This window comes from Rufibacter roseus (genome assembly GCF_001647285.1).
Taxonomy (GTDB): Bacteria; Bacteroidota; Bacteroidia; order Cytophagales; family Hymenobacteraceae; genus Nibribacter; species Nibribacter roseus.
Window position 1 is genome coordinate 461,372 of sequence record NZ_LRML01000002.1, and the last position, 57,671, is coordinate 519,042.

Here is a 57,671-nt window from a genome sequence, read left to right on the forward strand (position 1 = left end):
AGGCCTGCCTTCAGAAAAGAAGGCAGGCCTTTACGTTTTAGGTGTGTTTTAAGAAAAACAGCTCCAAAACAGCTTGTAGAAGCTTTTTGTCTGGAATGTTAAAAGTTAAGCATGGCTGCGTAAACACCTTTCACCACTTCCGTCATCCGGTTGAAATCAAGGGTATCAATGGTGTCAGTTCTTTGGTGGTAGTGTGGGTTGCGCAGAAAAGAAGTGTCGTTGATCATGACGGCTTGGTAGCCTTGCGCCCAATAGTTGCGGTGGTCTGAGAGCGAGACACCGGGCAAGGCCGGCGGAGCGGCAATGGACTGCACATCTATGTCAGAATTTTGCTGCATGAACTTCTGCACCCGCTGCACCGTCTGCTCCTGCCCCATCTGCCCCACCACCACTATAAAATTACCGGTATTGGGGTACAACTTCTTCAAAGACTCATGCTGAAACTCCTGTGAATTGGGGGCATCGGTGAAGTAGCCAATCATCTCCAGGCAAATCATCAGCCGCACATCTACCTTCTCCCGTTTCATTGAAGCGGCATGTACCGCGCTGCCCATTTTTTCGGTGGCAAAGAACGGGGGCTCCTCAAAGTTGAAAGCTACAAAATCGATGCGGTATTTCAGGTTAGGCTTTTCTTCGTGCACCACTCGGGCAAGCTCCAACAAGCCTGCAACCGCACTGCCATTGTCATCGGCTCCTGGTGTGTCGTCGCACACATCATAGTGAGCCCCTACAATAATTCGTTCTCCGTCTTCAGGCCCAACTGTTAAAATTATATTTTCAAACCCCTGGTGTAGCGCCTGCTTACTTACTCTGTCACTCAACTTCCGGAATTCCTGCTCTATGTAATCTGCAGCTTTCTGAAGCGACGCCGGATACCTAATGCTGCGGGGCGGGTCAAGTGAGGTGAGGTATTGAACATCTGCGTAAAGACGGTCTCGTTGTACAGGCATGGCAAACAGATCTGGTGGAACGGTTATATGTACTGATTCAGGTTGGGCAAGTTGCTTTTCTCAGCCCGAACTTATACGGATTCTCTTCTGGAAACTACTACTTGAATCAATACCCAGAGGCAGAGCATCAACTTCTACTAGTACCGCCCGTACTTTCTGAGAATCAAAATTCCCCCCTATGAAAAACATATACTTATTTTTTTTAAGCAGCTTGTTGCCTCTTGCGGCTATGGCCCAAGAATCGAGTCCGCCTGAATTTGAAACGGACCGCCCTGACCGCACCGAGGCTTCTAGTGTAGTACCCAAAGGATATTATCAGTTAGAAACCGGCTTCCGCTATCAGAAAGATAGAAAGAACGGAATAGAGCAAAAGGAATGGATGTACCCCCAGGCCCTGCTCCGAATAGGTGTATTTGAAAAAGCGGAACTGCGCTTGGAAGGTACCTACCGCCGCCAGGATTATAGACATGCAGATCTGCTGTTCCAGCAACACAAAGGATTAAGCAACCTGCGGGTGGGCACCAAGATTAAGCTGGCGGAGGAGAATGGCGTTCTTCCGGAGACCTCTGTTTTAGGAATGCTTGAAATGCCTTTGGGCCATGACCAATTCGAGCCAGAGAAAGTGGCTCCCCAAATAAGGCTGTTGTTCACAAACAAACTCACCCAAAACCTGAAGCTCCAGTACAATGTGGGCTACCGGAGGCAGAAAGAACAAGGCGACATGGAAAACAAGCTACAGTACACCGCAGCCTTCAGCGGAAAGCTCAGTGAGAAGCTGACTCTCTTTGCTGAATTCTTTGGGGAGAAAACCAAAGAAAGTCGCCCTAAGAACCAGGTAGATGGAGGTTTACAGTTCATGGTACTGCCCAACCTGCAGATAGATGCCATTGCCGGAGCAGGTATTTCCTCGGCTGCCCCTGAGTTCTTCTTGGGTGGAGGCATTAGTCTGCGGTTACCACAATAAAAAGCAAAGAGGCTGTTTTAGGCTTATTTTTAGAAAACCAAACCTAAAACAGACGTTCAAGACAGAGATGCAATTCAGCTTAAATCACTGGTTTATTCCTATTGATATAAAAGACTTTTAAATTTATTAGATAATCGTAGAAAACGGCAGGACCCCAAAACAACCCACCATTTCTCATTCATAATTTCTAATTTTTAATTTGCCGCAGGCCTCGTATCTTAGGTGAGGGCAAGCAGGTTGTTTGCCAGAAACTTAGGTAAAACCAGATGCACGAAAAAGGCCTGCACCACCCTAAAAAGATTCTACTGCTCATTGGCCTAACTATAGCCGGTGTAGTTGCAGTACTCCTGCAAGACCGAATTCCGCAGGATGTTTCTTACCACATTTTTGCCGACGAAAGAGAATTACTGGGGTTGCCAAATTTTTGGAATGTGGTATCCAACCTCCCTTTTGTAGTAATTGGCGCCTGGGCCTTTTTGCAGCTTCTCTCGCAAAAGCCAGCTGGGTTGCTGAAGGGTACCTTGCCCGGCTATCTGATTTTCTTTGTGGGCATAGTCTGTACCGGATTAGGCTCGGCGTATTATCACCTGAGTCCGTCTAACCAAACCCTCCTCTGGGACCGATTACCTATGACCATTGCCTTCATGGGCTTTTTCTCCGTTATTCTAAGTGAATACGTTCACTTTAAGGCTGGTAAAATACTACTTGCTCCCCTGTTGTTGTTAGGCGCTTGGTCAGTGGGGTACTGGTATTTAACTGAACTGCATGGTCAAGGTGATCTAAGGTTTTATGTGCTGGTTCAATTTCTGCCTATTCTGCTCACTCCTGTTATCTTGCTGCTGTTTTCTTCGCCATTTAACACCAACGCCTACACTTGGTTAGTAGTGTTGGCCTACGCCCTTGCTAAAGTATTTGAAACCTTTGATGCCCAAATTCTGCAGGTAACCGGTAGCCTGAGTGGCCATTCTATTAAACACGTGCTGGCTGGCAATGGCGCCGCTCATATTCCTGCTGGGGCTCTACAAAAGAAGAGTGGTGCACAGAACAAAAAAGAAGAAGATACAGCCTGTCACAGCAGTCCCTTAAAAGCAAAACGCCACCCGTTTGGGTGCGTTTTATGATTGTATCTCTTTATTAGTTCTTTGCCTTCACCGGCAAACCTTCTAATTGAGCGTAGGTGATTTTCCAGGCGCCCTTATCGTTCTTCTTCCAAATCAGGACGTAATTTCCTTCTCCTTCACCGCGGGGCAACTCATTGCTTTCGGGTAACACATCTACGCGGTAGGTCCCCCCGTCATAGGCAATGCCATCGCTTACCCCAGAGTTCACGCTGTAGGTTCTCAAGTCTTCTATGGTGCCCATGGTTTCTCTTACCCATTTCTGAGACACCTCAGAGCGGCCACTGTAATGCACTTCGCCCTGTAAAAAGTGCGCGTCTTCGGCAAACATAGTGTCTAATTTGGTGGTGTTGCGGCTATTCCACGCGGAAATAAATTCCTGGCTTAGCTGCTGCACGTTGACACCTTCAGTTCCAGCAGTTTCGGTCTTAGAGCAGGAAGTGAACGCCAGCGACGCCATTACGCATATAAAAGCAAAATATCTCATTGTAGTAGCATGTTTAAGTGAATGAATACCCCTCATACTGTATTCAAATATTAGGGGTTTCAAATATTAACAAACAGGTACAAAAAAGCCCAAGCCACTGGTGCTTGGGCTTTCTGATATCTATCTCTGGGTTACCAGCTTTTTCTTCTTACTTCAGAGTCTGCGTAAGGCTTAGAGCGGTCTCCGTAATACTCGTTCGGCAGATAAGCTATGTTCATGATCTGCGGCTGGTTTTGCTCGGCAAATGAATTCATAATAGCCGGAGTACTGGCGGCAGCGGCTTTTTTAGGCGCTGAGGCTTTTCTGGCCACTGATCCTGCTGAGTTGTTAGAAGAGCTATAAGCATATGCTCTGTTAGCTGCTACAGTTCTTTCAAATTCAGCCTGACGCTCGGCTTCGGCTTTTTTATTCTTGTTGTCAATGATCTTACCAACTCCGTAACCGGCTGCGGCACCAACGGCACCACCAACTACACCACCAACTACCCGGTTCTTTTTATGTATGATTGCACCAGCTGCTGCACCAGTACCACCACCAATTACCGCGCCTTTGGCTTGCGGGCTCCACTTCTTGTTATCTTGTGCTTGGACTTCGGTGCTCATAGCAACCGATCCTAAAAACATCATGCTAAAGATTAAACTGAGCTTTTTCATAACTGTACTTTTTATAGTTTCTAAAAACTTTCACTCGTTTGATGATGGTGATTTCAACTACCGTGCCAAACTTTTAAAATCAATTTTCATACTTGTGAGACGGCTTCCATTTTGCCATCTGTAAAGGCATATAGAAAATTCCGTGCCAAACCTTACACCTAGAGCTAAAACGGATTTTGTAATATTTAGATACACCTGTTTTACAACTACTCCTCTTGTGAGTTAAAGCAGTTTCCTTTCTAAAGCATTTTAACCGCTGAAAAAAATAAACCTGAACTCTATTTGGAACATGGAATTTTGTACCTTAGGCTAACTGTAAACTCTCTGCTTCCGCTTTAAAAGCTTAGAGATAAAACAGACGCAACAGCAAAGAAACCCGTTACCTAATGTACCTATGGAAAAATATGCCCTCTTCGGAAAACTGATGACCCAGCCTGGCAAACGTGATGAGTTGCTAGCTATTCTAACGCAAGCCGCCCAATTGGTAGCTACCGCTAAAGGTTGCCACCACTACATTGTCTACAAAGATGCCCAACACCAAGACTGGATTTGGGTGAGCGAGATCTGGGATTCAGAGGCAGATCATGACAACTCCCTGCAGATAGAAGGAGTGATGGATCTCATTTCGCAAGCCATGCCCTTATTGGCCGGCAGACCAGAGAAAATAGAAATGACCGTGGTGGGTGGGAAAGGCATCTCTTAACCGCTGCTGTGCTCCAACCTGATTTTGGGCTGATTTAACGAAAACAGGCTGAAAACAGGAAGCTTAATTGCCAAAAAGCAGCTACAAGTTTGCTCTCTTTAACCAAAAAAGATATCTTAAGATTTAATAAACACTTACCTCATGCAAAAATTTCCAGCTTTCCTTTACCACCACTTCGGAACCCGCGTTGGCAAGTTCATTCTTGTGGCGCTTGTTTTTGTATCTATTGGCGCTATTTTCCAAGCTGGAGTAAGCGTGGGTGAGATTTTATTCTACGTGACGCGGTAAAATTAAGTCTCTTTGCAAAATAAAAGTACCCTAAAAAGAAAATTCTATGATTCTCTAAAAAGAGGAACCGGAGAGGCTTACTTGATTGCTAAGGCAAACCCGAATGTAGATTTTTCAAATTATATCATCAAAGGAGCTTTGACCAATTATGCATATGATGGTCAGGCAGAAAACAGCAGAGCCCAGTACATCTTTAATTTGATTTCGCTTTCTGGCAAGAAGGAGAAAATCAGGAAGGCTGTTCTTCGAGGATTAGCTACTGAACGAGAAGATACATGGAGCTTAACCCATCTTTTCGATCTGGTTAAAATTTATGCCCAACACGGAGACGAAGAGGCAAGAAAAATCCTTTATGATAATTTTCTACAGAATCCCATTGAAGGCTCTGATTGGGTAGGCTCTTTTGAAATATTAGAATTAGATGGTTTAAAAGGGTTATTCTTTATTGCTGAGAAATACGGGAAATGGCTAGAACAGAACCCTGAGGACTGGCAAGACGACCATCTTATCAACCTTTTTCAGGAGAACAACCCTCAACTAAAGGTGAAGGAGGAGCTCCAAAAGGCTGCCAAATCTAACCGTTTCATCAAAGTCTATCTTGACAACATAAAAAAGACCAAGGCAAACTATGCCAAGCAAAAACATGTTTCCGGAACCTATTCTGACATTGTAGATGAAGTCCTGAACAGCAAACCCTTCCTCTCTTTCTGGCGGAAGAGAAATTTAACCGAGGCTGATATTGTAGAAATTGCGGAACGATTAATAGTTGAAAAAGATAAAGAAAAACAGGAAAAACTACTAGAGGTGTTTGACAGCCACCGTTTCCCTTTAGATAGTGAATTTGTTCTACAATTAGCCAAACAAAAGCCTACTTCAAAAAATAGAATCAGAGAATATGCCATTGATGCATTAACATACCTCAAGAGTGAGAGCATCAGGCAGTTTGCACTTGATAAAATCCCTAAGTCAAATCGCCCGCAGCAGTACATCAATATCCTTTACTCAAATTATAAAGAAGGAGACGCTAAATTATTAATGGAGGTAGCCACTAAATTTAAAAGTGAGCAGATGATGGAGAATTTGGCGGTCTCCTACATAGACATTTTCGAGGCCAACCCTACTCAAGAATGCAGAGAACCGCTAGAAGTATTATATTCAAAAATGACTTGCGGCCTTCACAGAAATTCACTGGTCAAAATTTTGATAGGAAATAATGTTCTGTCCGAAAGAATCAAAAATGAAATTCCCTATGACAGTGACCTTGAAACACGGGAGCTCTTAGGAGAGTAAGAAGCAAAATCTTACAAAACTTTTTTAAGATGACATGGCGCTAGCGTCCGCTTGTGTCCACACGCTTTGCAGAACAAAAAGTATTAGAACACAAGCGGACGCATGCTCAATGAAAAATAGTTTTTAAATCCAAACCACACCCGTTTCCAGCTTATTTCTCCCAAAACAAGCCAAAAACAGAAATATTTCATCTCCTCCCCTTTCCCAAAACCTGTTATCTTTACTTTCTCGCAACGCTTACCTCCCGTGAAGATAATCTCCGTCCGCTTCTCTAACCTTAACTCGCTGCAGGGCGAGCATTTTATACCTTTCAACCAGCCGCCTTTGAGCGAGAGTGGGTTGTTTGCCATTACGGGGCCTACGGGCGCGGGCAAAACCACCATTCTGGATGCCATTACGGTGGCGCTGTACGGACAGGTGCCACGCCACGGCCGCGATGTGGCCGAGATTATGACCCGCCACACCGGTGAGTGCTGGTCTGAGGTGGAGTTTGAGGCCGAGGGTAAAAGCTACCGCGCCCGCTGGAGCCTTCGGCGGAGCCGCAGCAAAGCTGATGGCAAGCTGCAAAGCCCAGTGATGGAGCTCATTGACGCCGCCACGCAGGAAGTGCTGGAGAGTCGCCTATCAGAGACCCGCCAGCGCATCATTGACCTCTGTGGACTCGATTTCCAGCAGTTCTTGCGGTCGGTCATGCTCAGCCAGGGCGATTTTACCCGTTTCCTAAAGGCCAGCGAAAGCGAGCGCAGCGAACTCCTGGAGAAACTCACCGACACCCGCATCTACTCCCAAATATCCATGGCCGCCTATGAAAAGGCCAAGACCGAAAAACAGAAACTGCAGGACATAGAGCAGCTATTGCAACTAGACCAACTGCTGTCTGAAGAAGACCGCGCCGCCCTGGAGGCGGAAAGCCAGCGGCTGAAGGCCGAGGCCCGTCTGGCCCAACAGCAGGTTCAGCAGCATTTGCAACAGCAGGCGTGGCTGGAGAACCTGCAAAAGCTCTCACAGAAAGAAGAACAGCTTACTACCCAACTAACGCAGGCGCAAACCCAGCAGCAGGCGTGGCAGCCTAATCGGGAGAAACTGCTTCGGCATGAACAGGCTCAACCGTTCCAAAGCGAAATGGCGCGCCTGCAGGAGGTGCAACGCCAAGGCGAAACAGTAGCCCAAGTAGTGGCTTCTTTGCAACAGCAGGTGCCCGTACAAGAGCAGAAAGTTACCGCGCAGACACAGGCTGCCCAAACCGCCCGCACCGCCCACGGTCAGGCACAGCAAACTATTACAGAGGCCGAACCTCGTTTAGATCAGGTGCTGCAGCAGGATTCTCAACTTGCGGCGCAGCAAACGCAGTATACCAAAGACGAACAAGCCGCTGCGCAACTGCAGCAGCAGATACAGCAGCTCATTCAGCAACAGAAGCAGCAACAGGCCGCCTTGCAGCAGCTGGTGCAAGAAGGGAAACAACTGAATGATTGGCTCAAAGAGCATGGTCTGGATGAAGAACTGACGCAAACGCTACACGAGGGAAAATCGGAGCTGCGCAATTTAGAGGAAGTACAGAAGCAGCAGGCTAAGTTTCAGAAAGAGCAGGCTGTTTTAAGACAGATTTCAGAAAAAGAGGCTGAAAACGCTGCTGCGTGGCAACAGCAGTTAACGGCTGTTGAACAGCAGTTGCAAATACAACAAGAGCAGCTGTCGGCTTTACAGGAACAAGCCACAGCCGCCCTGCAAGGCCAGGAGCCAGAGGCGCTGGAGCAACTCTGTCAGCGCCTGCCCAGCATGTGCAGCCAGTTGGAGAAGCAGTTGGAACTGAGCAAAACCTATCTACAGCAGGAAGCTCGCAGGCAGGAACTGCAGGCAATTTTAGCTTCTACCACGCAAGAACTGCACCAGCAGCGCACCCTCCTTACTCAGACTCAATCTGAGAGGGAACAGGCGCTGGACAAGCTCAAAGACTTACAACAGATTGTAGACCTGCAACGGCAGATTCAGAAGTACGAAGAAGCCCGTACCCAGCTGCAGCCTGAGCAGCCGTGCCCGCTCTGCGGCTCCACACACCACCCCTTGGTGGAAGAGCATCAGCCACAGGCTTTATCTGAAGCCGAGCAAAACCTGCAGCAGCAGCAAACCAAAGTGTTGGGGCTAGACGTGCAAGAGCGTGAACAAGCCTCCGCCGTGCACCGACTGGAACTAGCCGAACTGCACACGCAGGAGCAAATAACTCAAATAGCCACCTATACCCAGCAGCTACAGACGCAGTTTACCAAGCTGAACAATACGCTGGAACTGGCGCACGAAATTGCCGTTTCTGATACTATTGACCAGTATTGGAACGCCCGCAAAGCCGAGCTTCAGAAAGCCTCCACAACGCTGGAAAGCCTGCGGGGTCTCCGCACGCAAGTAGAACAAGCCCGTGCCGCTGAACAGAAACTGCTTTCTGAACAGCAGCGTTTTCGGCATGAAATAGAAAAAACAGCCCAAAAACGCACACAGGCAGACTCACAGTTGGCTCAATTGCAAAGCGAGCTGGATGATATAGCCGAGCAGGCCAAGGTAATTTCCGATACACTGCAAGGCTTCTTCAGCACCTACGGCCTCTCTTATTCTGGCACCAACGGTTCTGAATTGTTGTCGCAGCTAGAGGCACGCAGGCAGACCTATGAGCAGAAGAAGGCGCTGCTTCCTGAGCTACGAATAAAATATTCTGAGGCCAAAGCCGCCGCTGAAGGTGGGAAAGCCACGCTTGATGAAAAACAAACAGAGCTAACCCAGCGTCAAGCCCAATTGCATATCATGCAGGAACAATTGCAAGAACTGCGCCGGCAACGCTTTGCCCTGTTACCAGAAGGCCTGCAGCCGCAAGCGGAAAAACAGAGACTGCAACAAGCTTTGCAGCAGGCGGCTCAAGCCTTGCAGGCTTCAGAGACCGCATTGCAGCGCGAACAGGAAAGGCTAAACTTGCTTACCCACCAACACGATCAAAAGCGAAGCGAGCAGCAGGCAAACCAAGAGACGCAAAAAGAGTTGGAGGCTGGCCTGTTACAGAAAATTCAGCCTTTAGGGTATGCGTCCTTGGCGGAACTGCAGGCGCTGCTGTTACCTGAGGCAGAAGCAAGGCAATTACGAGCAGAACAGGAACGCCTGCAAAAATCTATGACTGAGCTTTCGCATAGCCTTCAGCAGTGCCGTGCGGAGTACCAAACGGAGAAAGAGCGTCACCTCACCGAACTTACGTTAGAAGAGTTGCAGCCGCTCATCCAGACGCTGGAAGAAGAGAAAAACCAGCATCTCGCACAGATTGCGCGCCTGGAAATGCAACTCCAGCAGGACACCGAACTCCGCGAGAAGCACCGTCAACTTACCCAGCAGCTGGATGTGCAGAAAGGCGAGGCCGAGCGCTGGGCACGTCTGGCCCACCTCATCGGCTCTGCCGACGGTAAGAAGTTCAGCAAGTACGCCCAAAGCCTCACGCTGGCACGATTGGTAGAGCTGGGTAACCGCCACCTGCACCGCCTCAACGACCGCTACCGCATTCTCAAGAGCAATGAGAATGAGCTTGACCTTCAGATATTAGACACCTACCAAGGTGATGCTGTGCGCTCCGTCAATTCCCTTTCGGGCGGTGAGAGTTTCTTGGTGAGTCTGGCGCTGGCGCTAGGCCTCTCTGACCTCGCCAGCCACAAAGCGCAGATTCACTCCCTGTTTATTGACGAAGGCTTCGGCACGTTGGACGCAGACACACTGGATATCGCTATGGATGCCCTTGAAAGTTTGCAGGCCAGCGGTAAAATGATAGGCATTATTTCACACGTGGAGGCGCTGAAAGAACGCATCAGCACCCAAATTGTGGTGGAAAAACTGGCGGGCGGCCGAAGTAGCATTTGGGTAGAGAGTGGAAATGTGGAGTTGGTTTGAGTTTGGGAGTTTAACAATCTGCTTCCTACATTACGTTTACCTGTTGTGACAACATCTGAAACTATGAAGCCTAAAATAAAATTTTCCTCTTTTAAAGAGCAAGACGATAAGCGGGAATATTGGCAGAGCAAAAGCTATGAGGAGCGGCTGGCTGAAGCGTTTAGGCTGAACAAAAAGGCTTATTGGGAATATTATTCTCAGCCCAACCCCCAGATGTCAAAAAGAACAAGGCTTTTTATAAAACGGGAAGACGAAAGCTTAGAAGAATTCTTCGCCCGAAAAAATGCAGCAAAATAGGTATGCCTCGGGCAGGCACAAAGACTTTAATGATCTTGAACATTTACCGGAAAACAAATAGGAAATTAGCCGTACTAGGGTAAAATACTCAAGAATTATTCACATGACTTCGCCTTTCAACACAACGTTATCTTTTTACCTAGCACTTTGTCTCTTAATTTTTTCAGGTTGCCAGCAAAGCCAGCAGGCAAATGAAAAGCAGGAAATAACACAGGAGCAAGAGGGGCGCTATAAAGTAATTGCCGTAAAAGACGGAGATACCATTGAGCTACTAAAAGACGGAATACCGCTAAGGGTAAGGCTGCAAGGGGTAGACACTCCCGAAAAGCGGCAGGACTTTGGCACCCGAGCGCAGCAGTTCACTGCAGAATTGGTGTTCGGAAAATTTGTAGAGTTGGTAGTACATGACACGGACCGGTACGGCAGAACGGTGGGTGAAATCATATTAGAAGATGGCCGGAACCTGGGCTATGAATTGATTAAAAACGGTTTCGCCTGGCACTACACCGCTTACTCAAAAGATCCGGAACTAGCCCGTCTGGAAGCCGAGGCCCGCGCTGATAAAAGAGGACTCTGGGACCACCCTAACCCCGTAGCTCCTTGGGATTTCCGTAGACCTAAAAAAGGCGAGACAGCTGGTTCTGCTGCTGCGCCTTCAGTACCCAAAACAGCCGCCTCCTCCGGGGCCAGTATCTCAAATAAGAACGGGAAAGCTTTTTTCTGCGAAAGTAAAGGAGCTAAGACTTACCACCTCAGCCAAAACTGCCAACGCTTACAGCAGTGCAAGAGCAGCATAGGTTCAACTAGCCTGGCTCAAGTGAAAAAGACGGAACGTACTCCCTGTAAAGTATGCGCAGATTGATAGGTATAGCTTAACCGCCTCTGGGTTTTATTTATACTTCTATTCCTTGACACAAGCATATATTTGTCTCTCAAAGATTTCTGATCTTAATTACGTGCGGACAAAAGCTTCGGCTAGTAGTCATTCAGAATATAGAGCTTCTGTTTCTGGCTTGTTTTCAGGAAAGTAAGCCAGAAACAGATTATTCTGTTCTGCCTATTTGCTAAATAGGTAGAACCCCAAATGAAATATAAATCGCGGCAAAGGCCGCGACTTTAAGCCAACCAGACGCTTGCCCGGCTGCAGAATTAGAACCAGATGACATTAATTTGTTTCTACTAGGCCGCATGCAGCACCAGCAACGGAAGTTTGGTTTGATAGGTCATTTTTTCGGCCAAAGACATCCGGAAAAGGTCCTTGAAGAAATTTCGCCGCTTTTTAAGAATAGCCAGCATGTTGCTGTTGGTTTGGCTCAGGTAGTCTTGCAGGCCGGTTTCCTCTTCCTCGTGCACTACCTCCTGAAACCTGATAGGCAATTCATTTCCTAAATCATTTTTCAGGCGCTCCAAAAAGGCTTTGGCGCGGTGCGTAGACTCTGCATCGGCTTCTTTGCTCACGTGCACCACCTCCACCTCAGCTTTGAAAATAGCCGCCAGAGCTATTACCTGCCCCAGCGCCTGTGAGTCTTCTGGCTGATAGTCAGAAGCATAAACAATTCGGTGAATATCTGGGAAAGAAGCATTACCGGGAATAGCCAAAACTGGGCACTTCACTTGTGAAATCACACTTTCAGTGTTGCTACCAATCAGAATCTCTTCCAGCGTATTTCCACCGCCGGTTGTACCCAACACTACAAAATCATACCCTTCACCTAAGACTAAGCGCTCTACGGCATCTGCCAGAAAGGCTTCCTGCACTTTTGAGTCTACTACAAATTTAGCCCCTCCTGTTACCTCGAAAAGGTCTTCTAAATGCAATGACAGCGAGTGGAGTTTGTCTGAGGCCGCACGACGCTGGTCATCTAGTACCTGACTGGCCATCATGGCGGATTCAGAGGTATCTAGTACGGGAAGGTGCAACACATGCAGTAAGGTGAGCGAGGCACTTGTGTGCTGCGCAATATGAGCCGCATACTCAGCGGCCTTATTAGATGTCTTGGAGAAATCTACCGGACAAAGAATCTTTTTCATAGTACAACTGGCAATAGCACCACTCTGTAATGCGGCAATGGCGCCAGAGTAAAAACGGGAACGGAACAGCTAAGTTTTATAGAAGAGCATCCGTGAGAACAGAAAGGCATTTCTAAAGCTCATCTAGCCACGCCTCAGCCTCTTCTAGCGTTTGAAAGATGTTCAGGTTGATTTTGCTTTCCTGCGCCACGGCAATGGCCACTTCGCTGGAGGGATCATTTAGATTATGGACTTCGGCGAGGTGGAGCAAACCGGCAGCCACAATCAGCTTTTGAGCTGCTATGTGAAGTTCCTGCACTTCAAAGGAATAATCCTCCATTTCCCTAATGTCAGTGACAATTGAAAACCCAGGAGATACCTTTGTCAGGGCTTCTTTTACATGCGTTAGGTAATCTGGCACCTGGTCTAAGAATTCCCAGACCCCAAACATTTTCATGTAGATTCTATTCTTCGTTTCATCAACTGTGATTTGATAAAACGGAGTATCCGCAATGGTAACCATACAGCAAAGCTTTCACTTCTCTTCTACCGTCTGGTTGGGGGGCACCTAAATCGGCTATAATAAATACAACATAAAATTATTTATTTAAATAATACACAACAAGAAAGGATTCCATTAAAAACTTTAATTTTTCTTATATAATCCTTTAATTTCTGCCCAAGACCAATATTGTTTTGGTGCTACTCCGCTGAAGTAAGTAGTTAAATATTTAGTTATTTCACCTGTTAATTTAGCTGGTGAAATGGATGAAGAATAGATGGGGCGCTCATACGGATGTGCGTATCTCTGGGCTTTGGAAAGTTTTTGCCGGTGAATACGCAGTAGTGGACCTGTATCAGTAGGCCCCTCTGTTTTCCATTGATTTTCCGCTACTTCCAGAGTGGTTAGGTGTTGAGCCAATGGTCTCATGTCTGGCCGTGGCAAGGTGGGGCGGCTGGCAATGTCTACCCATGTAGTATATTTACACTCCAGTTCATACCGCTGATTAGAATAGCAGCTCAGTACTACATCAAACCCAGCAGTTACACTGAACAAAGCATAATAATGCACTGGCTCCGGTGTTTGAATTACCACTAATCCTAATTCAGGCAATTTTTCTACCCGCGTTTCTGGTCCGTGAACTTGTAAATAACCGGCCCTAACTTGTGAAAACTCAGGCTCCCAAATAGCACTAAATTTATCCGGTTGTTGCAGAACTTGGGTAAAGGAGTGGAGAAAATAATGAAACTTGGGCACAGAGGCCGTTATTTCGTTTTCCTCTAGATCCCCTGCCCCAAAAGGTGGGTAAAAATGGGTTTTCTCCTCTGCATTTAACCAACATACCAGTTTCAGCGCCTCCTCAGCAAAAGGTGCCTCTAAATTCAGTTCCCTGAAATCACCTATAATGGCCATCTGGCGAAGTAACTCTTCGTGCTGGAGTGCCAACTCAGGATTCAAGAGTGCCCACACCCCCACAAACCCGTCTACATCAAAATGGTTAGCGGTCACAAAGCTAAACTCCTCTAGAGACGGCCAGTTTTGTTTTAGCGCCTGCAACACAATACCTGCGCTGGTATCTTCCCGAAGCGGTTCAGGAGTGGGCGATCCCCTCCAGTGCGACAGCACCAGTCCGTTGGGGTGATAGCTGTCTACCACTACGGCTTTATATTCTTGTATGTCAGTGAAAGGCAAATAGGCGAAAGCCATGGGAAATTATCTGAATTAGAAATCAAAGGTAGTCAGGGCAAAAGTAGGAATTTATGGTTCCTTTTCTCTTGTGCACGAATCTTTTGCAGCAACTGCTGTTTTGACCGTGTTTTCCAGAAATCAGCTAAAAAACACCTTATCACCGCTTCCTTCTTCTGTTTGAAATCTTGTCCAGCCTCTTGTTCTTCACCCAAGAAAGGTATTTCTGCAGCCCCTCTGCCTGCCGTAGCGCAGGTATGCTGTTGTACAAGACCGCCAGTTCTTTGTTTGAATAGGTAAGATGTATGGTGCTGTGACAGGGCTGGCACAGCGGAGTGGTGGGGCCATGGCGGCCTCCTTCCTCACGGGGTATCAGGTGATGCAGGGTTGTAAACCCCACCTCCCGCTCACACAATGCACAGACAGGGTCGGCACTGACTTCCTTTTTCTTTTTCTTCTTACTCATGCGTAGCTAAAGCATACTTTACGAAAGTATACCTCCTTTGATTTCAAATTTGAACTACTTTCGCCCCCGCTCCTGTGGGCAGACAACATCTGGCACTGGGCCCCGTACAGTTTTCGGTTGCCCCAGTGGCAGCCATTATTTTTTCTACCATGTCAAACGCTACCCCAACCTCCACCCCAGGCATAAAGGAAAGCTGGCTTATATTTATGCTGGCGGCCATACAGTTTACGCACATCATGGACTTTGTGATCATGATGCCCCTGGGCCCACAGCTAATGCGTGTGTTTGACATTTCACCACGTGAGTTTGGCTTTTTAGTGTCTGCTTATACTTTTAGCGCTGCTATTTCGGGTTTTCTGAGCGCATTCTTCATTGACCGGTTTGACCGCAAAGATGCCCTACTCATTCTGTACCTGGGTTTCACCATTGGAACCTTGGCCTGCGCCTTAGCGCCTAATTTTTCGCTTCTGTTATTAGCGCGTGTATTGGCCGGTGCCTTTGGTGGGGTATTAGGCGCGTTAGTATTAGCCATTATTGGAGATGCCGTACCCGAACAACGGCGCGGATCAGCCACGGGTAAAGTAATGGCTGCGTTTTCTGTTGCTTCTATTGGCGGAATACCTATTGGACTTTACCTAGCGAGCCACGCCAGCTGGCATGCGCCGTTCTATCTACTTACGGCACTTTGCCTTGTTGTACTGGCCATGTCTTGGCGCCTGCTGCCTCCCATGCGGGAACACTTGCTCAACCACGTACCCCAGCACCCAGGCAAACTCATTGTTTCCATTTTTACAAATACTAACTGCCTTTGGGCTTTCTCCCTGATGGTTGCCTTGTCATTGGCTGGTTTTACGGTAGTGCCGTTTCTGAGTCCGTACATGGTGGCCAACGTGGGTTTTGAGGAAGTTGAGTTGAGTTACATTTACCTCTTTGGCGGATTAGCCACCGTGGTTACCTCACAGTGGGCCGGACGCCTGGCAGATAAGTTCGGGAAACTGCGTGTGTTTACCATAGCGGCTATTTTCTCTACCATTCCTATTCTGCTGGTAACGCACCTGCCCCAAGTACCGCACTGGCAGGCATTTATTGTCACCACCGCTTTCTTTATTGTTTTCGGTGCGAGGTTTGTGCCGGCCATGTCTATGATTACTTCCAGCGTGGAACCACGCATGCGCGGCAGCTTTATGAGCATTAATTCTTCGGTACAGCAAATGGCCTCTGGCTTGGCGGCCTTTCTGGCGGGCTTGCTCATAACCAATGCGCCAGGCCATGAAGAATTAGAAGGTTTTGGCACCGTAGGCTACATTGCCTGTGGCTTTACCATTCTGTCCATGTTTTTGGCCTCCAGATTGAAAAAGGTGAGCTAGAGCTAAGCTAGGTATAAACTTTCAGCAGAAAGTTCCTCTTTGATTCCTTTTAATGCAGTGGAAAGCCTGGCAAATTTAAAGCCTGTTTTAGTGCTATATTTTAAAAAAAGGAGCTAAAACAGACATAAAAAAGCCTGCTGCTGTAACTACAGTAGCAGGCTTTTTTATAAAATTACTAATACTATTTAGCAGTGGCGTTTTTTAAGCTTTCCATCCACGGGATGAGATCTTTGATCATTGGTTCTAAACTGCTGGAGTGGGTACCGTCCTTGATCGGGGTTAGGGTAACATTGAAAGAGGCTCCATTTGCCATCATAGCCGCATGTGTTTCCTGCGAATTCACAAATGGTACAGTGGTGTCAGAAGTGCCGTGGTAAAGACGGGTGGGGCTTTTAGGAACCCAGTTCTTCAGACTGTTCTGTTTTAACGCTGCTTTCAATACCTTTTCTCCGTCGCCCCTCAAATTAGCCAAGAAGGTAGGGTTAAACAGTTTGCTTGGGTCATTGCTCAGCGCATTGTTGATAGCGCTACCCGTCTGTGTGCCGTTAAACATGGTGCTGACGCGGCTAGCGTACGGCTCCTGAAAAAAGTCTGTTAAAGGACGGTTCCAGCTGTTAGTGTTGTTATACGCCGACAAGATATAGGCCAAATAGCCGGGGTAATTATAGTTCTGCCCCGACACCACCTGGCGTAACATACCTTCTAGGTCATAGCCACCCGCTCCTGCACCAGTGGCCGTGACAGTAAGGCCATGAGCCGGATTTTCCTCTATTTCCTTTTGCGCAGCCAAAGTCACATAACCGCCTTCAGAATAGCCCGCCAGGAAAAGCTGCTCAGAAACGGAAATGTTATTTTTCTTAAAGAAAGACTTACCCGCTTTGATCATGTCTACCACTGCCATGGCTGAGTGCTTCTGGTCATAGTAGGGATGCAACATTTGCTTCGCCTCGCCAAAACCTAAATAGTCAGGCACTAGGGTTAGATAACCGGCAGAACCAAAGGATTCAAAACCTGTTAAAGAGTTCAGCTGAAAATTACTGGGAGCATCTTTATGAGCAAATATGGTACCGTGTTGTGCGCTGAGCAATGGCGCCGGAGTAGTTACATTCAAGGGAACTACCATCAAGCCCGAAGCCCGCACTTCCTGCCCCTTGTATTGGGTCAGGTACACCATTTTGTAAATATCAACGTCATACTTCACCATGGTGGCCAACTCGGCCTGACCGCTGGAAATGGCCAGTTGTTTCAAACCAGCCGCTTGTATGGTGGTCAGCTTTTCCGCCGACACCAGATGATCTTTCTGAGTTTGCTCAGCAGCCGGCCCTTCCATTACCTCAGATTCTTTACAAGAAGTAAACCCGATGAAGGAAGCCAGCAATAAGTTTAAAAGTATTGTTTTCAAAGTTTTATAGGCTAAAGTAAATGATACTTCTCAAGGAATTAGACCTCTTAAAAGTTCCTTGATCAATGTTTCCCTTTTTAGCTCATTATTCAAAAAACAGGCCAAAAACATAATTTGTATACCCTAGAATAGATTTACTAAAAATTGACCTTTTCCGCATACATGCTGAGAAACATATAAGAGAACACTATGGCTAAGAAATCATTTCAGGAATTGATCAACAGCCCGGGCATGCCGGTTTTAGTAGACTTTTATGCCGACTGGTGCGGCCCTTGCAAAACCATGGCTCCCATTCTGCAGCAGGTGGCCAAGCAGTTTGAGGGAAAGCTGAAAGTGATAAAAATAGACGTAGACAAAAACCAAGCGGTGGCTCAGCAGTACCGGGTTCAAACCATTCCTACGCTCATACTGTTTCATCAGGGCAAGAACCTGTGGCGGCAGGCTGGGGTAGTACCTGCCCAGCAATTAACTCAGGTAGTGCAGCAGCATTTGCCTTGATAGTTGATTGTTGATTGTCATTTGTTAATTGTTGTAAGACATCTAGACAATCGTATCTAATTCAGCTGCTTAATTCATTTCTTCTGTAAGGTTCAGAATGGATGGAAAGTGCCTTAAGAAGTGCAGCTTTTTAGTCATCTTTATTAATAAGGAATAAGTCACAGTATTAACTTCCGCGCCATAGAAGTATTTGTCTATATCTGCTCAGACACTGATAGATTTAGGAGACGTTTACAGTGCTTCTTGAGCAGTAGGCTAAGGTGCCCTGCGCAACCCAGTTAAAACCCTAATACAGCGAATACCCGTTTTGGAGGCTGTTTTTAGAAAAACGGCCCCAAAACAGAAATTCTGTCATACAACTTACACAGCTCCTTTTTAATTAACGTTTCAGATAATCTCTGCATATTGTCTGTAAGTTTGCCCTGCTATCTTCGACCAATGGAGCAGTGGCACCATTTTTGGTAAAATGGTGGAACCTAAAACCAGAAAGCGGAAAACTGACGTACTAGATAGGTTGGTTGCGTTTTCATCTCACTCCTACTCATAACTTTATGACGTTTAAGAAACTCTTGGCGGCAGTAAGTATGGCGGCCTTGCTGCAAGGCCCGGTACTGGCGCAAAACAAAGACAAAGAGATCTATAAATTCTCTGTAGACCTGACCCAGGTAAAAAACGACCGCCTGCAGGTAATGCTTACCCCCCCAGACTTCAACCAAGACGAAGTGGTGTACCACATGCCAAAAATGGTACCGGGCACCTATGCCGTGTATGACTTCGGAAAATTCGTATCTGATTTCAATGCCTTTGATAAAAGGGGCAGAAAGTTAAAAGTAGAACGGCTGGACACCAACAGCTGGAAAATTCAGAAAGCCAAGAAGCTGGCCCGAATAACCTATATGGTAGATGACACCTGGGATACTCCAAAGCGCGAGGACATTGTGTTTGAACCAGCCGCTACTACCATTGAAGAAGGCAAGGTTTTCTTGCTGAACAACCATGGCTTTTTCGGTTATTTTGCCGGGCTCACCAAACGACCGTACGAGGTAACTATTACAAAGCCAAATGATTTTTACGGCGCCACTCCACTGGTTGCCACTAAAACTACCCCAACTTCTGACACTTTCCGGGTAGAGGATTATAATGAATTAGTTGATTCGCCTATCCAGTACAGCCGGCCAGACACCGCTATGCTAAAAGTAGGGAATGCTGATGTTCTGATTTCTACGTATGCCGCCGGCGGTGGAGACCGTTCTAAAAACCTGGCTCAGAACATCCGCACTATTCTGGAGGCGCAAAAAGACTATTTGGGCGGTACCTTACCTGTAGACAAATATGCTTTCCTGATCTATATTGACAATAAGCAGAACCGCACTGGAGCTTATGGCGCTTTGGAGCATTCTAACTCTTCGGTGTATTACTTCCCTGAAATGCCGCCTGCCATGTTAGCTGAACAGGTAAGAAGCATTGCTGCCCACGAATTCTTCCATATTGTAACGCCTCTCACCATCCACTCAGAAGAGATAGGAAACTTTGACTTCAGCAACCCAAAAATGTCAAAGCACCTGTGGCTGTATGAAGGGGTGACTGAGTATTTCGCCCAACATGTGCAAATCAATCAAAAGCTAGTAGAACTACAGAGTTTCCTGGGTGAACTGCGGGGCAAGATCATTGCCTCAAAACAACAATACAAAGATGATCTGGCTTTCACCGATCTTAGCCTTGGTGCCTTAGACAAGCATGAGAAGGAATACGGCAACGTATATCAGAAAGGCGCTCTGATTGGCATGGCGTTAGACATAAGATTACGTGAGCTCTCTGGCGGCAAGTATGGTTTGCTTAACCTCATGAAAGACCTGAGCCAGACCTATGGCAAAGACAAGTCTTTTAAAGACGAAGAACTGTTTGATAAAATAACGGAGCTTACCTACCCTCAAATCAGGGACTTCTTCCGGAAATATGTAGAGGGGAACGAGGCGTTGCCGTACACTGAGCTTTTCCAGAAAGTGGGTATCACCTATGAGCCAACCGGAAAGCAGAAACGAATCTCGTTGGGTAAACCAACCCTCAGCTATGACGCTACGTCTGGCCATATTATCATAGCCAATACCGAGAACCTTACCGCCTTCGGACGTGCCATGGGCTACCAGGCTGGTGACCAACTGTGGCAAATCAACGGAGAGGACATTACTCTGCAGAACGCCACAGATTTAATTACCAAACACGTGATCAATGGCAAAGAAGGCAGCATGCTCACCCTGACCGTGGGCAGAAAAGATGCCAGCGGCGAGGTGAAACCTGTTAAACTTCAAGCCAAGCTGGTACCGGCTGAGGAAACAGTATCGCACCTGCTGGTAGTTGATCCCAATGCCACCGAGGCTCAAAAAGCACTCCGCGATGCTTGGCTTTACTCTACTTTAAAGTAGCCCCAGCTTGTTTGAAATTATGATCCGTTTTAGGCCTGTTTTTAGGAAAATAGGCCTAAAACGGATTTATTTTTTAAAAGCCACCGGTCTTTCGTTTCTGCTTTCATAACTTATTTGAGTTAGTTCTGTTTCTGTCTTACCCAGCATGTAAGGTCAATAGTTTGAGGTAGAACTTCCTAATGCTCCTCCCCCTCTATCTAAACTTAAGATGGGCTTAAGCGTTATGAAAATAATTCGTATATATCTGCGTTATATAATATTATCTGTACCTACACAATTTACTATGCCGAATAGCCGGCTTATACAGCTTTTCCTCTGTACTGTCCTCTTGTTTACCTGTGCACCTGTCATAGCGCAGGAACGTGTTACCCTTAGTGGCACCTTGACCTCTGCAAAAACCGGGGAGCCTCTTATTGGGGCCAGTATTGCCGTAGTAGGTACTTCAAGCGGAGTCAATACCGATATTGAAGGCAAGTATAGTCTGCTCATTCCGAAGGGAAACAGGCAGGTACAATTTACTTATCTGGGATATGAAACTATTACCCGTGAACTAAACCTCACCAGAAACACCACCCTTAACCTGGCCTTGCAAGAGGCAGACAATAAACTGGAGGAGGTAGTGGTAGAGTCGCAACGGAATTCATTTGAAGAGCGTCTGACTTCTCCACAAATGAGTTTAGAGACCCTCACTACCCGTGAAGCCAAATTATTGCCTGCTCTTTTTGGGGAGGTAGATATAATCAAGACGTTGCAATTAAAGCCTGGCATTCAATCTGGCGGCGAAGGTTCCAGCGGTATGTTTGTGCGCGGGGGAAGCAACGACCAAAATCTTGTGCTCATTGACAATGCTTTGGTGTACAACCCCAGTCACTTGTTTGGTTTCTTCAGTGTGTTCAACCCTGATGCCATGCAGGGCGTGGAACTGTATAAAGGCGGATTTCCGGCTCAGTTTGGGGGCCGACTGTCCAGCGTGCTGGATGTAAAAATGCGCGAGGGCAACAAAGAAGAGTATGACGTATCAGGTGGGGTAGGTCTCATTGCCTCTCGCCTAACGGTGGAAGGCCCCATCCAGAAAGGCAAGTCGTCTTTTTTGGTTTCTGGCCGCCGAACGTATGTAGATGTATTCACCCGCATGATCAATGAAGCAAAGGAAGGCGATCCTGACTGGAGCCCAATTCCGGACTATTACTTCTATGATTTCAACGCCAAAGCCACTTTTGACTTGGGCCCCAAAGACAGATTATTTATAAGTGGTTACTATGGCCGTGACTTCTTCAAGTTCTACGATGCAAACTTCAACTTCAATTTTAACTGGGGTAATACCGTGGGCTCCGTACGCTGGAGCCATTTGTTCTCACCCAAGTTTTTCGTGAACACCATGGTCACCTCTTCTAGCTATGCCTATGAAATCAAAAACCAGCTAGACGTATTTGACTTCAGCCTTACCTCCAATATATCGGATCTGAATGCCAAAGTTGATTTTGAGTACCTACCAAACGAGCAGCACCACATCAAGTTCGGAAGCTCTGTTACTGACCACACCTTTGTGGTTGGCCGATTAGAGGCGGGCTCTAATGATGGGGAACTTTCAGTGGAAGCAGGCAACGAGTACAAGGGTCAGGAATATGGCGCTTACGTGTCTGATGACTGGACCATTCACCCCACCTTTACCTTAAGCTACGGCCTGCGGCTGTCTGGCTTTTTGAACAACGGCAACAACTACAATGGTATTGAACCACGGTTGGCAGCCAGTTACCGCCTTAACGAAACCCTTACGCTTAAAGGAAACTACACCCGCATGTTCCAATATGTGCACCTGGTTTCCAACTCCGGCGCATCGTTGCCCACTGACATCTGGTACCCTTCCAGCCCTGGCGTTAAGCCCCAGATTTCTGACCAATTCGCTTTGGGTCTGACCAAGGTTCATAAGAAAGATTACCTCTTCAGCACCGAGGTTTATTACAAGACCATGAGCCGACAGCTAGACTTAAGAGACGGGGCGCAGATTTTTGGAGTAGAAGAGCTAGAGCCTGAATTTGTGTTTGGTACCGGCAAGAGCTACGGACAAGAATTTTACTTCGAGAAAAAAGGCGGCAAAACCACTGGCTGGATTGGCTACACCCTCTCCTGGACCAACCGTACCTTCCCCGACATCAATAACGGGAAAACGTTCCCTGCCCGCTTTGACCGGCGCCATGATATATCTATTGTGGCTATTCATGAGTGGAACGACCGCATTAGCGCTACCGCCACGTTTGTGTATGGCACCGGCGATGCCTACTCATTACCTGTGCAGCGTTTCGTTTTTCAGGATGTGCCGGGCGAAGATTTTACTGTCATACCCATATATCCGGAACGCAACTCCTTCCGCCTTGCCCCCTACCACCGCATGGATTTAGGATTAGTGTACAAACTAAAGCCTAAGCGTGGCTCATCAGACCTTACGTTTAGCGTATACAATGTATACAACCGTAGAAACCCCTACTTTGTATATTTTGAAACAATCTGGAATGAAGAAGAGCAGACCCGGGAAATCTTAGGGTTTTCCGCAAAACAGGTTTCACTGTTCCCTATCATTCCGTCCATTACTTATAATTTCAAATTTTGATGAACATAAAATACATTCTTCAACTTTTCTGCCTTTTAGGTGTCATGGTTACTGTGACTTCCTGTGACATGGAGCAGGAAATAGAAGTAAAACTGCCCAGGTTAGAGCCTCAGCTAGTAGTGGAGTGTTATTTAGAAAATGGTAAACCAATTCGTTTGACGCTTTCTGAATCATCAGGCTATTTTGATGCCATACAGCCTACCATAGTAGATAATGCCACTGTGTCTATCACGAAAAACGATGAAGAGCCAATTCTACTTACCTATAGATTAGAGGCCGATGTAAAAACCCAGAAAGTGTACACCTACTACAGCACGAAAGTGATCAGAAGTCAACCTGGTGATGTGTACAAATTACTGATCACTGACCCGAAAGGAAGGCGGCTTACAGGAACTACCACGGTTTTACCCAGCATACCCATTGACAGCCTAGGCTATAAGTTCAATGACAAACCAGATGAGAGCAAAGAAGCTTACTTGCTAGTTCGTTGGCAAGATGACCCAAGCACCAGGAACTTCTACCGCCTTTTGGTGCACAAGCCGGATACAATGCAGGTAGATAACGTAAATAGTCTTTTAGATCGTGAAATAACTGATGAGTTGCAGAACGGCAAGAAGATTACCTACTTCAGTACTTACCGGTTTAAGCCAAATGACACCTTAACAGTTAAACTCTTTAATGCGGAAGAAGCCTATTACCGTTTTGTTAGTAGCGTAGAAGATGCCAGACGAGCCAACGGTAATCCTTTTGCACAACCAGTTGTGATCAATAATACAGTAGCGGGCGGTTTTGGTGTATTCACGCATCTTAATTATTCCACTAAGGAAATAATATTGAAATAGCAGCAGCTATTCACTCTTTCATTCAGGGGAGATTCATATACATTTGAATGCTCTAACCTTCTTCAGCCTCAATGAAAAAGCCATTCCACCTAATAAGGAGAATGGCTTTTTCATTGAGATAGATGGCAAATAAATCCAAAGTTTTATTGTAAATGTGAGATGCACATAAGATCATCTAAGAAAATAGATGCCCTATTTTGACTGGGTTAACATCTCTGTTCTTATTGTCTTTTTATCAGCTCCTTAATCAGCAACGTCATATTTGGTTCTGCTTTGGCGGCGGCTTCCAATATATCCAGCAGTACTACCTTCTTAATTTTGCCTGGTACGCACATATCAGTGATAACAGACACAGCAAACACCGGTAGCCCCATGTGAACAGCCGCAATGACTTCGGGCACGGTGCTCATACCAACGGCATCGGCTCCAATGTTGCTTAAATAACGGTACTCAGCTTTGGTTTCCAGCATTGGGCCCGGCACACTCACATACACCCCAGACTTTACTGGCAACTGATGCCGCGCAGCAATATCTAATGCCTGGCTGATCAGGTGTTCATTGTACGGCTCGCTCATATCTGGGAAGCGCGGCCCCAATTCGTCTACATTTTTACCTATGAGCGGGTTTGTAGGCAATAGGTTGATATGATCTGTAATCACCATCAACTCAGAGGTATTGAATTCTGGGTTCAGTCCGCCGGCGGCGTTGCTCACAAAGAGCTTTTGAATCCCCAATAGCTTCATGACCCTGATCGGGAACACCACCTGCTCCATGTTGTAGCCTTCATAGAAGTGGAACCGTCCTTGCATGACCACCACATTCCGGCCGCCTAACTTCCCAAAGATCAGCTTACCCGAATGGCTTTCAACCGTTGATACCGGGAAATGCGGAATATCAGCGTAGTTTAAGCTGTGCTGCACCTCTATATCATTTACCAACGCCCCTAAACCTGTTCCTAATACTACCCCGAAATCGGGTTGGAAATGGTTCGTTTGCTGCCGGATAAAATCTGTCGCTTCTTGTAGTAACTGTATCATGTGTCTGTTTAGATTTGTCTGTTTTTAGCCTGTTTTTCAGAATACAGGTCAAAAACGATTCAAAGTTATAGGAACGCAAGGTCGCAAAAAATGACAAAAGTCTCCTTCTGTATCTACAGCAGCGGCTCCTGAAGGTTCTACTCTGACTTACTCAACAAATATTATTTTACCTCTACCACAAAAAAAATGCTGCTCTAGAGCAGCATTTTTTTTGTGAGATATTTACCACTAATATATTTCTAACTCAAACGGCATTCGCGCCTGCACACCCTGCATTTGCTGCACTTTTTGCAGTTGCAGGTAATATGGCAACATATCTCCTAATTCCTGTTGCAGGCTGTGCATTCTCATTTGGGTTTCAGCATCAGAGAAGAAGCTTTCAAAGAATGACTTTTGGGCAGGAAGGGTACGGAGTCGGTAATCTCCTTCTTTTAGTTTCGCTTTTTTAGCCGCTATGGCAATGGCTTCTTCCATACCACCCAGCACATCTACCAGTCCCCGTTCTTTTGCTTCAATACCAGACCAAACTCTTCCAGAGGCTATTTCTTTTAGCTGGGCATGTGACATATTTCTCGCCTTGGCTGCCTTAGAGGTAAAATCTTCGTAAATACGCTCCACCTCTAGCTGAATGTGTCTTTTCTCGTACTCCGTCATTGGGCGTGTAATAGTAGGAATATCTGAGAAATGACCTGTTTTCACTCTGTCAGTAGTGATGCCTAACTTGTTTTTCAGGAAATCTTCAAGATTCGCCATCATGCCGAACACCCCAATGCTGCCGGTAATGGAGTTAGGATGCGCCACAATGGTATCGGCGGCCATGGCAATATAATACCCGCCAGAGGCCGCTACATCTGACATAGACGCAATAACCGGCTTCACCTTTTTGGTAAGCATTACTTCGCGCCAAATTACGTCTGAGGCTAAAGAGCTACCACCTGGTGAGTTTATCCGTATCACCACCGCTTTAACTTTTTTATCTAACCGTGCTTTTCTGATGGCTTCAGACATGCTCTCGCTTCCAATGGAACCTTCGTCACCTTTACCGCCCGTGATTTCACCGGTAGCGTAAATCACAGCAATACGATTAGAAGAAGATCCTTCTTCTTTTTTGGTGTCGGCTACTTTTTTATAGGTACCCAGGTTCACCATCTTCAATTCCTTATCTTTTTTCACCCCTGCCTTTGCTTTCATATAAGCAGTGGCCTCGTCAAAGTAACCAAGGTGGGTGACTAACCCCAATCGCTTGGCGTCTTCGGCGTTATGCACCAACATGGAATCAGAAATGTTCTTGAGAGTGGCAAAGTCTTTCTTCACTGACTTGGCCAGGTTCTGCAGCATGTAATTGTTGATGGAGTTGAGGAAGGAACGGGTTTGCTCTTTGCTGGCCTCGCTCATATTTTCCCGGATAAACGGTTCAACGGCACTTTTGTACTCCCCTACTTTAAAAATGTACGGCTTAATATCCAGCTTTTCAAGGGTGCCTTTGAAGAACATTACTTCTGTGCTAAGTCCGTTGAACTCAATAGTACCCGATGGATTCAGGTAAAAACGATCCGCCACCGAAGCCAGATAGAAAGCCTTCTCAGTTGACAATTCGCTGTAGGCCACCACAAACTTTTTAGACTTCTTGAAGTCAAGCAGCGCATTTCTCATTTCCTCTACCGAGGCCATGCCTGCCTGCAATAAATCCAGATTCAGGAAAATGCCCTTGATGTTATCATCTGTCTTGGCTTTACGGATGGAGGCTTTGATCTCGTCCAGCCCTATACCGGTCTCGCCCAAAACATCGCCCAGACCTAAATCGGCAAAAGGGCTTTTAGGGCTGCGCTCCACCACAGGTTTGGTGAGTTTAATCTCCAGCACTGACCCTTCGTCAATGGTCACGGTATCATCTGAGGCCGCCGCGGCAATGCCCATGAGTACCAGAAACCCCAGAAACATAAATAAAAACAGGCCAATGATAGTGGCCAACACATACTTAAGAAATTGTAACATAGACACGTTTATTACTGCAATGTACGTACATCTAAAGAAAATCTCTAACGCACACTATCCTATTGGTCGATAAAGCGGTAAAAGACTTACAATTACCAGAGTGTTAGTATTGCTGGCTACACCCTCTTTTTAAACCATTGCCATACTTGATAGTTGTTAAAATGAGCAGGCTGCCTATAATTCTATTCTATAGACGTTAATATTGCAGCCGAAAACAGATTTACCCGTATGGTAAGCAAGTATATATTGCCTCCCCCTGACACACTCATGTACCGACTGATTCTCATATTGCTTCTCTGCGGATTCTTTTCTTTCACCACCAGGGCCCAGTATACCCGCAACTTCAGTGTGAAATACTTTGGTCTTACCCTGCACCCCAAAGGAGATGACAACGCAGAATTAATGCCCCTAAACCCAGATGGGAAAGGCTACTTTGTTTTTAACGTAGGCGGCAGCATCAGTTATGAGCAGTTCTTTGTACAAGATAAATTCTCAGTGAAAGCCATACAAGCCCTGTACGCAGACTGTGCTATGCAGTTTGCCGGCTTCACGCACCTGGGGCTGAGAGCTACTATTTTTCAGTTAGGACCACACTCTCTCAACGGAGGCTTAGGGCCCACGTTAGTATACCGCCGCAACTGGTCAAAATTAGATGGCTACAACCTTTCCACCTCTTTCTTCGGGGGCAACCCTTCTGATAAATGGCAGTACCGCATGATCTGGTACGCCGGTGAGTTTGAATACAACTACCGGTTTAAAGACCGCACTGACTTTTCCGTCTCTTTTGTACCAGGATACCCCAACATCATGAGCCTGTCTTTTGGCATAAGATATTGGCTGAAGGACAAAGAGTGATGGATTGAATGAGTGAATTAGTGAAGGATTTAGTGAGTAATTGGATGTGGTGGTGAGAAATGAGGATAGCGTTTTTATGCTGTTTTTAGAAAAAGAGGCCAAAAAAATAAGATTGCTAAAAATGCTGCGTAGAATGAATATAAAATATTCGCTCAATCACACATTCACTCCTTCACCCATTAGTACCTGTACCACTCGCCCCACTGGTTTCTTAAGTTCTTGCGCATTTCATTTTCCCGGGCGTTGTTGCCTGGGTTAAAGAAGATAGTGCCTTTCAGTTCCGTAGGCAAGAAATCCTGAGCCACGAAGCTGCCCTCATAATCATGCGCATATTTGTATTCGTTGCCGTAGCCAATCTCTTTCATAAGCTTGGTAGGCGCGTTGCGCAGATGCAGCGGAACCGGCGGACTCCCCTGCTCCCGCACATAGGCACGAGCAGAGCGTATAGCTTTATAAGCTGCGTTACTTTTAGGTGAAGTAGCTAGATAAATAGCCGTCTGTGAGAGCAGAATATCACACTCTGGGTAGCCTATGACCGTAACGGCCTGAAAACACTCGCTGGCCATGATCATGGCGGTGGGGTTGGCATTGCCAATATCTTCAGAGGCCATGATCAGCATGCGGCGGGCAATAAATTTAGGGTCTTCGCCGCCCTCAATCATGCGGGCCAACCAATAAACGGTAGCATTGGGATCTGAGCCGCGCATACTTTTTATAAAGGCCGAAATGATATCATAATGCGCCTCGCCGCCTTTGTCATACAACGCCAGATTTTGCTGCGCAATTAACTTAACTTCCTCGTTGGTAATCACTACTTTATCGCCCTGGCCACTGCCGTCTATTACAATTTCCAGCAGGTTGAGCAGCTTACGGGCATCGCCGCCAGAAATGGTCAGCAGCGCCTCGTATTCCTGAACCTCCACCTCGCGTTTTTTAAATATTTCATCTTCCGCCAAGGCTTTTTTCACCAGATCAATCAGCTCCTGTTTTTCCAGAGACTTCAAAATATACACCTGGCAACGCGAGAGTAAAGCCGGAATCACCTCAAACGAAGGATTTTCCGTAGTGGCACCAATAAGGGTGACAATGCCTTTCTCCACGGCGCCAAGGAGCGCGTCTTGCTGAGATTTGTTGAAACGGTGAATCTCATCTATAAACAACACCGTGCCCTGACGCTTGCGGGCCTGTTCAATTACGTCTCTTATATCTTTTACACCGGCATTAATGGCACTAAGCGCCACAAAAGGCACCTTTAACTGACTGGCAATAATATTGGCCAAGGTAGTTTTGCCTACCCCAGGAGGTCCCCACAAGATAATGGAGGGCACCATGCCAGCCTCAATGTACCTCCGCAGAACTCCTTTTGGCCCTACAAGATGTTGTTGCCCGGCGTATTGATCAAGATTATTAGGCCTTAGGCGTTCAGCTAGTGGTGCTTTGGTTGATTGAAACATGTAATCAAGTAGAATTTGAAGCGGGGGAAATAAAAGAATTTAAGATTTACCTCACGAGCCAACTAAGGCTGTAAAGTAACGCATTATACAAAGATAAGCTTTGTAATGATGTCTTTGAAGACAAAGACAAGGGAGAACAGAAACAAACTATTGAGGAACAGCAAAGTAATGAGCAGAAAAAGTTTTTGCCACTTACGGGCTTCTCTTTTCCTGTAGCTTCTCAGCACAAACAATAAGCTGATAGGCGCAAAAATGATGGCTAAAAAAAAAGTCACCCCTACTAGAAAATCTCTGTGTTCTTGTGAACCAGCGCAGTATCTAAAATAAAACACCTCCAAAACTGCAAAAGCCATACTGCTTAGCACAATCCAGAAAAAAAGTTTTGCCTTTTTCAGATTCTCAGGAAATCTGTCTTCAAAATAAAAGTCCATGTGTCAATAGATGAGCGGCAGCTATGAAATTAATTTGTGCAGCGCATGAAGACAAGCGGTCAGCTCTGACTTCTACATAGAGGAAATACAACTAAGTTGAGCAGGAATTATTTTGTATTTCTATTTAATAATGCTGTTTTAGGCCTTGTTTTCGAAAACTAAGTCTAAAATAGAACTTAAAATCAGAAGTAATGGCCTAGAAAATAATTTTAGAAGTAAGAAAAACTGTCTATTTTAAGGTGTTCCTTTTATTACATTAACTGAATTGATTCTTTCTTTTCTGGCTTCTAAATAAATAAGAGCGCACCAGCTCCTCTAACGTACTATTACTTCTATTAATTACTGCTATGCCCACTGCTAAACTCACTCCGGAAGAACAAGCCCAGAAAATTGAAGAGTATTTTGCCAAGGCTCCTGCTTTTGCCCAGCCTATCTGCGAGAAGCTCAGAAAGGCCATTGCCACCTCCGACCCTGAACTGAAAGCAAGTTGGAAGTGGGGCTCGCCTATCTATGAGAAAAAAGGACCTGGTCTGGTTTGCGGAATTGGAGTGTTTAAGCAGCACGTGAGCATTGCCTTCTTTCAGGGGGCGCTATTGCCCGAGCCAGCGGGCATGACCGCCGCCAGTCAAGACGCCAAAGGTATGCGTAGCTTTAAGTTCACCACCGCTGAACAAGTACCCGAGGCCGAATTAGTCGAGTATATTAAAGCCGCTGTAAAAATAAGTTCTGGAATGGTAGCCAAGTCTACAGAGCGTAGTGCCATTGAAATACCCGAAGACCTGAAGCAGGCTTTGTTGGATAAACAGACGCTGGAAAGTTTTGAGAAAATGGCGTACACTCACCGCAAAGAGTACGTGCGTTGGGTTACCGAAGCTAAACGCCCCGAAACCAGAGCTACGCGCATTGGCAAAACCGTAGAACGGGTGGCAGCCGGCATTAAATTCAGCTAGTTTCTTTCAGCGACTCATGAATGTCGCGCAGGAACTCCCGGTGCTCCCCCACATGATAAATGCTGGTTTCCACTTCTTCAGTAGAGGCATACAGGCTGCCCCCATACGTCATGTCCAAATATTTGGCGGTGAGTTTGAAGGGTACCTCAAAACCGTCGGGCAGTTCAGCATCTGCACCTACGGCTAACAGAAACAGGGTCTTATTTTTTAACTGCCTGCCTTTTGATTTCTGAACAGTTACCAAATCGGTTAATCTGTCAAAGAAGGTTTTCATAAGGCCGCTCATGGCATACCAATACACGGGAGTAGCCAAAATAATTACCTGATGCTGCAATACCTGTTCTACTACTTGCAGAAATTTATCTTCCGGCGGATAATCATTCTGGTAGCGGTACGGTGCAATTTGGAAGTCCAGCAGATCCAGCAATTGGTGAGGTGTGTCATGAAATACCTGCTCCACCATAAGGCGCGTGTTGCTTTCTTTGCGCGCACTGGCCAATAGTATGAGCGGTTGTTGAGAGGGCATTAGTTCAGCTTATTACTTAACCCATATTTTTGCTCTGGCAGCAGTATTCTCTTGGGCAACCTGATACGCTGAGTAGTAGAAAACAATAAACACATAGTAGAAAGATGCCTCTTTTATATTTTTGAACGTTTCCCACCTTATGCTGCTTTCATTGCCAAGCTCATCTTTCAGCAACAGCCTCTCTTCATTTAAATCAACCTCCAGTCGCTCCTCTTGGTATTGAGCTGGTCTAAACAGCACCCACAGCACAGGTTTGGCTATAAAGTAGACCGCATACAGAATGATGGCCCACCTGAACCTGGCGGAATCATCCAGCACAAATATTCCACATAACAGAAATAAGGGACCGGTGATAAGCCGCATGGCGGCCACTAGTACTCCATAACCAAAATAATAGTCATGAATGAAAGCGAGGATCTTCTCTTTTCTGGTGATGGTTTGCATGGCTATTTGGCTATTCTACTACGTGCGCCACAAATTGGGAAAGGTTGGTAATAATACCTCTCTCCCGCCGGTAGCCAATGGCACAGCCCTCGCCAGCCCAGAACACCCCTGCCTGGTAACGGTAGCCTTTGTCATCTTGAGGCAATTCAGCCCAAGCCTGGTAAATGTGGGGTTGGTTCGCGTACTCCCCAAAGGTAGAGGAGACATCGGTATTTTCCCTTACCTGAATATTTTGCCCCTCGCGCCCGAAATAAGGTTTTTCCACTGATTTGCCAGAGAAGCGCGTGAATTCAGTACGCAACAGCAACGGATGGTACGGAAACTGTTGCCACAGCCATGCTAAAAAGCCTTTGCTCTGGAAGATCAAACTGTAGGCGGGGTTCGCCACCACTACGTTGCGTGAAAATTGCAGGTCTACTAAATCATAGCACAGGTCTGGCTCTAACTGCACAAAAAGCTCCCAAGGCACCAATTTGAACAGGAAAGGGAATTTGCGCCACTGCTCGGCCTCCACCTGCGCCCACACGCCGCGTTCCGCACCCAAAGTAGAAATCTCCATTTCATCGGCGGCACAAATGTGGGTTTCGAAACCAGCTTCGCGAGCCGCCTCGGCTACCACTTGGCAGTTAGTGAAATCTTCTTTGCTGCCCCCCAGGTAAATCAACAGCATGGCAGGCTCTAGTTCAGCATTTAGCCCCTGCAGCGTTCTCATCTGCTCCACCAGCGCCTCATACAGTCCATTGGCCTGCTGAGACTGGTTTTTACCTGCCGCCGCTAAACTTGCCCACTGCACTACTGCCGTTTCGGGTATGGAGGTGGCAGTATCAGCATTAAACTCCAGCAGCTTTATACCTTCAGGAGTTTGGGCGAAGTCGAAGCGGCCGTAAATGTGCCAGTGGCGTTCATCGTTCCAAGAGTGGCGTACCGCCCGCCAAAGCTTCTCAGGAATTCCCACCTTGCGCAGAAAGTCATCGGGCAAGTCGTCTGGCACGGCCTCAACCATCATTTGGTATAAGGTAGACGCAGCCTCCAGCATGTTATCTGCTTGGGCTTGGTCTACAACCACCGCTTCACCGGAAAGATAGGTTTGACACTCTTCCTCTACCACCCATTCCCAGCCCAGTTGGTGTACCATTTTGGTTACATCGCCGTGGTGCGGCAATAGTTTAATTGGAAGCGGTTGCTCAGACATGGATATTTAATGAGTAATGATTAATGATCAGTAAGAATTGGAGAATATGAATCGGCAACGTTTGTTTTAGGCTTGTTTTTAGGAAAAAAGGCCTAAAACAAACGTTTTTCTAATACAAAAGATAAGTCTTATATCTAGCGTCTAACATCTAGAATCTAAAACTATCCTCCAAATCCGCCTGACCTGCCGCCGAAGGTACCCGAACGGCTTCCGGTAGGTCGGGTAGAACGGGTTCCTGTTGTGGTGGTTGGGCGGCTGTAAGGACCGGTGGCTCCTCTGAATGCCTGAGCTCCACGACTCCGTTCCGCGGCAGTTTGCTGTCGCCAAGCATCTGTGCGCTGAAGTGTGTTTGGGTTAGCATAGTAACGGGGATTAGGGCTAAGCATACGACCCGCCATGTACCCGATGCCGCTCCACATGAGCACGTTCATCAGCCCGAAACCTGACCCATTATGCGGGTTAGCCTGCGTATATTCCTGCACCCGCTTTTCTAACTCTAAGCCTTGCAGGGTATCAACCTGTCCATTCGCATGTTTCAGAATAGCCATTACCTCGCCCGCGGCCGCAGGTCGTTCATCGGTAATCTCCCAATGGTCGGGGCTGGTTTCAGTCATTTCTGTCACTACTCCTTGGCTATATTTTGGAGCACTTTCACCGGCATTCCATTCTGTGGCTGCCTCGTTTTGGGCAGATCTATTGTCTGAGCAAGAAGATAAACCAAGGCAGGCGGCGGCGCTCACCAACATCACGTTGCGCGAGAAATCACCAATCAGGAAGTAACGCTTTTTCATATGAGATAGTACGAAGCCGTTTTGGGCTTGTTTGTATAAAAGTAACGCAAAAAGGGAAGTTTAAGCATATGTCGCCTTATATAAAGTAATCTTACTTCTGGCTTCCTGAATTCTTCATCAAGAAAGATGTTGTAACTCTATAAGCTCCAGCCCCTCCAATTTAATTCTTAATTCGCTAAAATCACTCCCACAGCGGATAATGCTCCAGATGCACTCTTTGCTGAAAGAAAATTCGGGTAGAGGCCTCAAATGAATTAGTGTAGTCAGAAACGTAAAAATGGTCTTCGCCAGCCAACTGGTCGCTGTTCAAGTCAAGTTGCTCCAGCACCTCACCTACATGAGCAGCCATAAGTTCAGAAGAATCCAATACTTCCACCTTCCCTTCATAAAAGGCAGCAATCTGCTCCTTCACCAAAGGATAGTGGGTGCAGCCCAATATCAAGGCCTCTATATTATTAAGAGCAGGATCAGACAAGTATGTTTGGATTACGCTTTCAGAAATGTTGTTGTTGAAGAAGCCTTCTTCTATCATTGGAGCCAGCAAGGGCGTAGCCAGAGATTTTAGCTGCACCTGCCGGTCTAGCTCGTCAATCTTTTTTTTGTAGACATTGGAGTTCACCGTTTGTTTGGTGCCAATCAGCCCTACCCGCTTTCCGGAGAACTCCTGCCCTACGTACTGCACCACCGGGTCAATCACGTTCAGCACATGGGCTTTGCTACTAACATATTCCCTCACCAACTCATAGGCCGCCGCCGATGCAGAATTGCACGCTATTAAAATTAATTTACAATTCTGCCTAATCAACAGATCGCAGATTTTGACCGCATACGCTTGTATAGCCGCCGTAGATTTGTCGCCGTACGGCAGGTGCGCCGTGTCACCAAAATACACTAATCGTTCCATCGGCAAGTGCATTTTAATAGCCCTAGCCAATGTTAAGCCACCTATTCCACTATCAAAAACACCTATAGGCCTATGCCTTTTTTCTTGCTGCATATACTATTATAAAATAGTTAAACCAGAATACAATACCCCTGTCAACAATAGAGCTGTTATTAATATAATACAAAATAAAAATGCACTTTACCGAAACATCGCTAAAAACAGGGCGTATAAATCCTCATACAAGTTCAAACTAAAATAGGAGGAATAAAAATGAAAATGTTATCAACCAGAACTCATGGGGTATTAGATTACCTAGTGGGTATACTACTAATAGCTGCTCCGTTCCTTTTTGATTTTGACAGAGGCGGAGCCGAAACCTGGGTACCTATTATTGTGGGTGCCGTTATCTTACTTCAAGCTTTAATGACCGACTTTGAAGTTGGTATGTTTAGAGCCATGTCTATGAACATGCATTTGAACATGGACTACTTGATTGGTATTTTCCTGGCCGCTTCCCCATGGATCTTCAACTTTGACGAGTACGTGTACTTACCTCACCTAATTGTAGGTATTGGTATTGTATTGGAAGCCATGATGACACGTACTGTGCCTGAACATGGAGCCGCTACTAATACCAGACACTCTTACCGTAACAGTACTGAGCATACTCGCTAACAGTACTTACTAGATAGTTAAAGAAAAAGCAGGAAAAGGCCGGGACTCACATCCCGGCCTTTTCTATTTTACCCTTTTTACAGATTTTTGAAGGCGTGTAGCTTACGCCCCTCCGTTTCCGTACCTTTGCAACATGAATTACCTATCAGCAGACGCTATATCTAAGAGCTTTGGAGACCGCTGGCTTTTCAAAGGCCTTACTTTTGGTATAAACCGCGGACAGCGCGTTGCCCTTATTGGTGCCAACGGCGCCGGAAAAACAACCTTGCTTCAAATTTTGGCAGGCACTATGCCTGTTGATGAAGGAAATGTAAGCCTCAGGAAAGGCATTAAAGTGGGCTACCTGTGGCAGCAACCTTCTTTTCCGGCAGGAGCCTCCGTACAAGAAGCCATCTTCTCCGGTCAAACCGAAGTATTGGATGCTATCCGTGACTACGAAGCCTGCTTAGCCGACCCCAACACCTCTGACAAAAGAATGCAGCAGGTAATGGAGCGGATGGAAAACCTGCATGCCTGGGAATACGAGGTGCGCACGAAGCAGATATTAGGTCGCTTGGGAATTCAGAACTTAGATGTACAGGTGGAGCACCTATCTGGTGGCCAGAAGAAACGCGTTGCCATGGCTCGGGTACTGATTGAAGAACCAGACCTGCTGATACTGGATGAGCCAACCAACCACCTGGATCTTGAAACCATTGAGTGGTTTGAAAACCTTTTGACTACTGAGCAGACCACTTTGCTGATGGTTACCCACGACCGTTACTTTTTAGACCAAGTGGCTAATGAAATAGTGGAGCTTGATCGCGGAAACCTGTACACCTACAAAGGCAACTACAGCTATTATGTAGAGAAAAAAGCCGAGCAGGAAGAAGCCAACGCCGCTGAAATGGGCAAAGCTAAACAACTGCTCAAGAAAGAACTGGAGTGGATGCGCAAGCAGCCCCGGGCCCGCGGCACAAAATCAAAGTCAAGGGTTGACGCCTTCTATGAAACACAGGAAAAGGTAAGTCAGAAAGACACCCGCACCCAATTGGAACTCTCGGTTAAGAGCACCAGACAGGGCAATCAGATTCTGGAGATAGACCACCTGAGCAAAAGCTTCGGAGACAAAGCTATTATCCAAGATTTCAGCTACGTGTTCCGGAAGAAAGACCGTGTGGGCATTGTTGGCCCCAACGGCGCGGGCAAAACAACTTTCCTGAATATGCTAACCGGCAGCCTGCAACCAGACAGCGGCGAAATTATTGCCGGCCAAACCACCGTTTTTGGCTACTATACCCAATCTGAGCTTACTTTCAATGAAGACCAGCGGGTAATTGACGTGGTAAAGGAAGTAGCCGAAGTAGTGGAAACAGGAAACGGCGAGGTAATTACCGCCAGCCAATTCTTGCAACACTTCCAGTTTCCACCGGCTCAGCAATACACGTTTGTGCGCAAACTGAGTGGAGGCGAAAAACGCCGCCTGCAGTTGCTGCGGGTACTCATGAAGAACCCTAACTTCCTGATCCTGGATGAGCCTACCAATGATTTAGATATTCAGACACTCAACATTCTGGAAGACTTTCTGCTGAATTTCGGTGGCTCACTGCTGATTGTAAGCCACGACCGGTACTTCATGGATAGGCTGGTAGAACACTTGTTTGTATTTGAAGAAAACGGCCACCTCCGCGACTTCCCTGGCAACTACACTGACTACCGCGAGTGGGCCAAAGAGCAGGAGACACTGAAAACCATTGAAGCAGAAACTAAACCTACTGCCAAAGCCGCTCCCGCCCCTGTAGCTGATGAACCCACCCCAGAAAAGCGCAAGGCTTCCTTCAAGGAAAAGCAGGAGTACGAGAAACTGGAAAAGGAAATAGAGCAGCTTGAAACAGAAAAGGAGACTCTGACCGCAGAATTAAACAGCGGCATTACCGACCATACAGAATTAGCTAAACTTGCCAACCGAATTCAGGAAATCAATGATTCTCTGGAGCAGAAAACAGAACGCTGGTTAGAACTGGCGGAGATAATTTGAGCAGTAAACAGTGACCAGTAATTAGTGATCATTTATCAGCGAATTATAAGAAAGGTAAATTGCGAATCCTGTTTTAGGTTTGGTTTTTTAAAATCAGACCTAAAACAGGAACAAAAGTTTTGCTAATTCCTTACCTTTAGCAGGCAAGCGAAATATCAAACATCTGCTCACTTCTTACTGATTACTAGTAACTGTTCACTAATTACTGTTTACTGATAACTGCTAATACACATTTGGCTTTCGCTGCTGATAGCTGAAGGAGAAGCCAACCTTCTGCGGCGTGCTCACCTGCTGTTCCTCCAGTTTCTGTTTCACCGTAATCTTCCGGATTTCATCTACATCCGGCGCAATCAGATCATTGTTCACAGAAGCCACCATGGCGCTTTCCACAAAGAGGCGAAGCGTACCTTCATCTATTTTATTGTTAGCCATGTCATGGTAATTCAGATCTAGCTGCTTTACCCCCTCCAGGTAAAAGTGATTGTCTATATTTATCAAAACTCTACCCAATAAATACCCTGGGTCATTCAGTCTATTATATTTAATAGAATCCGCCATAAAGTTGTAAGCCATAATATGGCCAAAAAAGCGTCGGCGGAAATCTTCTTCTACGTACCGGCTCTTCATTAATTCATGCTCCTCTGGCAGCGTAATGATATTGGAATGCATGACAAACACGAGCAAATCTCCTGAAAACTTCACATGAAATTCAAAGTCATTGATGCTCCGGTACTCAATCACTACCGTAGAATCCACTTCATCGGTGATGCGTTGCTTCAAACTATCTACAATTTTGACAGAGCAAGCCCGCAGTTGCTCAAACGTATGTTTTGTATTTCTATATATTGCCTGCTTTGTTGCCGACTTCTGACGCAACCCTTCAAAAATGGACTCAATTCTATCTTCCATAGCACGTTGATTCTAAATAATACTTATCACCCGTGGGGTATATAGTTTTACCCACCGCGGCTCCATTTAGTTATGCTTTTTAGGGCGAATAAGGGTAAATCAATTGATTTTGTGCAAGTTCATGCAGCTGCTCCTCTTTCAGTCCTGCCACAGCAGTTAACACGTGCCAAGTGTGCTGCCCCAACAAAGGCGGCCTGTCAATAGTAAGCTCAGGCCCACCTGCTACCTGAAAAGCTATCTGCCTCACCCCTAGCATGCCCTGGGAAGAGAGTATCTGCGGCTGAGCCAAGGGCTGCCGCAGCGCTTCTGGTATAGTGTGCACCGCCCCCGCTGGCACATGATTATCAATAAGCGTCTGCAACAAACTTTCCCTTTCTTGACCTGCTATGAGCTCTTTTAGCAATGGCTTTAGTTCAGAACGATGCCGCACCCTGTCTTTATTACTCCTAAACTCAGGCCTATCAGCCAGCTCAGGAGCTCCAAGCACTTGGCAAAGCGTTTTGAACTGACGATCATCTCCTATGGCCAACACTAGCTCCTTATGGTCTGCTGTTTTGAATACTGTTCCGTAAGGCACTATGTTGGGGTGTTCTGACCCCATACGCTCCGGCGCCTTGCCAGCAACTAAAAAATTTGTAGCCTGATTGGCCAAAGAGGCAATAGCTGTTCTAAGCAAAGATACTTCTACGTATTGCCCTTTGCCTGTGCGCTCTCGTAAATAAAGCGCCGCCAGCATTCCTTCTTTCAATTGATGCGCCGCCAAAAGATCTATTAAAGCAACAGGCATTTTAACAGGAGGCCCGTCGGGCTCCCCGTTTAAATACATAAATCCGGCCTCGGCTTGCAGCACAGCGTCATAACCAGCGCGCGGAACATCTTTCCCGTAGCCCGTGACATGCCCATAAATTAGACTTGAGTTCATGGTTGAAAGCCTTTCATAATCCATTTGCAGCTTTTCTGCATCACCTGGTTTAAAGCTCACCAACACCACATCGGCTTTTTTTATAATAGAATACAGCGCCTCTCGCACCTCCTGTGAGGTCAGATCTACACAAACCGACTGTTTTCCCCAATTGGCTGATGCAAAATAAGCTGACACCTGTGCCTCCGGTGGCTCTGTAGACAGTTTCCAACTGCGGGTTACATCGCCGCTCGTACGTAGATTCTCAACTTTTATTACTGTGGCACCCATTTCAGCAAAAAACTGCCCAACACTTGGTCCAGCCAAAACACTAGCCAACTCTACTACCAGCAAATCTTGAAAAGAACCTTTACCTGACATCTTCTGTTTTTAAGGTGTTTTTCCAAAAATGGGCAAAAAACAGAGAAACAGAAAACCAAAAGCTACCCCAGTGGCATTAACACAAAAAAAGCAGCGGCCATTAGCCGCTGCCTTTCCAAAGCATCCTATTGTTTTTCTTTTTACTTCTTATCTGATCATCAGGCGCTGAGTATCAGTTTTGCCGCCGTTGGTGATCGAGATCATGTAGATTCCTTTTGCTAAACCAAGTGACTGAAGTTCCATGGCTACTTCCGGAGCACCGCCACCTAAGTTTTTAGTGTGTAGCACTCTTCCGCTTAAGTCAATCAGGCGAACCATTACGTTTCCTTTTGGCGCCTCAGCAAATCTGATGTTCACTTGGCCGTTGGTCACTGGGTTAGGGAAAACGCTTACAGTTGTCGCTCCGCCGGCAGTAGCGCTTCCGCTGTGGTTTACTGCTATCACTTTTGAGTGTTCAAAAGATCCATCAAAGTCAACTTGGCGCAGGCGGTAGTAAACAGTACCTTGGTTTGCCTGACGGTCAGAGTAAGCGTAGTCAATGTTCACGGTAGCGTTACCAGCTCCTTTTACTTCACCAATCTTCGTGAAAGTCTTGCCGTCATAGCTGCGCTCAATCTCGAAGCGGTCGTTGTTGATCTCAGTAGCAGTGCTCCACTCAAGCTCTACGGCTCCGTTGCGAGACACACCGTCAAATCTGGTCAATGACACTGGAAGCGGGTTACCTGGGGCACATTCTACTACCACTACTTGTTCTGAGGCAGTTGCTTCACCGCATTCGTTTCTGGCAATCACGGTTACTGTTTGCGGCTGTCCTAGTTGCTCTTCTTCGAAGATGGCTACCACTTCCACATATCCGTTTCCTTCGTCCACCACTATAAATCCTTCTGGCAATTGGAACTCGTAAGTTACTCCGTCTTGTACTTCAGCTACTTCAAAGCGGTAAGTGTCATCAGACAAATTACACACGGTGTCTGGGGCAATCAGGGCTACTTCTAAAGCTCCTTCTGGACAAGGACCACATTCTGGCTTACGCTCTGGAGTGATAGTGGCTGTTGCTGGTCCGCAGTATTTTCCGCCACCGGCTTGGTTGTTACCAGTGTTTCCGTTTCCGTTGTTCGGGTTGCCATCAGTGTTGTTACCGTTTTCGCTGGTGTCTTTACCAGAATCTTTATCGCTAGTTACTTTTACAGAGATATCACCAGTTGTTTGTCCTGCAATTACTACAATTTGTTTTGTTCCCTGTCCTGATACTATTTTCCAGTCAGCTGGCACAGTCCACACATAGTTCAAGAATTTATCATTTCCACCGTTTCCGTTGTTACCTGGTCCAAATTTGCTAACCACTGCTTTGTAGGTAAGGCTTTCATCTGGGCAGTAACGGCCTGGGCCAACAATTTCAACTTCTGGAAGACGTCCTGGGTGTACTGGTTTGGTTCTTACTTTAGTACCGCATTCAGAGTGGGTTACTTTTACTTTCATGGTACCTGGTTTCTGACCAACTCGTACAGTTACGCAGTTTGTACCTTGTCCTGAGATAATTTCCCAGCCTGATGGAGCCTCGCCAGCATGTGCTCTTGGAACATCCCATACATAAGAAGTATATTTAGGGTTGGCATCGATGCAGTAGGTCACAATTTCACCTGGGCACGGAGCGTAAGGACCTGAGATGGGAGATGGCTGAGAAGTGCTGCAGTTCCCTTTATCAGTTTGGTTATTTCCGCCACCGTTTCCGCCGCCGTTGTTACCGTTGTTGTTTCCGCCACCGTTGTTTCCGCCAGTGTTGCCATCAGTATTTCCACCGTCAGTGCTGCCACCGCCAGTTGTACTTCCACATTTCGCAAGGTCAAAAGTAACAGTTCCAACAGTTGTTCCGGCTTTAGCTGCTACTTGCAGGGTTCTCATAGTAGAGTACTCAAAGGCACTCATTTCATAAGTGAAGATGTCTTCGGCTCCGTTTTTATAACCGTTGATGCCTACACCTTCAAACTTCACAGACCAGAACGGGTTATAAGTTCCGTTCTCTACACTATATTTATAGTTTTTTGAAGAGTAGTTGTTTGCGTTAGAAGTTACACCGTTATCGTTTGGCAATTCAAAAGCAGCGTAGCTTAAATCTTTATCACAGTTTGTTTTGATAGAGAATGATAAACGAACAAAGTCTTCATTTACGCGCTCTACACCTATAAATTTAAAATCGAAACATTTATCTGAAGCAACGCATTGTGCTTGTGCTTGTTGGGTAAGACCGAAAAGTATGAACAATATGGTGCTAGCCCATGAAAGTATGAGTTTTTTCATGACAATAGGATTTATAAGGAAAATTGTGTTTTGTTAAGAAAGGCAGTTAATCAGGCACCCTTGGGTCGGGTGTGGGGGTCTATTTCAACTGAGACTGTGCGTAACAAAGAGCATCTATTGGGTCTCAGGTTTTATATTCAGGAGAAGTACAACTGTTATCATATGCAAACGTATCTTTTTAGTTAGTCAATCACTTAGTAATGTTCAATTAATTACTATACCTACTTTAACGACCGCACTCAAACACAGTTTCACTCAAATTGCACTTTCCATTAAATTTACAAACACCTTCTTTATAATATTATATTTTAAACCACAATTAACTGCTTGTAAAGCTTTTTTATTCAAAAAAGATTATTTAAGGCTATTGTAAACTTTGCACTTTTCTAATTTGATAGTTTAACTATTTATAAGTTTAATAACTTATTTAATACAATTTACTACTATCTACTACTCTCCGTCAAAAATTACAAACAGCAGATCATCAGCAACTGCATACAATTTTTAAGAAGTGTATTTGCAGGAAAAGAGTATCTTTACCTACCAAAATTGAACCGACAACATCAGTTCCTGAGATTTGGAAGAAGAAAGAGATACAATGAGTGTAACATTTGATGATTTTAACCTACAGTCTGATTTGCTTGAGGGCATTCGTTCTATGGGTTACAAACAGGCAACCCCTGTACAGGCACAGGCCATTCCGCATATATTAGAATCAAAAGACCTTATAGCCTGCGCGCAGACGGGCACAGGTAAGACAGCCGCTTTTCTGGTACCTACCCTCAGCAAAATTGCAGAGGCCCGCTTTGATTTTACCAGCACATTGATTTTGGTACCTACCCGCGAGTTGGCCAAACAGATAGATGACCAGGTAGAAGGCCTTAGCTATTTTACAGGCGCTACTTCCATTGCAATCTATGGCGGCAACAATGCCCAGAACTGGGATCAGCAAAAGAAGGCCCTTACCAGCGGAGCTGATATAATCATTGCCACGCCAGGCCGATTGATCGCGCACATGCAGATGGGCTACGTGAAACTAGATCAGTTAAAGTACCTGATTCTGGACGAAGCCGATAAAATGCTGGACATGGGCTTTATGGATGACCTGATGAAGATCATCAACCAATTGCCTAAGGAGCGCCAGACCCTACTCTTCTCGGCCACCATGCCGCCTAAAATCAGGACGTTTGCCCGCCAGATTCTGCAGGAGCCGGAAGAAATAAGCTTGTCTATCTCTAAACCTGCCGCAAACATAGATCAGCGTATTTTCTTGGTGTATGACAACCAAAAGCTAAAACTGCTGCAGCATATACTTAAAGACGAGGAAGTACAGACCATGATCTTGTTCACCTCGCGCAAAAGCGCCGTGAATGACATTGTGCGTTCTCTTCAAAAGCTCGGCTTAGAGGCAGACGGTATTAGCTCTGACCGCACCCAAGATGAACGCGAGTCTATTTTACAGCGGTTCCGGAACAAGCAGCTACAGGTGTTGGTCGCCACTGATGTGATGTCCAGAGGAATTGATGTGGAGGGAATAAGCCACGTGCTAAACTTTGATGTTCCCCAAGACGCTGAAGACTACGTGCACCGAATTGGTAGAACCGCCCGCGCCGCCACCTCTGGCGTAGCCATCACCTTTGTAAATGAAAGAGACCAGGAGCGCCTGGTTAAAATAGAGAAATTGATTGAGCGCGAGCTGCCAAAGCTTACGCTACCAGAAGACATTGGAGAGAGCCCTAAATTTGACCCTGTAGCCAACAGAAGCTTTGGCAAAGGCGGTTCTTCAAAAGTAAGAGGAGGCAGAAACGACAACCGTAACAAAGAAGGCGGGCGCAGAACAGAAGGCAGATCAGGCAACAAAAGAAGAGAAGCCGGAAAACCTCGAGGAGAGAAACCGGCAGAAGGGCAGGAAAATAATGTTGCCCCCGCAAGACCTCCCAGAGCGGAAGGCCAGCCGCAAGCAGCCAGAATTGAGGGAGAAGAAGTAAAACGCAAAAAGAAGCGACGTAAAAAACCAGCCAATCGTCCATCTTCATCTGAAGGTGGAGGACAGGGTACTTCAACGGCAGCCCCAACAGCTGGCGCTGAATAATTTCCAACATAAAGGAGGAGGCGTTTTAGAGCTGTTTTTGTGAAAACAGCTCTAAAACGCCTCCTCCTTTATTTAAATATCTAGGCTAAACGGCGGCAAGTCCATCGGCTGATGCTAACGTTTAGCTGTTGTAAGCAAAAGAGATTCTTATTCCCTTTCCTATAATAAACTTTAAAGCGAATAATCCTCAAGATTCTTTAGTTCTTCTACTCGACAACAACCTTTTGAGCAGTCACTAAACTTCTTAAATTATACTTCCGGATTTCTGTTAATTCACCACTTTTATTGTAAAATTCAAAATCACCATGCAGTTTGCCATTTTTCTGGTTGCCTACCATTTCTGCTGCACCATTATCATAAAGCTTCAATAACAATCCTGAAGGCACATTATCTTCATAAGTCATAATCCTCTGAATTCCTCCATTGGGATAATATTCAACTAAACTACCGTTAAGCTTGCCTTTCCTGAAATATGCTTTTGTCAGAGTATCTCCATCCTCCTGAAACTCCACATACCTCCCTTCCATTACCCCATTTTTGTAACCACCTAAGCTCTTAAGCTGCCCGTTCTCAAAAAAAAACACTTTTCTCACCATCCGGTTTCCCATCAACCAATGGAGTTTTTGATTTAATGGTTCCGTTCCCATACCGCTCTATTAATTCATTATTTGAATTACATGAGAAAGAAATTATACCAACTATGAATGAGACTGCTAATGACTTATATTTTAGATTAACTAATGCTTTCATTTTCTCAATTTTTGCTACCTATCCAGTACCAACCCCAACCCAAGCAGCACTACAAACACTAGGGTAGAGAGGGCCATCTGTTTTAGCAAAGGGTCTAGTTGACTGGCCGTTTGCCGCCGCATCACTTCTCGTCCATTATATAATAGTAAAGGAAGCGCTCCCAGAAATAGCCAGGGCCATAGAGTAAAGTTCTCTCTTATACCTATATATATAACAGTACAGGCAACTCCGGCTAATAATAAAAACCAATGGTACCGGCGAGCCCTGATTGCACCAAGTCTTACCGGCACTGACCTTTTACCAGCCAATTCATCAGATTTAATATCTCTGATGTTATTTACATTCAGCACCGCTGCCGAGAAAAAGCCCAGGCTGGAGGCAGGCAGCAGCAATTCAGAAAAAACACGTCCTGTTTGCAGGAAATAAGTACCTAGTACTCCCACCCAACCAAAGAAGAAGAAGACAGAAATATCACCTAGGCCGGCATAGCCATAGGGCTTTCCACCGTTAGTATAACCTATGGCTGCCCAAATGGCCGCCACTCCAAGCAACAAGAAGAATAGAAACAGGTAAAGACCAGACGTACCTAAGGCAACCCAAAGCAGCGTGAGACCCGAAACAAAGGAAAACGCACTGAAAAGAATAATAGCGCCTTTCATTTGGGCGGATGAAATTTGGCCAGCCTGCACGGCCCGCTGCGGCCCCTCTCGGTGTTGGCTGTCTGCCCCATGCTTGGTATCTCCGTAGTCATTGGCCAAGTTAGACAGTATCTGCAGAAATAAGGTGGTGAGCACGCACAGCGCTAACACAGGCCACCTTGAGAGATGATCGGCGGCGGCCAGAAAACCACCCATTCCAATGCAGGACAATGCCAAGGGTAAGGTACGCAAACGAAAGGCCGACACCCAGGTGCCGGCCGAAGGCCGTTTTGGCCCTATTTTTTCAAAATCCACTTAAAACCAGATTAGCTGTTAATGTCGCGGAGCAATTCTTCGCTTAACGGAGAAACTTTAGAAGGGTAGAATTTCAAGATTTTACCGTCTTTACTGATCAGGTATTTGCTGAAGTTCCAGGCTGGAGCCTCAGAATTTGTACCATTTTCGTCTTTGCTGGTCAACCACTTGTAAAGGGGCTGCTTCTCTGCTCCTATCACTGATGCTTTCTCAAACAAAGGGAAGGTTACGCCAAAGTTCTTCTGGCAAAACTCCGCAATGTCTTCATTGTCCCCTGGCTCCTGCCCCCCAAAATCATTTGCCGGAAAGCCCAAAACTACCACTTTATCGCCGTGCATCTTGTGCAACTTCTCCAAGTCAGCGTACTGCTTAGTGTAACCACATTTTGAGGCGACATTAACTATCAGGAGCTTTTTCCCTTTGTACGCTTTCAATGTGATATCTCTTCCGTCTATGGTTTTGAGCGGAATATCAAAGATAGAATTAAAGGTTGTGGCTGATGTCATGGCAGCAGAATTTGTAGTAGACGTTGGTGTTGTAGCAACTGGCGTAGGCGTAGTACAAGACACTAGTACGTTTAATAAAGAGATAAAGAGTAAGTTGTGCATACGTTTTTTTGGTTTATCTAAGGCCTTAACCGTTTTTATTAAGCTTTGTTCTGCTTATGGTGTATTTAAAGTTACTCTAAATCAACATCATCCCTAGAAGGCTAGCCTTGACTTATTTAAAGAGAAAAAAAATATTGCCCCCATTTCAAAGCCCCTGCTTTACTATTGAAGAACGTTACATTCTTTCTGGCACTGAAATACCCAGCAAGCCCATCATAAACTTAATAGTCTGAGCCACCTGCCGTGATAAAGCAATCCGGAAGCTTAGCACCTGCGCATTGGGCTCCTGGAAAATGGGTACTTCTGTATAGAAGCGGTTGTAAGTCTTGGCTAGATCAAAAGCATACTGTGCAACTATAGACGGAGCGTAATTCTTAGCGGCATCAGCCACTACTGAGCTAACATAGTTCAGCAGAATAAGAGCTTCCCGTTCTGTTTCATGCAGCGTTTCTACCTCTGTAAAATCAGTGCTATCTGAGGCTACGCCCATATCAGCGGCTTTACGTTGAATGGCGGCAATACGGGCGTGGGTGTACTGAATGAACGGCCCGGTATTTCCTTTGAAGTCAATAGACTCTTCTGGGTTGAACAACATCCGCTTTTTAGGGTCTACTTTAAGCAGAAAGTATTTTAAGGCGCCCATAGCCAAGGTGTGGTACAGTTGCTGCGCCTCTTCAGAGCTAAACCCGTCAATCTTGCCCAGTTCGTCTGTTTTCTGACGGGCAGTGTCAATCATTTCATCCACCAGCTCATCAGCGTCTACCACAGTCCCCTCTCTAGATTTCATCTTGCCGCTAGGCAAGTCTACCATACCATAAGATAAATGGAAGATACCCTCTGCGTAAGACTTGCCTAACTTCTTCAGAACTGCCTTTAACACCTGGAAGTGGTAATTCTGCTCATCGGCTACCACATACACGCTTTGGTCGTACTGAAAATCCTCGTATTTCAGTTCAGCCGTACCCAAGTCTTGGGTAATGTAAACCGAGGTTCCGTCCGCGCGGAGCAGCAGTTTCTCGTCTAAACCTTCTTCAGTTAAGTCAACCCAAACAGAGCCGTCTGCCTTCTTGAAGAATACGCCTTTGTCTAACCCTTCCTCTACCCGGTCTTTCCCCAATAAATAGGTGTTTGACTCGTAGTAGAATTTGTCAAAGTCAACTCCTATGTTTTTATAGGTAGCATGGAAGCCGTCATACACCCAGCCATTCATTTTCTCCCAAAGAGCAATGGTTTCCTGATCGCCTTGCTCCCACTTCTGCAGCATTTCCTGGGCTTCCATCATAAGAGGAGCCTGTTTCTTAGCCTGCTCTTTCTCCACTCCCTGCGCTACCAGTTCTTCAATTTCCTGCTTATAGGCTTTGTCAAACTCTACATAATATTTCCCAACCAAATGGTCACCTTTAATATTGGCACTTTCAGGAGTCTCACCATTCCCGAATTTTTCATAGGCAATCATGGACTTGCAGATGTGAATACCGCGGTCGTTCACCAAGTTGGCTTTCACCACTTCATTACCGGCAGCTTTCAAAATCTCAGACACAGAATAACCTAGGAAGTTGTTTCGTAGGTGACCCAGGTGAAGGGGCTTGTTCGTGTTTGGAGAGGAATACTCAACCACAACCTTCTGTTTTTGGCCTGTTTTTCCGAAATCAGCTCCAAAACTGTTGACCTGCTCTGAAAACAGCTGCAACCAGACGTTGTCTTTAATTTCTATGTTCAAGAAGCCCTTCACTACGTTGTAGCCTGCCACTTGCTCTGCATTCTGCACCAATGATTCGCCTAAGGCCTGCCCTATTTGCTCAGGTCCTTTGCCCAAGGCTTTGGTGAGCGGGAAAGTAACGAACGTGAAAGTGCCGGCAAACTCTTTACGGGTAGGCTGCAGGTTAATTTGCTCAGCGGGAAACGCGTGTTGAAAAGTATCTTGTAAGGCTTGGCTCAGCGCCTGCGCTATCTGTGCTTCTAATTGTTTCATGGGTACGTTATGCGGTGGCCGTTGAAGTTTGTTCTGCTTGATCTAGCCGCTGCTCAATGGCCTGGGTAGTGTGTTCTAATATTTCAAAGGCATTTTGTGCCATGGTGTTTTCTGCATCTAACGTAGGGTTGATTTCCACCATCTCAAAGCAAACCACTTTAGGGTCACTTACCAAGCGGTAACATAGCTCCTTGGCCTGCTCCACATTTAGCCCCACCTCCACCGGCGTGCCGGTACCTTTAGAGAACTTTGAGTCCAGGCTATCTACGTCAAAAGAAACATATAAAATATCGCAATCCTTAAGTCTGCTCAGGGCTTCATCAGCCACTTGCTCAATGCCTTTGGCAATGACTTCAGGGTACGTAAAGTTTTTGATGTTGTGCTTGTCAAACAAATATACCTCTGGCTTCTCATAGCTGCGGGTCACAATGTAGACAATGTGTTCGTGCTTGATCTTTGGTTCCTCTGACCCCACTCTTTTCAAAGATTCCCAGAAGAATATAGTCTCCGGGTCCGGATCATTCACCTTGCAATCTAAGTTATCCTCGGCCAAAGAGGCGGCCAAAGGCATACCGTGCATGTTACCAGAAGGCGTGGTGTACGGCGAGTGGATATCGGCGTGGGCATCAACCCAAATTACCCCCAGCGTTTTGTCTGGATAAACAGATTTTATACCAGCAATGGTACCTCCGGCGTTAGAATGATCACCTGCCAGCACCAAAGGGAACATTCCAAGCTCTAATGTTTGTTCAACGGTGTGGCTAATGCGTTTATAGGTCTGCAGAATGCTGTCAATGTACTTGGCGTGCGGGAAGAGGTTCTTCTCAAACATAACGTCATTGAAGTTAGGCACCTCTACAGAAGTAAACCTTTTGAAATAATCTGAGTTTTTGTTTAAGCACGCTATTTTAAGGGCATCTACGCCCAAACTAGCTCCGCGCTTACCGGCACCCAGCTCAGATTTTACTTCAATAAGCCTTATTTTTTTCATTCGAATCGGAACCTAGTTTTTGCAAAGATGGTAAAATAGAACCAATATTGCACGTTACCCGCATTCGTACGGCTACTACTTTATAATGGATAAATACACCGATCTCATTCACCAAACCTTTGATTTCCCCACCGAGGAATTCACCGTAACCAATAATGAACTCTCTTTCAACGGCATCCCGATGATGGAGCTGGTAAAGCAGTACGGCACTCCGTTACGGCTTACCTATTTGCCTAAAATCAGCTCACAGATACAAAAGGCGAAAATCCTTTTCAGGGAGTCAATGGAGAAGTTGAATTACCAGGGCACCTATACCTATTGCTACTGCACTAAGTCCAGTCACTTTTCTTTTGTACTGGAAGAGGCGCTGAAGAATGACATACATATTGAAACTTCGTCTTCTTTCGACATGCCAATTATCAGGGCGCTGTACGAGAAAGGTAAGGTAAATAAAGATGTGTTTGTAGTTTGCAACGGCTTTAAGCGAGAGCTATACCGCAACCACATCACCTCTATGATCAACGATGGCTTCCGGAACGTAACTCCGGTGTTAGATCACTTAGGTGAAATTGACCATTATGAGGAGCATGTGACGGGCCAATGTCAGGTGGGTATTCGATTGGCCTCTGACGAGGAGCCTAAGTTCCAGTTCTACACCTCCCGTTTAGGCGTGAACTACAACGATGTGGTGGGCCTTTATGAGAACAAGATCAAGAACAACCCCAAGTTCAAGCTCAAGATGCTCCACTATTTTATTAACACGGGCATTAAAGATACCTCTTACTACTGGTCAGAATTGAGCCGCTTCGTGCACAAGTATTGTGAAATGAAGAAGCTGTGCCCAGAGCTAGATACTATTGACATTGGTGGCGGTTTCCCTATTAAAACCTCTATTCAGTTCGATTACAATTACCGGTACATGATTGAGGAGATTCTACGGACTATCCAAAGAATTTGCCGCGAAGAAGGTGTGCCTGAGCCACATATCTTCACTGAGTTCGGAATTTATACCGTGGGTGAAAGTGGTGCGCACATCTATTCAGTATTAGACAGCAAACTGCAGAACGACAAAGAGCTCTGGTACATGATTGACGGCTCGTTTATCACAAATTTGCCAGATACCTGGGCTTTGAACCAGCGTTACATCTTGCTGGCCCTGAACAATTGGGATAAAGAATACCAACGTCTGAACTTGGGTGGTTTGACCTGCGACAGCCAGGACTACTATAACTCTGAGATGCACTCGTTTCAGGTGTTCTTGCCTAAGCTATCCAAAGAGAAGCCGGAGCCACAGTATATTGGTTTCTTCCATACGGGTGCATACCAAGAAAGCCTCAGTGGCTACGGTGGCATTAAACATTGTCTTATTCCATCGCCTAAACACGTCATCATAGATCGTGAGGAGGATGGCAGTCTAAAGTCATGGGTTTTTGCCGAAGAGCAGAACGTTGACTCAATGCTGGAGATTTTAGGTTATAAGAATAAATAATTTTAACAAAGTGCTTCATAATTGCCACAAAAAGCGTAGCTTTGACGTAGTATACGCACACTTGTAGATTAAACTTTTTATGAAGAATTTGTTACTTGTAGCCGCCATTGGCATGTTGAGCCTTGCTTCTTGCAGATCTTCTACCTGCCCAGCATACGCACAGAAGACAGACCGTGCCGAAAACCAGAACGTGATGGTGAAAGCCAACCCAGAGGTTCAGGCTACTAGCAGAGTAAATGGATAAACCTATCTCTGATAGATTGACAGATATAAAAAGCCGGAATTATTCCGGCTTTTTTGTTTTTATACTGGTGTAGGTTTAAAGGCCTGTCAGAATCAGATCAACTTAAGACACTTTATCCTAGTCAATGTTTTTAACTAAACCGGCTAGAGTTTATAGTTTTACTTTTCTATAGTGCTGAAGCTGTTTTTTGCCTGTTTTCAGAAATAGACGCATAAAATATCAATGTTCCATGGTAATGAAGTGGGCAGCCTCCAGTAAATCCTTTGCCTGCCATTGATGAGTTGTAGGAGGGTATTCCCCTACCAGAATAGACTTCACTCCTACTTTAAAAGCCGCTTCTACATCTCGCATTTTGTCCCCCACCAGCCAACTATGCGCTGGGTCTATGTTAAACCGCGCCATTGCTTTCTCCAGCATGAGACTATTAGGTTTACGTGCTAAAGATTCTGAAAAATTTGGGTGCCCCGGTGCCATGTAAAGTGCATCTAACAAGTTGCCGCATTCCCTTTGTAGCTTCTCATGGCAAGCCAATACATCAGATTTGCTGTAGATGCCTTTGGCCACCCCCGCTTGGTTTGTTACTACGATCAAATAATAACCCGCCTTCTTTAACATAGCCAATGCTTCGGGCACTCCTGGGCAAACTTCAAAATCAGAGAGCCGCCAAGTATAGTCACCGCGCTCCAAGTTCAACACTCCATCACGATCCAGAAAAATGGCTTTGTTTTTCGGCAACTGTATATTCTCTTCCATAGCCTCTAAATTAACGGCTTCTGCACATAATTGAAGAGCAAAAATTGTTTATAGGCTAATTTCTCTAAAAAGGCTCCAAATCAAACAGAGGTAGTTCACGTATTTCTGAAGCAAAGCTTTTGTTTAGTACATGAGAGTAGCCATTATAGGAGCAGGAATATCAGGGTTGGCCGTGGCGTACTACCTCCAAAAACTTGGAATGCGGTATGACTTGTTTGAAGCCGAGGCCGAAGCAGGTGGCTTAATCAAAAGCCCCCGTGTGGGTGACTATCAGCTTGAGTTAGGGCCGCATTCGCTGCAACTTACCCCTGATCTACAAGAATTATTGCATGAGCTGAAACTTAATGATGAAATTGTGCAGCCAGCACAGGTCTCTCAGAATCGTTTTATCCGCAAAGACGGCAAGTACCATTGCCTCCCCAACTCACCGGTTAAGTTACTGATGAGTTCTTTCTTTAGCTGGCGCACCAAATTACAGATTGCCCAGGAGCCTCAGAAGCCTGTCCAAGATATTCCAGAAGAAACAATAAGCCACTTTTTCAAACGACGTTTTGGGCAGGAGGTGGTGGATTACTTGGTGAAGCCTATGGTAGCTGGCATTTATGGCGGAGACCCTGATCAACTGCTGCTTGAGAAAACTTTTCCGTACATCAAAGAAATGGAAAAACAGCACGGCTCCATACTTAAGGCCCTCACCAAAGAAGAGCAGCCAGACCGCCATCCTGTTTTTACCTTAACCCATGGCTTGCAGGCACTACCCAAAGCAATTGCGTCAAAGCTAATTTCGCTGCACCTAGATCACCAAGTTGAAATGGTGCATCGTACCCATGGCAAATATTTTCTGAGTATCAAGAATGATGAAGAAGGCCTTAGCGAAGTAGAATATGATGCTGTGATAATGGCGTTACCCGCGCATAAGGCTGCCGAACAACTGGAGTACACGGCTCCGGGCCTGGCCGCGGCACTGCAGAACGTCACCTATTCCCCTATGGCGGTGGTCCATTCTGCTTATCATAAGCATACCATTGGCCATGACGTAAATGGTTTTGGTGCCTTGCACCCGGCTAAAGAAAAGCAATTTACAGCGGGCTCTATCTGGAGCAGTTCTCTCTTCCCTCGCCTCTGCCCCGACGATGAAGTTCTTTTCTCTTCATTTGTGGGAGGAACCCAGGCTCCTATTCATACCCATTACCCTGAAACGGAGATCAAACACCGTACTCATATTGAGCTCAAGGCTAACTACAATATTTCGGCTGATACTCCACTGTTTCAACATTGCCAGGTATGGCCTCAGGCAATTCCGCAGCCTGATATGTTTATTTTGGATGTGCACGAATTGGTTTCAAAGCTGGAGAAGGAAAAATTGTTTGCCTGCGCCAACTGGATGGCAGGTCCCTCAGTACCAGACTGCATACGCTATGCACGACAATTGGCCCAAAAAATATATTCCATGCTGCCTTCCGTGCAATAAACCTGATTCATCTATATTTGGGGGATGAAAGAGTCGGTGGTGGTTATCCCTACATATAATGAGATAGAAAATATTCAGGCTATTATCCGGAAGGTATTTTCTTTGCCCCACCCTTTTCATGTATTGATTGTAGATGACAACTCACCTGACGGTACAGCCGAAGCTGTCATGCAACTGCAGTCAGAGTACCCAGACCGGCTTTTTCTGGAGCAACGTAAAGGTAAGTTAGGTTTAGGAACGGCCTATATACACGGCTTCAAATATGCCTTGCGCTCGGGTTATCAGTATATTTTTGAAATGGATGCTGATTTCTCGCATAACCCCGAGGATTTGGTACGGCTATACCACGCTTGCGCACAGGAAGGGAATGACATGGCTATTGGTAGCCGATACAGCAACGGGGTAAATGTGGTGAACTGGCCCATGAGCAGAGTACTTCTTTCTTACTTTGCCAGCCGCTATGTCCGTTTAATTACAGGCATGCCCATACATGACGCCACCGCTGGTTTTAAATGTTATACCCGTAGAGTATTGGAGACAATCAATCTTGACCGGATTCGGTTTATTGGCTACGCCTTTCAGATTGAGATGAAGTTTCTGACGTACAAATACGGCTTTAAAATTATTGAAGTACCTATTATATTCACTGACCGTACCAAAGGACAATCTAAGATGAGCAAGGGTATCATTAGAGAGGCATTTCTTGGGGTAATTCAGATGAAGGTTAGCAGTTACTTCCGGAGTTTTGCCAGATAAACCTGCTATGGCTGTTTTTCGCCTGTTTTTCTAAAAACACCGCTAAACCAGCGCAACAATTCTTTTTCTGTGGTTTTGCCACAGATTCACCGTATCTTTCAGACTTTGTACTGGTGTAACACTGGCTACAAAGGGTAATAATCGCTTCTTTTCAAGCCGAGGTGTTTGGCTAATTATTCATTACTGTGGAAACAAACATTTATTTCTGGGTAGGATTTAACGCATTCGTGGTGGCCTTACTGGCTCTTGACCTTTTCGTATTCCATAGAAAAACCCATGTAGTTAAAATAAAGGAAGCCCTTTTATGGAGTGCTTTTTGGGTTCTGCTTTCTTTAGCGTTCAATGTAGGTATTTACTATTGGAAAGGTAGCGGACCGGCCCTTGAGTTCTTGACGGCTTATCTGATAGAGAAATCACTGAGCGTTGACAACCTGTTCGTCTTTATTCTCATCTTCAATTTTTTTCAGGTGCCTGCTGCATTTCAGCATAAAATTCTTTTTTGGGGAGTTTTAGGAGCCTTGTTCTTCAGAGGCGTATTTATATTAGCAGGTGTTGCCTTACTAGCCAAGTTCCACTTCATTATTTACATACTGGGCGCATTCCTAATCTTTACAGGCGCTAAAATGGCCTTCAGTTCCGGAGACGAAGAGATAGACCCAGACAGTAACCCTATACTTAAATTCGTTAGCCGCTATATGCCCGTGACTAAACGGCACTACGGTGACAAATTCTTTGTAAAAATTGATAAGACGCTTTTTGCTACCCCTCTGTTTTTGGTGTTGGTTATGGTAGAAACCACAGATGTGGTATTTGCCGCTGACTCTATTCCGGCTATTCTGGCTATTTCAAAAGATCCCTTTATAGTTTACACCTCAAATGTTTTTGCGTTGCTTGGCTTACGGGCACTTTATTTTGCCTTAGCCGGAATTATGCAGCTTTTCCATTATCTGCACTATGGCTTGTCTTTAATTCTAGTTTTCATAGGTATAAAACTAGTGTTGTCAGATATCTACCACATGAACATGGTGGTGGCTCTTACAGTGGTAGCGTTTATCTTAACTGTGTCTGTTATTCTTTCACTGGTGTTTCCTAAAAAGGATAAACCCACCATGCCTTTTCCTGATGAGGAAGGAGTAGAGTAGCCTATATCAACGTACATGCAGAAGCCGTTTTTAAGCTGTTTTTTTGATAAACAGCTTAAAAACGGCTTCTGCATTTGCATCTTTCTTTGAAAAATGATTTGAGAATAGCTATAGTACTTCTGCTTTTATAAACTATTGAACTGTTTCTCTTGAATTTAAATATGGTTCAAGACTTGTAATCACTTTAGCAGATCTCCAGCCACTACTCAAGTTAGACAAGGCATTCTACCATAGAAAAGGCCGATGTATATCATCGCTTTTCTATGGTATGTGTGTATCAAAAATCTAATAAATCAATAGGAGCCAGTTGTAGGGTATCCATGGTTACTTGTGTGGTATCTGGTCTGGCTATCACAAAATTTCCGGCTCTACCCTGTAAGTTTACATAGGGCGAGACACTCTGGCGCTCACTTTCTGAGATGAGACCTCTTTTGGCCATGTTTCCGCTGATTAGCCTAAAGAAATACCTTGGGTAAGCCCGCAAACCGCCATATACATCAAAATACGTTCTGTATTGCTTGGGCTTCGGCACTATGCTCGCCATGAAAAGGCTCTCCTCTAGAGTAAGCTGACTGGGGTGCTTGCTGAAGTAAAATTCAGCTCCCTCTTTTACACCATACACATTTGGCCCCCACTCAATTATATTCAGGTATACCTCATACATCCGCTGTTTTGACACCAACTTTTGGTTTTCAATCAGCCATACTATCAGCGCCTCCTCAACTTTTCTAGTGATGGTTTTTTTTCTGGTCAGAAAGGCATTTTTCACCAGCTGCATTGATACGGTACTACCTCCCCTCACAAAAGATTTCTCTTTGATATTTGTTATCAGAGACATTCTGAAAGCACCTTCATGAAAACCTTTATGCGAAAAGAACCTAGGATCTTCTGCAGTCAGTATAGCATGCTTTAAATAGTCAGAGATCTGGTTGTAAGGCACAAAGTTCGGGTTAGAGGGACCAACTTTGAACTCCCGCACTACTTTACCATCTTCGTACACCATATGCGTAAATTCTTGATTGAGTTTACGCAAATCAACAGCGCCATAATCAGTAATTTTCAGGTTCTGAGCATTCAAATCTGATTCAAAGGTAAGGCTGTCTACCTTGGCCATGTCCACATAAAAGTTTAAGTGGTAGTCAAAGCTTCCAGTTGCCTTCATCCCCTGAAATGAATCGAAAAGCCCTGGAGGCATTGACTCAAAAAGATCATTTGCCTCTATGTTAGGTGAATCAATCTTGATTCCTATTTTGCGGTTCGGTCTTGTTTCATAAGTTGCCCGTGGGTAAAAGACCGCTTTGTTGATGCGTACTTCAGAAAGAGTATCTAGTGAATAATAATGGTCTCCTAAGGTGATAACATATTTAAGCGCACCATCACGCACAAACACATCTTCATCGGCTATTTTAGGGTGGTTAAGCACCAGGCTATGGGCACTTGTTTCACCAGTTATTGTTAGCTGGTTATTTTTGAATTCCTTATCAGTTATACTTAGGCTTAAAGTGTCAAAGTGCATAGTAGCCCCAAACTTCTGCTGAATGTAAGGTACTGTTATGCCTCCCTTCTCTTCGCCATACATTTTTGCTGAAAGCAGATACCGATCAGGATCAATTACGCCATTCACGCGCATGGTATTTGTGACAGAGTCAGTGGAAATGGTCATTAGGGCTAAAATAGCGCCATCTTCCACAGTAAGTGAAGGCAGTCGCATATCTATAACCCGATCGTTATTTCTGAAGACTACTCCTAAATCACGGAAGTTTACCCCATCAGGCACGTTTTCAAAGGCTGTCTCAATTAACCGGTTCAATACTGTGCCATAATTTGTTCTAGGCTTGTTCGCTTCAGGAGTTTCTTTTTCTTTTTTGCTCTTTAAGAGAAATGAAAAATTATCTACGCTGTCTTTGCGTACCGCAGTCACTAACCCGCTAGCCACATCAAATTGTTTGAACACTAAACGGCCCAGAAACAACGAACGGAAACTTACAGTAGCCTCAACAGTATCAACCTGAAGCAGTTTAGTGCCGTTATTGGGCGTAAAGCCTATGTCTGTGACTAATACAGTATTCAGATCAAGAAAGGTAGCTTGGCCAATGTGTAGATCTGCTGGGTATTTGTTTTCTACCTTTTGAATCACTTTTGTTACTGCATATTGCAATAGGCGTTGCCGGTTTACCAGAAATACAACTATAAGAACTACTATCAAGGCAACAAAAATGCCTAAGCCAATCAGCAGCTTCTTTTTATGGCGGGAGAAAAATTCTTTGAATTTAGACAAGGTGATGATTTCTATATTCTAATGGATTAGTGGGCACTACATAAGTACACTTCCAACAAAAGTAACGCTTTACCTGATACCTACAGACGTAAAGCTATGCAGATCGAAAAATACGTAAGAATCACTGAAAAGTTTAACTTTTGCAGATTCTCCACCTCTTCTTGGCTACGCTTTTTGAAACAATTCCAAACTCCTGCTTCCCTATAACGGAACATGATTATCTTTGAGAAAATTATTTGTCATGAATTTATCTGCACTCTCTGCTATTTCGCCAATAGATGGTCGTTATCGTTCTCAGGTACAAGAACTAGCTCCTTTCTTTTCTGAATTTGGATTGATTAAATACCGCCTCTTAGTAGAAATTGAATACTACATAGCTTTGTGTGAACTGCCTCTGCCGCAATTACAAGAGGTAGACGCCAGCCTGTTCCCTAAAATGCGCAGCATCTACGAAGACTTTAG

At 45.6% G+C, this 57,671-nt stretch carries 51 protein-coding genes (1 of these 51 cut by a window edge); 25 read left to right on the forward strand and 26 right to left on the reverse strand.

Going from position 1 to position 57,671, the window contains the following annotated elements; all coding sequences use genetic code 11:
• Positions 1–98: 98 nt before the first annotated feature.
• Positions 99–950, reverse strand: a complete 852-nt coding sequence (locus A8O23_RS03770) for a M28 family peptidase (protein ID WP_066616768.1) — start codon at positions 948–950, stop codon at positions 99–101.
• 229 nt (positions 951–1,179) lie between these two features.
• Between A8O23_RS03770 and A8O23_RS03775 the strand changes: the two genes are divergently transcribed.
• The gene (locus tag A8O23_RS03775; RefSeq protein ID WP_161486688.1) at positions 1,180–1,914 is read left to right on the forward strand and encodes a transporter; all 735 of its coding nucleotides are present in this window, start codon (positions 1,180–1,182) and stop codon (positions 1,912–1,914) included.
• Positions 1,915–2,180: 266 nt separating this feature from the next.
• Positions 2,181–3,035, forward strand: a complete 855-nt coding sequence (locus A8O23_RS03780) for a ceramidase domain-containing protein (protein ID WP_066616783.1) — start codon at positions 2,181–2,183, stop codon at positions 3,033–3,035.
• A 13-nt stretch (positions 3,036–3,048) separates the two neighbouring features.
• Here the strand turns inward: A8O23_RS03780 and A8O23_RS03785 are convergent, their stop codons facing one another.
• Positions 3,049–3,519, reverse strand: a complete 471-nt coding sequence (locus A8O23_RS03785; protein WP_066616785.1) for a YybH family protein — start codon at positions 3,517–3,519, stop codon at positions 3,049–3,051.
• A 131-nt stretch (positions 3,520–3,650) separates the two neighbouring features.
• A complete protein-coding gene (locus tag A8O23_RS03790) occupies positions 3,651–4,121 on the reverse strand; it encodes a glycine zipper domain-containing protein (protein ID WP_239693331.1) in 471 nt (156 codons plus the stop codon).
• A 445-nt stretch (positions 4,122–4,566) separates the two neighbouring features.
• Between A8O23_RS03790 and A8O23_RS03795 the strand changes: the two genes are divergently transcribed.
• The 6 genes from A8O23_RS03795 (at position 4,567) to A8O23_RS03815 (ending at position 11,527) form a co-directional block, all read left to right on the forward strand.
• Positions 4,567–4,875, forward strand: a complete 309-nt coding sequence (locus tag A8O23_RS03795) for a putative quinol monooxygenase (protein WP_066616790.1) — start codon at positions 4,567–4,569, stop codon at positions 4,873–4,875.
• Positions 4,876–5,016: 141 nt separating this feature from the next.
• Entirely contained in the window at positions 5,017–5,163 is a 147-nt protein-coding gene (locus tag A8O23_RS21550) for a hypothetical protein (protein ID WP_161486689.1), read from the forward strand.
• 12 nt (positions 5,164–5,175) lie between these two features.
• Complete coding sequence (locus A8O23_RS03800) at positions 5,176–6,453, forward strand: hypothetical protein (RefSeq protein WP_066616792.1); 1,278 nt, start codon at positions 5,176–5,178, stop codon at positions 6,451–6,453.
• A gap of 246 nt (positions 6,454–6,699) precedes the next feature.
• Positions 6,700–10,368, forward strand: coding sequence for an AAA family ATPase (locus A8O23_RS03805; protein ID WP_066616794.1), 3,669 nt, complete (start codon positions 6,700–6,702; stop codon positions 10,366–10,368).
• A 63-nt stretch (positions 10,369–10,431) separates the two neighbouring features.
• Positions 10,432–10,665, forward strand: a complete 234-nt coding sequence (locus A8O23_RS03810) for a hypothetical protein (protein ID WP_066616796.1) — start codon at positions 10,432–10,434, stop codon at positions 10,663–10,665.
• 103 nt (positions 10,666–10,768) lie between these two features.
• A complete protein-coding gene (locus tag A8O23_RS03815) occupies positions 10,769–11,527 on the forward strand; it encodes a thermonuclease family protein (RefSeq protein ID WP_066616798.1) in 759 nt (252 codons plus the stop codon).
• A gap of 317 nt (positions 11,528–11,844) precedes the next feature.
• Here the strand turns inward: A8O23_RS03815 and A8O23_RS03820 are convergent, their stop codons facing one another.
• The 4 genes from A8O23_RS03820 to A8O23_RS03835 form a co-directional block, all read right to left on the reverse strand.
• Positions 11,845–12,696 carry a universal stress protein gene (locus A8O23_RS03820; protein WP_066616800.1) on the reverse strand — a complete coding sequence of 284 codons (852 nt, stop codon included), beginning with the start codon at positions 12,694–12,696 and terminating at the stop codon, positions 11,845–11,847.
• Positions 12,697–12,808: 112 nt separating this feature from the next.
• Entirely contained in the window at positions 12,809–13,198 is a 390-nt protein-coding gene (locus A8O23_RS03825; RefSeq protein ID WP_066616803.1) for a hypothetical protein, read from the reverse strand.
• A 123-nt stretch (positions 13,199–13,321) separates the two neighbouring features.
• Entirely contained in the window at positions 13,322–14,383 is a 1,062-nt protein-coding gene (locus A8O23_RS03830; RefSeq protein WP_066616806.1) for a DUF6687 family protein, read from the reverse strand.
• Between the two features lie 139 nt (positions 14,384–14,522).
• Positions 14,523–14,828 carry an HNH endonuclease gene (locus A8O23_RS03835; RefSeq protein ID WP_066616809.1) on the reverse strand — a complete coding sequence of 102 codons (306 nt, stop codon included), beginning with the start codon at positions 14,826–14,828 and terminating at the stop codon, positions 14,523–14,525.
• A gap of 74 nt (positions 14,829–14,902) precedes the next feature.
• Between A8O23_RS03835 and A8O23_RS03840 the strand changes: the two genes are divergently transcribed.
• Positions 14,903–16,195 (forward strand): MFS transporter, encoded by a 1,293-nt coding sequence (locus A8O23_RS03840; RefSeq protein ID WP_239693332.1) that lies wholly within the window; start codon positions 14,903–14,905, stop codon positions 16,193–16,195.
• A gap of 181 nt (positions 16,196–16,376) precedes the next feature.
• Here the strand turns inward: A8O23_RS03840 and A8O23_RS03845 are convergent, their stop codons facing one another.
• Complete coding sequence (locus A8O23_RS03845; protein WP_074988309.1) at positions 16,377–17,597, reverse strand: lipase family protein; 1,221 nt, start codon at positions 17,595–17,597, stop codon at positions 16,377–16,379.
• A gap of 189 nt (positions 17,598–17,786) precedes the next feature.
• Here A8O23_RS03845 and trxA point away from each other — a divergent pair, with 189 nt between their 5' ends.
• The 4 genes from trxA (at position 17,787) to A8O23_RS03865 (ending at position 23,968) form a co-directional block, all read left to right on the forward strand.
• The gene (gene trxA, locus A8O23_RS03850) at positions 17,787–18,095 is read left to right on the forward strand and encodes a thioredoxin (protein WP_066616813.1); all 309 of its coding nucleotides are present in this window, start codon (positions 17,787–17,789) and stop codon (positions 18,093–18,095) included.
• A gap of 551 nt (positions 18,096–18,646) precedes the next feature.
• Positions 18,647–20,518: a M61 family metallopeptidase gene (locus tag A8O23_RS03855; protein WP_066616815.1), complete on the forward strand. Its 1,872-nt coding sequence runs from the start codon at positions 18,647–18,649 to the stop codon at positions 20,516–20,518.
• 283 nt (positions 20,519–20,801) lie between these two features.
• Positions 20,802–23,126, forward strand: coding sequence for a TonB-dependent receptor (locus A8O23_RS03860; RefSeq protein ID WP_082882893.1), 2,325 nt, complete (start codon positions 20,802–20,804; stop codon positions 23,124–23,126).
• On the forward strand, positions 23,126–23,968 hold the full coding sequence (locus A8O23_RS03865) for a DUF4249 domain-containing protein (protein WP_082882894.1): 843 nt from the start codon (positions 23,126–23,128) through the stop codon (positions 23,966–23,968). The genes A8O23_RS03860 and A8O23_RS03865 overlap by 1 nt, the downstream gene beginning before the upstream one ends.
• Before the next feature lie 221 nt (positions 23,969–24,189).
• On the opposite strand, the gene A8O23_RS03870 is transcribed toward A8O23_RS03865, so the two are convergent.
• On the reverse strand, positions 24,190–25,005 hold the full coding sequence (locus A8O23_RS03870) for a purine-nucleoside phosphorylase (protein ID WP_066616824.1): 816 nt from the start codon (positions 25,003–25,005) through the stop codon (positions 24,190–24,192).
• Positions 25,006–25,233: 228 nt separating this feature from the next.
• On the reverse strand, positions 25,234–27,000 hold the full coding sequence (gene sppA, locus A8O23_RS03875) for a signal peptide peptidase SppA (protein ID WP_066616827.1): 1,767 nt from the start codon (positions 26,998–27,000) through the stop codon (positions 25,234–25,236).
• A gap of 228 nt (positions 27,001–27,228) precedes the next feature.
• On the opposite strand from sppA, the gene A8O23_RS03880 reads away from it, so the two are divergent.
• Complete coding sequence (locus A8O23_RS03880) at positions 27,229–27,855, forward strand: hypothetical protein (RefSeq protein ID WP_082882895.1); 627 nt, start codon at positions 27,229–27,231, stop codon at positions 27,853–27,855.
• Between the two features lie 179 nt (positions 27,856–28,034).
• Here A8O23_RS03880 and A8O23_RS03885 read toward each other — a convergent pair whose 3' ends face one another.
• Entirely contained in the window at positions 28,035–29,309 is a 1,275-nt protein-coding gene (locus A8O23_RS03885) for a replication-associated recombination protein A (protein WP_066616829.1), read from the reverse strand.
• 778 nt (positions 29,310–30,087) lie between these two features.
• Here A8O23_RS03885 and A8O23_RS21845 point away from each other — a divergent pair.
• Positions 30,088–30,690 carry a DUF1801 domain-containing protein gene (locus A8O23_RS21845; protein WP_066616835.1) on the forward strand — a complete coding sequence of 201 codons (603 nt, stop codon included), beginning with the start codon at positions 30,088–30,090 and terminating at the stop codon, positions 30,688–30,690.
• Here the strand turns inward: A8O23_RS21845 and A8O23_RS03900 are convergent.
• The 5 genes from A8O23_RS03900 to murI all read right to left on the reverse strand — a co-directional run bounded on the left by A8O23_RS03900 (position 30,683) and on the right by murI (position 34,640).
• Positions 30,683–31,216: a flavodoxin family protein gene (locus A8O23_RS03900; RefSeq protein ID WP_066616838.1), complete on the reverse strand. Its 534-nt coding sequence runs from the start codon at positions 31,214–31,216 to the stop codon at positions 30,683–30,685. The two genes, A8O23_RS21845 and A8O23_RS03900, sit on opposite strands and share 8 nt — an antisense overlap.
• Before the next feature lie 12 nt (positions 31,217–31,228).
• On the reverse strand, positions 31,229–31,660 hold the full coding sequence (locus A8O23_RS03905; protein WP_066616841.1) for a hypothetical protein: 432 nt from the start codon (positions 31,658–31,660) through the stop codon (positions 31,229–31,231).
• A gap of 10 nt (positions 31,661–31,670) precedes the next feature.
• Positions 31,671–32,852, reverse strand: a complete 1,182-nt coding sequence (locus tag A8O23_RS03910; RefSeq protein WP_066616844.1) for a glutathionylspermidine synthase family protein — start codon at positions 32,850–32,852, stop codon at positions 31,671–31,673.
• 161 nt (positions 32,853–33,013) lie between these two features.
• Positions 33,014–33,643 carry a hypothetical protein gene (locus tag A8O23_RS03915; protein WP_066616847.1) on the reverse strand — a complete coding sequence of 210 codons (630 nt, stop codon included), beginning with the start codon at positions 33,641–33,643 and terminating at the stop codon, positions 33,014–33,016.
• Positions 33,644–33,824: 181 nt separating this feature from the next.
• Complete coding sequence (gene murI / locus A8O23_RS03920; RefSeq protein ID WP_066616850.1) at positions 33,825–34,640, reverse strand: glutamate racemase; 816 nt, start codon at positions 34,638–34,640, stop codon at positions 33,825–33,827.
• 159 nt (positions 34,641–34,799) lie between these two features.
• Here murI and A8O23_RS03925 point away from each other — a divergent pair, with 159 nt between their 5' ends.
• Positions 34,800–35,204, forward strand: coding sequence for an SPW repeat domain-containing protein (locus A8O23_RS03925; RefSeq protein WP_066616853.1), 405 nt, complete (start codon positions 34,800–34,802; stop codon positions 35,202–35,204).
• 133 nt (positions 35,205–35,337) lie between these two features.
• Positions 35,338–37,221: an ATP-binding cassette domain-containing protein gene (locus tag A8O23_RS03930; RefSeq protein WP_066616856.1), complete on the forward strand. Its 1,884-nt coding sequence runs from the start codon at positions 35,338–35,340 to the stop codon at positions 37,219–37,221.
• Between the two features lie 222 nt (positions 37,222–37,443).
• On the opposite strand, the gene A8O23_RS03935 is transcribed toward A8O23_RS03930, so the two are convergent.
• The 3 genes from A8O23_RS03935 to A8O23_RS03945 all read right to left on the reverse strand — a co-directional run bounded on the left by A8O23_RS03935 (position 37,444) and on the right by A8O23_RS03945 (position 41,710).
• The gene (locus A8O23_RS03935; protein ID WP_066616858.1) at positions 37,444–38,130 is read right to left on the reverse strand and encodes a hypothetical protein; all 687 of its coding nucleotides are present in this window, start codon (positions 38,128–38,130) and stop codon (positions 37,444–37,446) included.
• Positions 38,131–38,209: 79 nt separating this feature from the next.
• Positions 38,210–39,412 carry a CaiB/BaiF CoA transferase family protein gene (locus A8O23_RS03940; protein ID WP_066616860.1) on the reverse strand — a complete coding sequence of 401 codons (1,203 nt, stop codon included), beginning with the start codon at positions 39,410–39,412 and terminating at the stop codon, positions 38,210–38,212.
• Between the two features lie 147 nt (positions 39,413–39,559).
• Positions 39,560–41,710, reverse strand: coding sequence for a T9SS type A sorting domain-containing protein (locus tag A8O23_RS03945; protein WP_066616862.1), 2,151 nt, complete (start codon positions 41,708–41,710; stop codon positions 39,560–39,562).
• A 598-nt stretch (positions 41,711–42,308) separates the two neighbouring features.
• Between A8O23_RS03945 and A8O23_RS03950 the strand changes: the two genes are divergently transcribed.
• Positions 42,309–43,802 (forward strand): DEAD/DEAH box helicase, encoded by a 1,494-nt coding sequence (locus A8O23_RS03950; RefSeq protein ID WP_239693334.1) that lies wholly within the window; start codon positions 42,309–42,311, stop codon positions 43,800–43,802.
• 206 nt (positions 43,803–44,008) lie between these two features.
• On the opposite strand, the gene A8O23_RS03955 is transcribed toward A8O23_RS03950, so the two are convergent.
• The 3 genes from A8O23_RS03955 to A8O23_RS03965 form a co-directional block, all read right to left on the reverse strand.
• Positions 44,009–44,449 carry a toxin-antitoxin system YwqK family antitoxin gene (locus A8O23_RS03955; protein WP_066616864.1) on the reverse strand — a complete coding sequence of 147 codons (441 nt, stop codon included), beginning with the start codon at positions 44,447–44,449 and terminating at the stop codon, positions 44,009–44,011.
• A gap of 117 nt (positions 44,450–44,566) precedes the next feature.
• Positions 44,567–45,505 (reverse strand): 1,4-dihydroxy-2-naphthoate polyprenyltransferase, encoded by a 939-nt coding sequence (locus tag A8O23_RS03960; RefSeq protein WP_082882896.1) that lies wholly within the window; start codon positions 45,503–45,505, stop codon positions 44,567–44,569.
• A gap of 11 nt (positions 45,506–45,516) precedes the next feature.
• Positions 45,517–46,011, reverse strand: a complete 495-nt coding sequence (locus A8O23_RS03965; protein ID WP_066616867.1) for a glutathione peroxidase — start codon at positions 46,009–46,011, stop codon at positions 45,517–45,519.
• Between A8O23_RS03965 and A8O23_RS21850 the strand changes: the two genes are divergently transcribed.
• Entirely contained in the window at positions 46,010–46,210 is a 201-nt protein-coding gene (locus tag A8O23_RS21850) for a hypothetical protein (RefSeq protein ID WP_239693335.1), read from the forward strand. The two genes, A8O23_RS03965 and A8O23_RS21850, sit on opposite strands and share 2 nt — an antisense overlap.
• Before the next feature lie 78 nt (positions 46,211–46,288).
• Here the strand turns inward: A8O23_RS21850 and argS are convergent, their stop codons facing one another.
• Both argS and A8O23_RS03980 read right to left on the reverse strand, forming a co-directional pair.
• The gene (gene argS / locus A8O23_RS03975) at positions 46,289–48,085 is read right to left on the reverse strand and encodes an arginine--tRNA ligase (RefSeq protein WP_066616872.1); all 1,797 of its coding nucleotides are present in this window, start codon (positions 48,083–48,085) and stop codon (positions 46,289–46,291) included.
• Between the two features lie 7 nt (positions 48,086–48,092).
• Complete coding sequence (locus A8O23_RS03980; RefSeq protein WP_066616874.1) at positions 48,093–49,076, reverse strand: arginase; 984 nt, start codon at positions 49,074–49,076, stop codon at positions 48,093–48,095.
• 85 nt (positions 49,077–49,161) lie between these two features.
• Between A8O23_RS03980 and A8O23_RS03985 the strand changes: the two genes are divergently transcribed.
• Complete coding sequence (locus tag A8O23_RS03985) at positions 49,162–50,565, forward strand: type III PLP-dependent enzyme domain-containing protein (RefSeq protein WP_066616876.1); 1,404 nt, start codon at positions 49,162–49,164, stop codon at positions 50,563–50,565.
• A gap of 79 nt (positions 50,566–50,644) precedes the next feature.
• A complete protein-coding gene (locus A8O23_RS21555; protein ID WP_161486690.1) occupies positions 50,645–50,809 on the forward strand; it encodes a hypothetical protein in 165 nt (54 codons plus the stop codon).
• 219 nt (positions 50,810–51,028) lie between these two features.
• Here the strand turns inward: A8O23_RS21555 and A8O23_RS03990 are convergent, their stop codons facing one another.
• Complete coding sequence (locus tag A8O23_RS03990; RefSeq protein ID WP_066616879.1) at positions 51,029–51,562, reverse strand: D-glycero-alpha-D-manno-heptose-1,7-bisphosphate 7-phosphatase; 534 nt, start codon at positions 51,560–51,562, stop codon at positions 51,029–51,031.
• A 130-nt stretch (positions 51,563–51,692) separates the two neighbouring features.
• Between A8O23_RS03990 and hemG the strand changes: the two genes are divergently transcribed.
• The 3 genes from hemG (at position 51,693) to A8O23_RS04005 (ending at position 54,931) form a co-directional block, all read left to right on the forward strand.
• Entirely contained in the window at positions 51,693–53,033 is a 1,341-nt protein-coding gene (hemG, locus tag A8O23_RS03995) for a protoporphyrinogen oxidase (protein WP_066616882.1), read from the forward strand.
• A 24-nt stretch (positions 53,034–53,057) separates the two neighbouring features.
• Complete coding sequence (locus tag A8O23_RS04000; protein ID WP_066616884.1) at positions 53,058–53,789, forward strand: polyprenol monophosphomannose synthase; 732 nt, start codon at positions 53,058–53,060, stop codon at positions 53,787–53,789.
• A gap of 185 nt (positions 53,790–53,974) precedes the next feature.
• Positions 53,975–54,931 carry a TerC family protein gene (locus A8O23_RS04005; protein WP_066616885.1) on the forward strand — a complete coding sequence of 319 codons (957 nt, stop codon included), beginning with the start codon at positions 53,975–53,977 and terminating at the stop codon, positions 54,929–54,931.
• Positions 54,932–55,208: 277 nt separating this feature from the next.
• Here A8O23_RS04005 and A8O23_RS04010 read toward each other — a convergent pair whose 3' ends face one another.
• Positions 55,209–57,209: a biosynthetic peptidoglycan transglycosylase gene (locus A8O23_RS04010; RefSeq protein WP_082882897.1), complete on the reverse strand. Its 2,001-nt coding sequence runs from the start codon at positions 57,207–57,209 to the stop codon at positions 55,209–55,211.
• Between the two features lie 241 nt (positions 57,210–57,450).
• Here A8O23_RS04010 and purB point away from each other — a divergent pair, with 241 nt between their 5' ends.
• A protein-coding gene (gene purB / locus A8O23_RS04015) for an adenylosuccinate lyase (protein WP_066616887.1) crosses the window boundary here: on the forward strand, positions 57,451–57,671 show its 5' end (the start). The gene runs 1,132 nt beyond the window's last position; only the first 221 of its 1,353 coding nucleotides appear in the window; its start codon is at positions 57,451–57,453; the stop codon falls past the right edge of the window.

Excerpts from the sequence above, each read along its gene's own strand:
- A8O23_RS03830 (WP_066616806.1), bottom strand. The coding sequence starts at position 14,383 with ATGGCTTTCGCCTATTTGCCTTTCACTGACATACAAGAATATAAAGCC.
- A8O23_RS03930 (WP_066616856.1), top strand. The coding sequence starts at position 35,338 with ATGAATTACCTATCAGCAGACGCTATATCTAAGAGCTTTGGAGACCGC.
- argS (WP_066616872.1), bottom strand. The coding sequence starts at position 48,085 with ATGAAACAATTAGAAGCACAGATAGCGCAGGCGCTGAGCCAAGCCTTA.
- A8O23_RS03910 (WP_066616844.1), bottom strand. The coding sequence starts at position 32,852 with ATGTCTGAGCAACCGCTTCCAATTAAACTATTGCCGCACCACGGCGAT.
- A8O23_RS03990 (WP_066616879.1), bottom strand. The coding sequence starts at position 51,562 with ATGGAAGAGAATATACAGTTGCCGAAAAACAAAGCCATTTTTCTGGAT.
- A8O23_RS03945 (WP_066616862.1), bottom strand. The coding sequence starts at position 41,710 with ATGAAAAAACTCATACTTTCATGGGCTAGCACCATATTGTTCATACTT.
- hemG (WP_066616882.1), top strand. The coding sequence starts at position 51,693 with ATGAGAGTAGCCATTATAGGAGCAGGAATATCAGGGTTGGCCGTGGCG.
- A8O23_RS03780 (WP_066616783.1), top strand. The coding sequence starts at position 2,181 with ATGCACGAAAAAGGCCTGCACCACCCTAAAAAGATTCTACTGCTCATT.
- A8O23_RS03855 (WP_066616815.1), top strand. The coding sequence starts at position 18,647 with ATGACGTTTAAGAAACTCTTGGCGGCAGTAAGTATGGCGGCCTTGCTG.
- A8O23_RS03985 (WP_066616876.1), top strand. The coding sequence starts at position 49,162 with ATGGATAAATACACCGATCTCATTCACCAAACCTTTGATTTCCCCACC.
- A8O23_RS03820 (WP_066616800.1), bottom strand. The coding sequence starts at position 12,696 with ATGAAAAAGATTCTTTGTCCGGTAGATTTCTCCAAGACATCTAATAAG.
- A8O23_RS03885 (WP_066616829.1), bottom strand. The coding sequence starts at position 29,309 with ATGTTTCAATCAACCAAAGCACCACTAGCTGAACGCCTAAGGCCTAAT.
- A8O23_RS03775 (WP_161486688.1), top strand. The coding sequence starts at position 1,180 with ATGGCCCAAGAATCGAGTCCGCCTGAATTTGAAACGGACCGCCCTGAC.
- A8O23_RS03785 (WP_066616785.1), bottom strand. The coding sequence starts at position 3,519 with ATGAGATATTTTGCTTTTATATGCGTAATGGCGTCGCTGGCGTTCACT.
- A8O23_RS03940 (WP_066616860.1), bottom strand. The coding sequence starts at position 39,412 with ATGTCAGGTAAAGGTTCTTTTCAAGATTTGCTGGTAGTAGAGTTGGCT.
- A8O23_RS21850 (WP_239693335.1), top strand. The coding sequence starts at position 46,010 with ATGGCAGCAGAATTTGTAGTAGACGTTGGTGTTGTAGCAACTGGCGTA.
- A8O23_RS04000 (WP_066616884.1), top strand. The coding sequence starts at position 53,058 with ATGAAAGAGTCGGTGGTGGTTATCCCTACATATAATGAGATAGAAAAT.
- A8O23_RS03810 (WP_066616796.1), top strand. The coding sequence starts at position 10,432 with ATGAAGCCTAAAATAAAATTTTCCTCTTTTAAAGAGCAAGACGATAAG.
- A8O23_RS03905 (WP_066616841.1), bottom strand. The coding sequence starts at position 31,660 with ATGCAAACCATCACCAGAAAAGAGAAGATCCTCGCTTTCATTCATGAC.
- A8O23_RS21550 (WP_161486689.1), top strand. The coding sequence starts at position 5,017 with ATGCAAAAATTTCCAGCTTTCCTTTACCACCACTTCGGAACCCGCGTT.
- A8O23_RS03955 (WP_066616864.1), bottom strand. The coding sequence starts at position 44,449 with ATGGGAACGGAACCATTAAATCAAAAACTCCATTGGTTGATGGGAAAC.
- A8O23_RS21845 (WP_066616835.1), top strand. The coding sequence starts at position 30,088 with ATGCCCACTGCTAAACTCACTCCGGAAGAACAAGCCCAGAAAATTGAA.
- A8O23_RS21555 (WP_161486690.1), top strand. The coding sequence starts at position 50,645 with ATGAAGAATTTGTTACTTGTAGCCGCCATTGGCATGTTGAGCCTTGCT.
- A8O23_RS03925 (WP_066616853.1), top strand. The coding sequence starts at position 34,800 with ATGAAAATGTTATCAACCAGAACTCATGGGGTATTAGATTACCTAGTG.
- A8O23_RS03835 (WP_066616809.1), bottom strand. The coding sequence starts at position 14,828 with ATGAGTAAGAAGAAAAAGAAAAAGGAAGTCAGTGCCGACCCTGTCTGT.
- A8O23_RS03880 (WP_082882895.1), top strand. The coding sequence starts at position 27,229 with ATGGTAAGCAAGTATATATTGCCTCCCCCTGACACACTCATGTACCGA.
- A8O23_RS03950 (WP_239693334.1), top strand. The coding sequence starts at position 42,309 with ATGAGTGTAACATTTGATGATTTTAACCTACAGTCTGATTTGCTTGAG.
- trxA (WP_066616813.1), top strand. The coding sequence starts at position 17,787 with ATGGCTAAGAAATCATTTCAGGAATTGATCAACAGCCCGGGCATGCCG.
- A8O23_RS03935 (WP_066616858.1), bottom strand. The coding sequence starts at position 38,130 with ATGGAAGATAGAATTGAGTCCATTTTTGAAGGGTTGCGTCAGAAGTCG.
- A8O23_RS03795 (WP_066616790.1), top strand. The coding sequence starts at position 4,567 with ATGGAAAAATATGCCCTCTTCGGAAAACTGATGACCCAGCCTGGCAAA.
- A8O23_RS03860 (WP_082882893.1), top strand. The coding sequence starts at position 20,802 with ATGCCGAATAGCCGGCTTATACAGCTTTTCCTCTGTACTGTCCTCTTG.
- A8O23_RS03965 (WP_066616867.1), bottom strand. The coding sequence starts at position 46,011 with ATGACATCAGCCACAACCTTTAATTCTATCTTTGATATTCCGCTCAAA.
- A8O23_RS03815 (WP_066616798.1), top strand. The coding sequence starts at position 10,769 with ATGACTTCGCCTTTCAACACAACGTTATCTTTTTACCTAGCACTTTGT.
- A8O23_RS03770 (WP_066616768.1), bottom strand. The coding sequence starts at position 950 with ATGCCTGTACAACGAGACCGTCTTTACGCAGATGTTCAATACCTCACC.
- A8O23_RS03790 (WP_239693331.1), bottom strand. The coding sequence starts at position 4,121 with ATGAGCACCGAAGTCCAAGCACAAGATAACAAGAAGTGGAGCCCGCAA.
- A8O23_RS03900 (WP_066616838.1), bottom strand. The coding sequence starts at position 31,216 with ATGCCCTCTCAACAACCGCTCATACTATTGGCCAGTGCGCGCAAAGAA.
- sppA (WP_066616827.1), bottom strand. The coding sequence starts at position 27,000 with ATGTTACAATTTCTTAAGTATGTGTTGGCCACTATCATTGGCCTGTTT.
- A8O23_RS03825 (WP_066616803.1), bottom strand. The coding sequence starts at position 13,198 with ATGGTTACCATTGCGGATACTCCGTTTTATCAAATCACAGTTGATGAA.
- A8O23_RS03870 (WP_066616824.1), bottom strand. The coding sequence starts at position 25,005 with ATGATACAGTTACTACAAGAAGCGACAGATTTTATCCGGCAGCAAACG.
- A8O23_RS03915 (WP_066616847.1), bottom strand. The coding sequence starts at position 33,643 with ATGAAAAAGCGTTACTTCCTGATTGGTGATTTCTCGCGCAACGTGATG.
- A8O23_RS03980 (WP_066616874.1), bottom strand. The coding sequence starts at position 49,076 with ATGAAAAAAATAAGGCTTATTGAAGTAAAATCTGAGCTGGGTGCCGGT.
- murI (WP_066616850.1), bottom strand. The coding sequence starts at position 34,640 with ATGCAGCAAGAAAAAAGGCATAGGCCTATAGGTGTTTTTGATAGTGGA.
- A8O23_RS03865 (WP_082882894.1), top strand. The coding sequence starts at position 23,126 with ATGAACATAAAATACATTCTTCAACTTTTCTGCCTTTTAGGTGTCATG.